This window comes from Terribacillus aidingensis, from assembly GCF_900215625.1.
In the GTDB taxonomy this organism is placed as follows: Bacteria; Bacillota; Bacilli; order Bacillales; family Amphibacillaceae; genus Terribacillus; species Terribacillus aidingensis.
The window spans coordinates 467690-525360 of record NZ_OBEK01000002.1 but is presented as its reverse complement, the minus strand read 5'-3'; the positions used below and the strand labels follow the sequence as shown (position 1 = coordinate 525360).

General features: G+C 42.1%; 51 protein-coding genes and 2 pseudogenes (1 of these 53 cut by a window edge). 17 read left to right on the top strand and 36 right to left on the bottom strand.

The window, feature by feature from the left end:
• Positions 1–108 precede the first annotated feature (108 nt).
• The 3 genes from CRO17_RS07870 to CRO17_RS07860 are packed head-to-tail and all read right to left on the bottom strand — an operon-like array spanning position 109 to position 2977.
• Positions 109–1527 carry an amidohydrolase gene (locus CRO17_RS07870; protein WP_097041004.1) on the bottom strand — a complete coding sequence of 473 codons (1419 nt, stop codon included), beginning with the start codon at positions 1525–1527 and terminating at the stop codon, positions 109–111.
• The gene (locus CRO17_RS07865; protein ID WP_245864709.1) at positions 1520–2254 is read right to left on the bottom strand and encodes a small-conductance mechanosensitive channel; all 735 of its coding nucleotides are present in this window, start codon (positions 2252–2254) and stop codon (positions 1520–1522) included. The genes CRO17_RS07870 and CRO17_RS07865 overlap by 8 nt, the downstream gene beginning before the upstream one ends.
• Before the next feature lie 18 nt (positions 2255–2272).
• Positions 2273–2977, bottom strand: coding sequence for a DUF5058 family protein (locus tag CRO17_RS07860; RefSeq protein WP_245864708.1), 705 nt, complete (start codon positions 2975–2977; stop codon positions 2273–2275).
• Positions 2978–3370: 393 nt separating this feature from the next.
• Here CRO17_RS07860 and spoVB point away from each other — a divergent pair, with 393 nt between their 5' ends.
• Together spoVB and CRO17_RS07850 are read left to right on the top strand one after the other, a co-directional pair.
• The gene (gene spoVB, locus CRO17_RS07855; RefSeq protein WP_179636917.1) at positions 3371–4897 is read left to right on the top strand and encodes a stage V sporulation protein B; all 1527 of its coding nucleotides are present in this window, start codon (positions 3371–3373) and stop codon (positions 4895–4897) included.
• A gap of 65 nt (positions 4898–4962) precedes the next feature.
• A complete protein-coding gene (locus tag CRO17_RS07850) occupies positions 4963–6174 on the top strand; it encodes a DHH family phosphoesterase (RefSeq protein ID WP_097041000.1) in 1212 nt (403 codons plus the stop codon).
• 43 nt (positions 6175–6217) lie between these two features.
• Here CRO17_RS07850 and CRO17_RS17485 read toward each other — a convergent pair whose 3' ends face one another.
• Entirely contained in the window at positions 6218–6367 is a 150-nt protein-coding gene (locus CRO17_RS17485; RefSeq protein WP_179636915.1) for a hypothetical protein, read from the bottom strand.
• A 191-nt stretch (positions 6368–6558) separates the two neighbouring features.
• Here CRO17_RS17485 and brnQ point away from each other — a divergent pair, with 191 nt between their 5' ends.
• Both brnQ and CRO17_RS07840 read left to right on the top strand, forming a co-directional pair.
• Complete coding sequence (gene brnQ, locus CRO17_RS07845) at positions 6559–7908, top strand: branched-chain amino acid transport system II carrier protein (protein ID WP_097040998.1); 1350 nt, start codon at positions 6559–6561, stop codon at positions 7906–7908.
• Positions 7909–8300: 392 nt separating this feature from the next.
• Positions 8301–9146, top strand: coding sequence for an aldo/keto reductase (locus tag CRO17_RS07840; RefSeq protein ID WP_097040997.1), 846 nt, complete (start codon positions 8301–8303; stop codon positions 9144–9146).
• 45 nt (positions 9147–9191) lie between these two features.
• On the opposite strand, the gene CRO17_RS07835 is transcribed toward CRO17_RS07840, so the two are convergent.
• On the bottom strand, positions 9192–11339 hold the full coding sequence (locus tag CRO17_RS07835) for a type IA DNA topoisomerase (RefSeq protein WP_097041946.1): 2148 nt from the start codon (positions 11337–11339) through the stop codon (positions 9192–9194).
• 100 nt (positions 11340–11439) lie between these two features.
• A complete protein-coding gene (locus tag CRO17_RS07830; RefSeq protein WP_179636913.1) occupies positions 11440–11901 on the bottom strand; it encodes a CBS domain-containing protein in 462 nt (153 codons plus the stop codon).
• 242 nt (positions 11902–12143) lie between these two features.
• On the opposite strand from CRO17_RS07830, the gene CRO17_RS17480 reads away from it, so the two are divergent.
• Entirely contained in the window at positions 12144–12317 is a 174-nt protein-coding gene (locus CRO17_RS17480; protein ID WP_097040995.1) for a hypothetical protein, read from the top strand.
• A 112-nt stretch (positions 12318–12429) separates the two neighbouring features.
• On the opposite strand, the gene CRO17_RS07820 is transcribed toward CRO17_RS17480, so the two are convergent.
• A complete protein-coding gene (locus CRO17_RS07820; RefSeq protein WP_097040994.1) occupies positions 12430–13407 on the bottom strand; it encodes a ring-cleaving dioxygenase in 978 nt (325 codons plus the stop codon).
• A gap of 511 nt (positions 13408–13918) precedes the next feature.
• Here CRO17_RS07820 and CRO17_RS07815 point away from each other — a divergent pair.
• A complete protein-coding gene (locus tag CRO17_RS07815; RefSeq protein WP_097040993.1) occupies positions 13919–14110 on the top strand; it encodes a hypothetical protein in 192 nt (63 codons plus the stop codon).
• Between the two features lie 17 nt (positions 14111–14127).
• On the opposite strand, the gene CRO17_RS07810 is transcribed toward CRO17_RS07815, so the two are convergent.
• From CRO17_RS07810 to CRO17_RS07785, 6 genes are all read right to left on the bottom strand, one after another.
• Positions 14128–14469: a bh protein gene (locus CRO17_RS07810; RefSeq protein ID WP_077309161.1), complete on the bottom strand. Its 342-nt coding sequence runs from the start codon at positions 14467–14469 to the stop codon at positions 14128–14130.
• Positions 14470–14547: 78 nt separating this feature from the next.
• Positions 14548–16029: a D-alanyl-D-alanine carboxypeptidase/D-alanyl-D-alanine endopeptidase gene (gene dacB, locus CRO17_RS07805; protein WP_179636911.1), complete on the bottom strand. Its 1482-nt coding sequence runs from the start codon at positions 16027–16029 to the stop codon at positions 14548–14550.
• Positions 16030–16336: 307 nt separating this feature from the next.
• Positions 16337–17800 carry a DUF4367 domain-containing protein gene (locus tag CRO17_RS07800; protein WP_097040989.1) on the bottom strand — a complete coding sequence of 488 codons (1464 nt, stop codon included), beginning with the start codon at positions 17798–17800 and terminating at the stop codon, positions 16337–16339.
• The gene (locus CRO17_RS07795) at positions 17766–18323 is read right to left on the bottom strand and encodes an RNA polymerase sigma factor (protein WP_097040987.1); all 558 of its coding nucleotides are present in this window, start codon (positions 18321–18323) and stop codon (positions 17766–17768) included. Before CRO17_RS07795 ends, CRO17_RS07800 begins: the two co-directional genes overlap by 35 nt.
• 496 nt (positions 18324–18819) lie before the next feature.
• Entirely contained in the window at positions 18820–19578 is a 759-nt protein-coding gene (locus CRO17_RS07790; protein WP_097040986.1) for an exodeoxyribonuclease III, read from the bottom strand.
• Positions 19579–19602: 24 nt separating this feature from the next.
• The gene (locus CRO17_RS07785) at positions 19603–20574 is read right to left on the bottom strand and encodes a quinone oxidoreductase family protein (RefSeq protein ID WP_097040984.1); all 972 of its coding nucleotides are present in this window, start codon (positions 20572–20574) and stop codon (positions 19603–19605) included.
• Positions 20575–20695: 121 nt separating this feature from the next.
• Between CRO17_RS07785 and CRO17_RS07780 the strand changes: the two genes are divergently transcribed.
• A complete protein-coding gene (locus CRO17_RS07780; protein ID WP_097040982.1) occupies positions 20696–22561 on the top strand; it encodes a terpene cyclase/mutase family protein in 1866 nt (621 codons plus the stop codon).
• On the opposite strand, the gene CRO17_RS07775 is transcribed toward CRO17_RS07780, so the two are convergent.
• The 4 genes from CRO17_RS07775 to CRO17_RS07765 all read right to left on the bottom strand — a co-directional run bounded on the left by CRO17_RS07775 (position 22555) and on the right by CRO17_RS07765 (position 26189).
• Positions 22555–23349, bottom strand: a complete 795-nt coding sequence (locus tag CRO17_RS07775; protein ID WP_097040980.1) for an SDR family oxidoreductase — start codon at positions 23347–23349, stop codon at positions 22555–22557. The genes CRO17_RS07780 and CRO17_RS07775 overlap by 7 nt on opposite strands.
• A gap of 12 nt (positions 23350–23361) precedes the next feature.
• Entirely contained in the window at positions 23362–23490 is a 129-nt protein-coding gene (locus CRO17_RS17860; protein ID WP_281253808.1) for a hypothetical protein, read from the bottom strand.
• A gap of 68 nt (positions 23491–23558) precedes the next feature.
• Positions 23559–24650 carry a glutamate 5-kinase gene (gene proB, locus CRO17_RS07770; RefSeq protein ID WP_097040979.1) on the bottom strand — a complete coding sequence of 364 codons (1092 nt, stop codon included), beginning with the start codon at positions 24648–24650 and terminating at the stop codon, positions 23559–23561.
• A 465-nt stretch (positions 24651–25115) separates the two neighbouring features.
• Positions 25116–26189 (bottom strand): branched-chain amino acid aminotransferase, encoded by a 1074-nt coding sequence (locus tag CRO17_RS07765; RefSeq protein WP_097040977.1) that lies wholly within the window; start codon positions 26187–26189, stop codon positions 25116–25118.
• Between the two features lie 213 nt (positions 26190–26402).
• Here CRO17_RS07765 and CRO17_RS07760 point away from each other — a divergent pair, with 213 nt between their 5' ends.
• Positions 26403–26720 (top strand): hypothetical protein, encoded by a 318-nt coding sequence (locus CRO17_RS07760; protein WP_097040975.1) that lies wholly within the window; start codon positions 26403–26405, stop codon positions 26718–26720.
• Between the two features lie 26 nt (positions 26721–26746).
• Here CRO17_RS07760 and CRO17_RS07755 read toward each other — a convergent pair whose 3' ends face one another.
• From CRO17_RS07755 to gltB, 3 genes are all read right to left on the bottom strand, one after another.
• The gene (locus tag CRO17_RS07755) at positions 26747–28042 is read right to left on the bottom strand and encodes a globin-coupled sensor protein (RefSeq protein WP_179636909.1); all 1296 of its coding nucleotides are present in this window, start codon (positions 28040–28042) and stop codon (positions 26747–26749) included.
• Positions 28043–28210: 168 nt separating this feature from the next.
• Positions 28211–29695 (bottom strand): glutamate synthase subunit beta, encoded by a 1485-nt coding sequence (locus CRO17_RS07750; protein ID WP_097040971.1) that lies wholly within the window; start codon positions 29693–29695, stop codon positions 28211–28213.
• Positions 29696–29710: 15 nt separating this feature from the next.
• A complete protein-coding gene (gltB, locus tag CRO17_RS07745; RefSeq protein ID WP_097040970.1) occupies positions 29711–34258 on the bottom strand; it encodes a glutamate synthase large subunit in 4548 nt (1515 codons plus the stop codon).
• Between the two features lie 135 nt (positions 34259–34393).
• On the opposite strand from gltB, the gene gltC reads away from it, so the two are divergent.
• Complete coding sequence (gene gltC / locus CRO17_RS07740; RefSeq protein WP_097040968.1) at positions 34394–35296, top strand: glutamate biosynthesis transcriptional regulator GltC; 903 nt, start codon at positions 34394–34396, stop codon at positions 35294–35296.
• A gap of 37 nt (positions 35297–35333) precedes the next feature.
• On the opposite strand, the gene CRO17_RS07735 is transcribed toward gltC, so the two are convergent.
• The gene (locus CRO17_RS07735; protein ID WP_179636906.1) at positions 35334–36221 is read right to left on the bottom strand and encodes a 5'-3' exonuclease; all 888 of its coding nucleotides are present in this window, start codon (positions 36219–36221) and stop codon (positions 35334–35336) included.
• A gap of 113 nt (positions 36222–36334) precedes the next feature.
• Between CRO17_RS07735 and msrA the strand changes: the two genes are divergently transcribed.
• Positions 36335–36865, top strand: coding sequence for a peptide-methionine (S)-S-oxide reductase MsrA (gene msrA, locus CRO17_RS07730; RefSeq protein WP_097040964.1), 531 nt, complete (start codon positions 36335–36337; stop codon positions 36863–36865).
• A 106-nt stretch (positions 36866–36971) separates the two neighbouring features.
• On the opposite strand, the gene CRO17_RS07725 is transcribed toward msrA, so the two are convergent.
• Both CRO17_RS07725 and CRO17_RS07720 read right to left on the bottom strand, forming a co-directional pair.
• Positions 36972–37379: a GNAT family N-acetyltransferase gene (locus CRO17_RS07725; protein ID WP_425444431.1), complete on the bottom strand. Its 408-nt coding sequence runs from the start codon at positions 37377–37379 to the stop codon at positions 36972–36974.
• A gap of 351 nt (positions 37380–37730) precedes the next feature.
• Positions 37731–38735: an LLM class flavin-dependent oxidoreductase gene (locus CRO17_RS07720; RefSeq protein ID WP_097040959.1), complete on the bottom strand. Its 1005-nt coding sequence runs from the start codon at positions 38733–38735 to the stop codon at positions 37731–37733.
• Between the two features lie 365 nt (positions 38736–39100).
• Here CRO17_RS07720 and CRO17_RS07715 point away from each other — a divergent pair, with 365 nt between their 5' ends.
• Positions 39101–39532 (top strand): metallophosphoesterase family protein, encoded by a 432-nt coding sequence (locus tag CRO17_RS07715; RefSeq protein ID WP_245864705.1) that lies wholly within the window; start codon positions 39101–39103, stop codon positions 39530–39532.
• A 303-nt stretch (positions 39533–39835) separates the two neighbouring features.
• Here the strand turns inward: CRO17_RS07715 and CRO17_RS07710 are convergent, their stop codons facing one another.
• From CRO17_RS07710 to ssuE, 10 genes are all read right to left on the bottom strand, one after another.
• Positions 39836–40513 carry an SDR family oxidoreductase gene (locus CRO17_RS07710; RefSeq protein ID WP_097040955.1) on the bottom strand — a complete coding sequence of 226 codons (678 nt, stop codon included), beginning with the start codon at positions 40511–40513 and terminating at the stop codon, positions 39836–39838.
• Between the two features lie 100 nt (positions 40514–40613).
• Positions 40614–42107 (bottom strand): alanine/glycine:cation symporter family protein, encoded by a 1494-nt coding sequence (locus CRO17_RS07705; RefSeq protein ID WP_097040952.1) that lies wholly within the window; start codon positions 42105–42107, stop codon positions 40614–40616.
• 345 nt (positions 42108–42452) lie between these two features.
• Positions 42453–43187 (bottom strand): amino acid ABC transporter ATP-binding protein, encoded by a 735-nt coding sequence (locus CRO17_RS07700; RefSeq protein WP_097040950.1) that lies wholly within the window; start codon positions 43185–43187, stop codon positions 42453–42455.
• Complete coding sequence (locus CRO17_RS07695) at positions 43184–43894, bottom strand: amino acid ABC transporter permease (protein WP_097040948.1); 711 nt, start codon at positions 43892–43894, stop codon at positions 43184–43186. Before CRO17_RS07695 ends, CRO17_RS07700 begins: the two co-directional genes overlap by 4 nt.
• A 17-nt stretch (positions 43895–43911) precedes the next feature.
• Positions 43912–44745, bottom strand: coding sequence for a transporter substrate-binding domain-containing protein (locus CRO17_RS07690; protein ID WP_097040947.1), 834 nt, complete (start codon positions 44743–44745; stop codon positions 43912–43914).
• Positions 44746–44767: 22 nt separating this feature from the next.
• On the bottom strand, positions 44768–45529 hold the full coding sequence (locus CRO17_RS07685; protein WP_097040945.1) for an amino acid ABC transporter permease: 762 nt from the start codon (positions 45527–45529) through the stop codon (positions 44768–44770).
• Positions 45530–45544: 15 nt separating this feature from the next.
• Positions 45545–46111, bottom strand: a complete 567-nt coding sequence (locus tag CRO17_RS07680) for a GNAT family N-acetyltransferase (protein WP_097040943.1) — start codon at positions 46109–46111, stop codon at positions 45545–45547.
• Between the two features lie 14 nt (positions 46112–46125).
• On the bottom strand, positions 46126–46389 hold the full coding sequence (locus tag CRO17_RS07675) for a glutaredoxin family protein (RefSeq protein WP_077309213.1): 264 nt from the start codon (positions 46387–46389) through the stop codon (positions 46126–46128).
• On the bottom strand, positions 46389–47420 hold the full coding sequence (locus CRO17_RS07670; RefSeq protein ID WP_097040941.1) for an LLM class flavin-dependent oxidoreductase: 1032 nt from the start codon (positions 47418–47420) through the stop codon (positions 46389–46391). Before CRO17_RS07670 ends, CRO17_RS07675 begins: the two co-directional genes overlap by 1 nt.
• On the bottom strand, positions 47395–47955 hold the full coding sequence (ssuE, locus tag CRO17_RS07665) for an NADPH-dependent FMN reductase (protein WP_097040939.1): 561 nt from the start codon (positions 47953–47955) through the stop codon (positions 47395–47397). Before ssuE ends, CRO17_RS07670 begins: the two co-directional genes overlap by 26 nt.
• Before the next feature lie 145 nt (positions 47956–48100).
• Between ssuE and CRO17_RS07660 the strand changes: the two genes are divergently transcribed.
• Positions 48101–49015: a LysR family transcriptional regulator gene (locus CRO17_RS07660; protein WP_097040938.1), complete on the top strand. Its 915-nt coding sequence runs from the start codon at positions 48101–48103 to the stop codon at positions 49013–49015.
• Between the two features lie 41 nt (positions 49016–49056).
• On the opposite strand, the gene CRO17_RS07655 is transcribed toward CRO17_RS07660, so the two are convergent.
• Positions 49057–50385 carry an LLM class flavin-dependent oxidoreductase gene (locus tag CRO17_RS07655; RefSeq protein ID WP_097040936.1) on the bottom strand — a complete coding sequence of 443 codons (1329 nt, stop codon included), beginning with the start codon at positions 50383–50385 and terminating at the stop codon, positions 49057–49059.
• A 315-nt stretch (positions 50386–50700) separates the two neighbouring features.
• Between CRO17_RS07655 and CRO17_RS07650 the strand changes: the two genes are divergently transcribed.
• The 3 genes from CRO17_RS07650 (at position 50701) to CRO17_RS07640 (ending at position 54722) form a co-directional block, all read left to right on the top strand.
• Entirely contained in the window at positions 50701–51066 is a 366-nt protein-coding gene (locus tag CRO17_RS07650; RefSeq protein ID WP_097040934.1) for an ArsR/SmtB family transcription factor, read from the top strand.
• Positions 51067–51079: 13 nt separating this feature from the next.
• Positions 51080–53731 carry a heavy metal translocating P-type ATPase gene (locus tag CRO17_RS07645; RefSeq protein WP_097040932.1) on the top strand — a complete coding sequence of 884 codons (2652 nt, stop codon included), beginning with the start codon at positions 51080–51082 and terminating at the stop codon, positions 53729–53731.
• A 430-nt stretch (positions 53732–54161) separates the two neighbouring features.
• Entirely contained in the window at positions 54162–54722 is a 561-nt protein-coding gene (locus tag CRO17_RS07640) for a GNAT family N-acetyltransferase (protein WP_097040930.1), read from the top strand.
• 63 nt (positions 54723–54785) lie between these two features.
• Here the strand turns inward: CRO17_RS07640 and CRO17_RS07635 are convergent.
• Positions 54786–55383: pseudogene (locus CRO17_RS07635) on the bottom strand (hypothetical protein).
• A 96-nt stretch (positions 55384–55479) separates the two neighbouring features.
• Positions 55480–55773, bottom strand: a pseudogene (locus CRO17_RS07630) (transposase); the annotation flags it as partial.
• Positions 55774–55982: 209 nt separating this feature from the next.
• Between CRO17_RS07630 and CRO17_RS07625 the strand changes: the two are divergent.
• Positions 55983–57188 (top strand): MFS transporter, encoded by a 1206-nt coding sequence (locus CRO17_RS07625; protein WP_097040929.1) that lies wholly within the window; start codon positions 55983–55985, stop codon positions 57186–57188.
• A gap of 21 nt (positions 57189–57209) precedes the next feature.
• Positions 57210–57671 carry the 5' portion of a TetR/AcrR family transcriptional regulator gene (locus tag CRO17_RS07620; RefSeq protein ID WP_097040926.1) on the top strand. It continues 48 nt past the right edge of the window, so only the first 462 of its 510 coding nucleotides appear in the window; it begins with the start codon at positions 57210–57212; the stop codon falls past the right edge of the window.

Sequence of the window (57671 nt, the reverse complement as noted above, 5' to 3'; positions counted from 1 at the left end):
TTTTTCAATTCGTTAGAAAATAAGATTAGTTTTTCATTGGCCATCCATCATCCTCTCGTGTTTGTTGCACTCAGTATAGCAGATAGAGACAGTGAATCAAATAGGCAGTTAGATCAGTTGTTCTTTTCGTACCGCCCCTGGAGCTAGTACGCTCTCATCCAGTCCCGAACGATACGGTTTGTCAGCAGTCGCTTGCTGGAACTCTGTCTTTGCTTGTTCAACAAGCGCGGGTTCACTGAACAAATCATAAGCTGTGAGTGCCATGATTTTAGCTGCGTAATGCATGCCCTTTAAACCAATACTTGTTCCAAATACGGCGGTTGCTTGCCAGGCATGTACTTGCGTGCCAATTGGACCGCATGTGGTGCTGATACTTGCTAATGGCGTAATCCAGCTTACATCCGCAACATCAGTTGAACCGGGCATTGTCTTTTCTTTTGCAGAGAGATCATAGAAGTTTTTGGTTGGCAGAATGTCGTTTGAGTCGAGTTTTAATTCAGTTCGAGAGGCTTCTATCAATTTAGGATCCATTGATTTACGGAGTATCGAGGAATAAGCTACTTCATCTGATGTAAAACGCTGCATCGGGAAGTTCTCCATATTACGGTAGTTGAGTGTATTCAACGTATCGTTCGTGAGCATATGATAACAATTTGCCAGCAGCTCATGAGACGTTGTCGTACCAGTGATTAGAGCTGCTCCTTTCGCTATATCATGCATGCGTGCGAGCATATCTTCTACTTGTTCACGATTAGCGCCGCGCAAGTAATACCAAACCTCTGCTTCATCTGGCACGATATTCGGTGCCTGTCCGCCATTTGTAATGGCATAATGAATTCGAGTACCGTCTACAAGATGTTCACGTAAGTAATTGGCGCCGATATTCATAATCTCTACGGCATCGAGTGCACTGCGTCCGGCATGAGGAGCTCCGGCAGCATGTGCTGGAATACCATGAAAACGATACTTGATTGATATCATCGCTTGCGAACTAAAGTTTTGTACCACATTGCTTGTACCTGGGTGCCATGTTAAACAGCAATCCAAATCATGAAACACGCCTTCTCTTGCCATAAATGTTTTCCCGGATAATACTTCCTCAGCCGGGCAGCCGTAATAGCGAATAGTGCCCGTTAACTGCCCATCATCGATTAGCTGCTTTAGTGCAAGAACAGCTTCAACTCCTGCGGTACCAAGAAGATGGTGTCCGCAAGCGTGACCTGGCTTATTCGCATGAACAGGATCTTTATATGGTTTTGTTGACTGAGCGAGACCAGGCAAGGCATCAAATTCACCCAGTATGCCTATAATCGGATACCCTTCCCCATACTCCGCATAAAAAGCGGTCTCCATGTCTCCGACAGAATCTGTCAGTCGGAATCCTGCATCTGCAAGGAGCTCTTTCTGGACAGTACTTGCATACGTTTCCTCATAAGCAATCTGCGGGTTTTTCCAAATATCCAGCGCTAAACGACCTGTCAATTTTTCCAATTCCTCTAAACGACGAATCAGTTGCTTTTTACTCACTGGTCATCTCTCCTTCATGAACTAATTTGCTTGGTTTGATATGTTCCAAAAACATACTGATTGCAACTGTCAGCATCATACAGATTAATCCTTTGAAAAAGACAGGAACGGGCAGTTGTGTCAATAAAATACCGAATCCAAGACCAATAACACCGAAAAGCGGCTTTCGCATCGCTAACTGCGCAATCATTCCGCCGAATATTGCTGGAATGATGTAAGTGAAGGCTGCTTGTAAAGATTCTGGAATGATAGAGAGAATATACGAGCCTGCTAGTATGACTGGGACCAATACAGCAATGTTCATAAAACTAGCTGTGGCAATAGCTAATGTCGCGGCTACTTCTCCTTTCTTCGTTCCAGGCTCAGCACCAATTACTTGCTGTGCTGCGGCCGCAGAGGGTAAACACATATTCGCTATATTACCAGTCAAGAAACTCAGGTATGTGCCGGAAACTCCTAAAGTGGCATAATAGCTGACTGGCTCCACCACCCAAGCAAATCCAACCAATGCTATATATGCAAGAAAAGCAGCAAATATTGCCCGCCAGCCAGGATGGTAGCCTGCTGCGAACGAAAGATAAAGCGGTAAGGCGGCAGATAAGACGATAACAATCCCGATCGTCAGTCTGCCCCAGAAATGTGCATTAACGTGAAATGCCTCAAACGTTTGCTGCTGCGTTTCTGCAACTTGTTTTTGCCCCACAACCTGCTCTGCTGTTTTTACCACTCTTTGTCCCTCCGTTTCTTATCCGATAAAATAACCAACCGTAAGACCGCCAATAATAGCAAACCCTAATGCCCATTCTTTCAGCCAGTTTTGCTGCAGCTTATTTGCTGCCAGTAACGTTAGTATAGTAATAAGCATGCTGGTGACAATGACTACCGTATGACCGCCGCTTTTAACAGCTTCATTGGCCGCGAAATATCCAAATGCTCCGAGCATGGCTGCCGTCGAGATGATAACCATTTTTTTCGTTCCGTTTTTCTTTGCTGTGATTTTCTTTTGGAATGTACCGAGTGACTTTGTGAAGAACAGCGTGACAATCAGCCAGCCGGTTCCGCCGATACATAATGTCCAAGCAATCGTCGTGAAGGCTTCCGGACCAAAGTTCGCCGCTCCTAGCTCCGTTCCATAAGCACTGGAAGCCATCTGCGCACCAAGCGACTCTGTTGCAGAGGAACCAATAATGGCGCTGCGCATCATTGTGAGCGGGTTACCAATTAGAGTCATTAGGGACACAGCTATAATGATATTCCCAAGTGAAGGCCCGATAGCTGCAATGGCACCGGTTTTCATTGCGCTTTTGGCTTCCTGAGCTGTCATACCGACACTCTCTCTTACCTGGAGTGCAGACCGGATAAAAACAATCCCTTGAAATAAAACAATTGAAACGACAACAAGACAAAACCCCCACAGTACGCCACTGTTCATAATTTCAGCTATCTGCAAATTTTGGTCCTCCTTAAAAATTAAAACTATTCTGATTATTATGTTAGTAGCTCATTTGTGTGTGTGTCAAAACCTTTATAATAAACAGTGCTATTTAAGTAATAAAGTTGTTAAAGCAATACGGAATCCTACCTATCATTTGTTAGATTCTTTATCAAATGGCATTCAATAAGTAACAGCTTTCCGACTTAAAGAGAAAGAAATTAGGTAACTAAAAGTATTCCGTGATTTTGGACAAATTGGTTTGCATACTTATTAATAACCGTAATGAAAATCCTCTATCGCATCATAATGAAATTTATATATTTCTTGGCAACTCCCGCTCCCTTCCCCTGACATAAACACCTCCTCTTCCACATACATCTAGAATATGGACAAGTTGAGGTGACTAATGTGGGAAAACAATCATTGTTAAAAGGTACGATTATTTTGGCTATTGCTGCTTGCTACAGTAAGCTTATCGGCTTTATGAACGGTATCGTGTTATCGCGGCTGTTGGGGCCTGAAGGAATCGGACTAGCTATGATGGCGATGCCGGTAACTGGCTTGTTGATTGCGATTACAGGTTTCGGTTTAGAAGTGGCGGTCGCCAATTTGGTAGCAGAGAACAATGCTTCCAACAATCGGACAAGACTGCGGCATGTGCTATCTTTATCTTTTCTAATCACAGGGGCATTGAGTATTGTCACTTCTTTGCTGCTTTTTGGTCTTATTTCGTACGCGCCAGGATTGTTGTTTGCTGATCAGCGAGCTATTTACACATTTACCGCTATTATTCCAATCATTCCAATCGTTGCAATTTCTTCCATCTTGAAAGGCTATTTTCACGGAAAACAATACATGTCCCCTGGTGCCTTCGCTTCCATATTGGAACAAAGTGTGCAGCTAGTTGTGACGTATATGCTTGTTCAATATCTGCTGCCATACGGACTAGGTGTTGCTGCCGCTGGTGCAGTAATGAGTATGGTGATTGGCGAAGCAATATCTTTAGGAGTCTTAATCGTCGCTTTCCAGAGACAAAAAGAATTCAAATGGCGTTTTCTTCACATTATCGGAGATCTAGTGCGTGACGGTAAACAGCATACACGTGACTTGATTCGTGTGGCGCTTCCGAATACAGGGACGCATTTGGTCAATAGTTTTGCTGCCGTATTAATGCCGATTATTATTACACACAGCTTTATCACAGCAGGCCACACAGCGGAAACAGCAACCGAAACGTACGGATTATTGATGGGGTATGTGATGCCGCTCGTTTTCGTACCAACTTTTATTACGCATTCGCTTTCTACCAATTTGCTGCCCTCAATCAGTGACTTATACGCAAGACGTCAATTTCAGCAAATGTACAGCAATATTAACCAAGTCATAACAGTCACGATGATGATTTGTATACCTTGGGCGCTGTTTCTCTATTTCTTCGCAACCGATTTGACAAGTTTGTTTTATCACTCCGAAGATGCCGGACTGCTTATACAGAAAATGATTTTCTGTTTTATGCTCAGCTATTTGCAAATCCCGCTGCAGGCTGTTTTGATTGGCATCGGCAAAAGCAGTGTTGTTTTATACAATAATTTAATTGCTGCGCTGGTCAGTCTGCTGGTTATCTATTTTGTTGCCTCTCAGCCAAGTATGGGCGTAAATGGCGTGATCCTCGGTCTGAATCTTGGTGAAGTTCTCGGGACGCTGCTGCATTTTGCAAGTTTGTACCAAGCTGTCCGCTTTCCTTTTGGATTTGCTCGGTTTTATAAATTGCTTGTTGCAATCGTTTGTATGGCATCCGCTGCGATTTTTCTTTACCTGACACTGGATTCCTACATTGCCAATGGGTATGTACTGCTAAGCAGTGTATTACTAATATCCGCTGCCATTTACTTGCTGCTCCTTCACCGATTCCGGCTGCTAAAACAAGAGCAATAATGAATCATGCTTGAAGCCGATAATTACGCTAGGTTATACTTATACTAGTAATTGAGGTGAAGACATTGTATAAATTATTGACGCATAACGACTTGGATGGTGTCGGCTGCGGAATTTTAGCGACACTTGCTTTTGGAGAGGATGTCGAAATCCGTTACAACTCCATCAGCAGTTTAAACGAAGAAGTTAAGAAATTCCTAGCGGATGAAACCCAGCATCATAAAGAATTATGGGTAACGGATCTGGCGGTGAATGAAGAAAACGAAGCCGCAATTTCTGCGTTCATTAAGGCTGGAGGCAAAGCCAGACTAGTGGATCATCATAAAACAAGTGAACATTTAAACGCACACGAATGGGCTTGGATTGCGACGAAGCAGGATGATGGTGCACAAACATCCGCTACGAGCATGCTTTATGATGTTCTGGTACAAGAAGGACACATGGAAAAATCACAATCGGTGAGCGAGTTTGTGGAACTTGTCCGCCAATACGATACATGGGAATGGGAAAAACGGCAAAATGAAGCGGCCAAGCAGTTGAATGCCTTGCTCTTCTTGCAAAGCATTGACGAATTTGCGGCTGAGATGATTGAACGTCTGCAGCACAGCGATTCTTTTGTTTTTAATGACTTGGAAGCAAAATTGCTGCAAGTACAGGACGCACAAACGGAACGTTATATTCGGAAGAAACGAAAGCAAGTCGTCCCAATTAAAGTAGATACATATCTTGCCGGCGTTGTGCACGCAGAATCTTATCTATCTGAATTAGGCAATGATCTTGGTAAGACTTTCCCGCATTTGGATTTTATCGTGATGGTTATGATGGGTACAAAGCGTTTAAGTCTTCGGACCATTCATGATGATGTCGACGTATCTGCTATCGCCGGTAATTATGGCGGAGGCGGCCACCAGAAGGCATCTGGTGCGACGTTAACAGAAGAGGCGTTTGAGCTCTTTGTTAAACATGCATTTGAACTGCAAACATTGCGTCCAGATGCACCGGAAAACAAATTTAATACGCCAGAGAACGATTTGGGAACGTTGTACTGCAATGAGCAAAATGATAAATTCTTTATCGTTCAGCAAAACCGGAAATACTACGTTATGAAAAATCAGAAGCCGGCAGAGATTGGCTATGATACATTCGCAGAGGCAGAAAAACAATTGAAGCGGGAAGAACTTGCATTTCTTGTTAACGATCACCGCTATGTAAAATATTTAAGTGAGCGTGTGAAAAAACAGGATCTAACTGTTAATCAGCCAGTTGTCAAAAAATAGGAAAACTAAAAAGAAGGCGGGATGCACCATCCCGCCTTCTTTTTTATAAACTCTCTGCTGTTGCTATCGCTTGTTCCATTAACTGAATGTCTTCTTGAATCAAGCTGCGAATCCCGGAATCCGGGCATCTTCTGTATTCGTCTTCAAGCCGTCTTAATTCCTCATGAAAGATATCTGTATCCGAATAATGCATATATACTGCCTCCAAATGGCCTTTAGTAATATATATGCCGAAACAGCCAAGAAATATACACCTTAAATAATAAAAAATATTGTTGTCCCTTTTTATGTTGTGTGATAGAATCTCTAACATAGTTTAAATTTTATTTATTTTAAATTGTCAAACTATTTAGAAAAAGTATCTTTGCCTTTGGAGGTAATATTATGAAAAAATCAATTCCGTTTTCTTATGTCATCATTACTGGGTTCATGCTTTTTGCCCTCTTCTTTGGGGCAGGCAACCTAATCTTCCCAGCTTTACTTGGTCAGCAATCAGGAACAAATGTATTGACTGCTAACCTAGGCTTTATTATTACGGGAGTTGGCTTGCCGTTGCTCGGTATTTTAGCATTTGCTATATCTGGTAAAAATGATTTGCAAGACTTAGCAAGCCGTGCGCATCCGATTTTCGGTTACGCATTCACGATTATTCTGTATTTGTCTATCGGCCCGCTGTTTGCCATGCCGCGTACAGGAACTGTTTCTTTTGAAATCGGCGTACAGCCTTTCCTATCAGGCGATTTTGGAGCATGGCCGTTAATCATTTACTCAATCGTATTCTTCGGATTAACGTGCTTCTTCTCTTTAAAGCCAACTAAAATTGTCGAGGTTGTTGGAAAATACTTAACGCCAGCACTATTAGTTGTCATTGCAATCCTTATTGTTACCGTGTTGGTAAACCCAATCGGCAGCCCGCAGGAAGCAACAGAAACTTACAGCAGTAACGCTTTCTTTAAAGGTTTCCAAGAAGGTTACCTGACGATGGATACACTGGCAGCATTCGTATTTGGAATCATTGTAATTAATTCTGTAAGAAATATCGGCATTACAGATCGTAAAAGCATTCTTGCCTTCACATGGAAAGCAGCTGTCATCGCAGCAGTTCTTCTTGCTTTAATCTACACTTCCCTATCTTACCTTGGTGCAACGAGTGTAGCAGGAATCGGCCAATTGGATAATGGAGGTTCCGTGTTAGCAGGAGTTTCTGACTTTTATTATGGAAATGCAGGTAATGTATTGCTTGGTTTGATTGTATTTGGCGCTTGTCTCACTACAAGCATTGGTCTTGTAACGGCATGCAGCAGCTATTTCAGCCGCCTGCTTCCAAATGTTTCTTACAATGTTCTTGCTATTGTACTATCAGCGTTTAGCGCTGTTATCGCAAATGCTGGTTTATCCAATATCATTACCTTCAGCGTACCTGTACTAACAATCATCTATCCGCTGGCAATTGTATTGATTTTCCTTACATTCTTGCATGATGTGATTGGCGGAAGCAGAGCTGTCTACTTGACGAGTTTATTGTTCACTTTTGCAGTTAGTTTGATGGAAGGTTTAAATGCTGCTGGAATTCCTATCCAGGGTGTTCAGCAATTCTTAACGGATAACCTGCCAATGTACACGTTAGGTCTAGGGTGGCTGCTGCCAGCAATTGCAGGGGCGATTATCGGCTATGTGATTCATCTTGCAACAAAACCTAGTAAAACTGAATTTAATAAAGCGAATGCTCGCTAAATAAACAAAACGCCCGGTCCCTTGCCGGGCGTTTTGCATGTTTAAGAGTTGAGCGATGCAATAAATACTTCCAATTGTTTATCGGTATACTGTCCTTGCGAAAAGATTACCAATCCTCGAAGCGGTAAATCATTTAGCATCGGAAACAGTATTTCTTTTACATTTTGTGCATCTTCGGATATCAAGCTTAGCTTACCGCGGAGCAATTACAGAAGAAGTTTATTGTTTCGTTGAAGAAGAACTGCCAGAAATTGATTTAACAGAAGTTAGAAATCAATCATTATTTTTAAGACCAAAAAACAGCTGATTTGAAACAGCAAGCAAGTGTTTCCTTAAGACAATGCAGTCTGTCTTATGCTAGGCTAGTAGTAGAATTGGAAGGAGAGATACAAATGGAACAACAATCTATCCCCGTAAAGAAATTTCACGATGGCTCCGTATATCCAGCGGTCGGTTTCGGTACCTATCAGCTAAAAGGAAGCCATGGCGTGCAGGCTATCCGCAGTGCTATTGATGCCGGTTACCGACTGCTGGACACGGCGTACAATTATGAAAATGAAGCGACAGTTGGGCAAGCAATCAAACAGCACGGCATCAAACGAGAAGAACTGTTGATAACATCCAAGCTGCCTGGGCGCTATCAAAAATACGACGATGCGATCACAACCATCCAAGAATCTCTCTATCGTGCTGGTCTTGATTATTATGATCTCTATTTAATTCACTGGCCGAATCCAAATCAAGACAACTATGTAGAAGCATGGCAAGCATTACAGGATGCCCGTAAATGGGGCTTGATCCGCTCCATCGGTGTTTGCAACTTCCTGCCCGAGCATTTGGACAGACTAAAAGCAGAAACAGGCGAATTTCCTGTACTCAATCAAATTGAACTGCACCCATATTTCAATCAAGAAAAGCAGCGCCAATACCATGAGGAAAATGGTATTGTAACGCAGTCCTGGAGTCCGCTAGGCAGAAAAACAGATTTGCTGCAAAATCCTGTACTCTCTGATATTGCAGCAAAATACGGAAAATCCGTATCTCAGATTGTATTGCGCTGGCATTATCAGCTCGGCAGTATTGCTATACCAAAATCAGCTACTCCTAGCCGCCAGCAAGAAAACATTGCTATCTTTAATTTTGAACTGAATCAAGCGGAAATGGAGACCATCGACGGTCTGACTAAAGCAGATGGCAGAGTTGCCAATCAAGATCCAGCTGTTTACGAAGAGTTCTAAAAAAAGAGCCATGTGTGCATTGCACGCATGGCTCTTTTGATTTTCTTATTTCTTTTCAAATTCCATATTCCAGCTGTAATACTCATTGTCTGTATTTTTCTTATAGGAAAGATAAGCTGAGAATTTTTTTCCTCTCTTGCTCGTCAAGCCTTTCACATGTGCTGTTCCGCTTTTCAGCAACGCTTTCACCATTGTTTTTGTCGGTTTCTTCCGCATCGAACCGAGGAATTTATCTGCTTTCCAAATGATAAAGCTGCATGATTTCTTGTAGTTTTTACAGCCAAAGCCTTTATACCCTTCTACTACATCGCCGCCGCATGCCGGGCATTTACCAAGCACTTCATATGTTAACGTTTGTTTTTCAATGGTTCGTATCGGGGCAGCTTCGTCTTGTTTCATTGTTTGGACGGCATCCTTCGTAAAGGAGAAGATCATTTCCAGGAATTCTTCACGGCCTACTTTCGCATCCTCAATATCTGCCAGCGTCTTCTCCAGCCGCCCGGTAAAGGTCAAGTCGAACAATGGCTTAACAGGGAATGTATCTACGAGCTTTCTGCCTGTATCAGTTACATGCAGTTCTTTGCCTTTGTTGCTGATATAATGGATGTCTTTTAGCTTTTTAATTGTTTCTGCCCGTGTTGCAGGTGTACCGATGCTAAAGCCGCGCAGCACTTCCTCGACTTCTTCCTCATCTTGTTTACCTTTTCCGCATGTTTCCATCACACGCAGTAATGTTTTTTCCGTATGCGGCTTTGGCGGCTGTGTCATATGAGATGTAACCGACGTTTCCCAGGTATCCACAATCATGTCCTTTTGAACATCCGGCAGCAGTGTTTCTTTTGTTTGCTGCTTCTCGACCTTTTTCCAGCCATCCACGAGCTGAATTCGACCTTTGGAAATAAAGCTGCCTGACAGTGACACTTCCGGTATGACAGTTTCCAGCGTTGTTTCCTGATAGACAGCAACCGGCATAAATTGCATAATAAAACGATTCTTAATCGCTGCATACACAAGCTCCTGATCTGGCGTTAACCGTTTTGGCAGAACATACGTTGGAATGATGGCACTATGGCTTGATACTTTGCTGTTATTGAAAACACGCTTCGACCGGGTGAATTTTATTTCTGATTCATAAGGTAAACCAGCCGCTACTTTCTTCAGTACCCCAGCGGCTTTACCGACAAGGCTTTCTTCCAGTGCCGTACTGGACGTACGCGGGTACGTGATATACTTTTTCTCATAAAGCGTCTGTGCCACTTTCAGCACTTTATCAGAAGTCCATCCGCTGTATCTGCCGGTCATATACCCTTGCAAACCAGATAAGTTGAACAGCGGCGGACACCATTCCTTTTTATCTTCCGTTTGCTTATCTTTAATTTGCCCTTGTTTGCCTTGTATTTGCTGCAGTATATTCTGTAACGGTTCTCGGTCTTTGAATTTGTCCGTTTTGTCCTCTTTATACACCCCTTCATAAAATTCCTTATCAGGTGTACGGAACGTTGCCAGCAGTTTAAAATACGGCTCCGGCTTGAACAAACGAATCTCTTCATCGCGGTCATAGATAATTTTTAACGTGGGCAGCAGGACTCGTCCGATATTGAGCACTTTACCGCGTCCGCTCTGATAACGGAGTGTCGCAACAGACGTCAAGTTAATCCCGATAACCCAATCCGCCCACTGCCGTCCGATACCTGCATCATAAAGCGGTGTTAATTCTGTATTTGGGCGCATTGTTTGCAATCCGCGTAATACTTCTTGTTCTGTCCACTCATTCAGCAGCAGCCGGTAAACTGGCTTATTCGGCTTGATATAGCGAATAATGCTGTCGCCGATCAGCTGGCCTTCCCGATCGTAGTCACAGGCAGATACAATTTTTTCAACATCTCTGCGCTGCATAAGCCGTTTAACGATACTGATTTGCTTTTTCGCTCCTGGATCTGCAGTATCCCGGTTGCGTGGATTTGATTTTACTTTATAATGAAATGTTTCTGGAACGAATGGAAAGTTGTCGAGTTTCCATTTAGCCATTTTGGTGTCGTAATCCTTAGCATCATACAGCTGCAGCAGATGACCAAAAGCCCATGTAATAATGTAATTAGGTCCCTCATAGAAACCATCTTGTTTTGTCTTAATTTTTAATGCATCGGCGATATTCTTCGCGACCGAAGGCTTCTCCGCCAATATGACAGTCATACTCATATATAGCTAAAACTCCTTTTAAACTAACAAACTAGTAAGCTTTATTGTACCATAAAAAAGCACTGACCCATTTAACTGGGTCAGTGCTTGCCTTTTAAAGCGCATCCAGAAGTGTAGAATGAACAGTGCGCAGCACATCACCGCGGCTGATTACGCCGACAACCTGCTTCTCATCATTCAATACTGGTATCTTTTTAAAGCGATGCTTGGCTAAAATGTTCACCACTTCTTCTATTTCATCCTCTTCATGCACGGTAACAATTCCTCGTTTTTTAGCCAGATTTAATACCGGATGATCTTTTAGTTCTTCTACAATCTTTTCTAGTTTTTCTGCTCTGTAGCTTACTGTCAACAAGTAGTTAAAGACGCTCGCATCTTTCGGCTGAATGCCTCGCAGAATATCACCGTCACTGACAACACCGATGATGTGCCGATCTTTATCTAATATCGGCATTCCGCTAATCCGCCGATTCACGAATATCTCTAGTACCCGTTTCACCGTATCTGTTTCGTTCGCTGCAATCACGTCTGTAATCATGAAGTCTTTTGCTTTCATATAAAAGCCTTCCTTCTGTATGGGATGATTTGCTACATCTTTATTATACGCTTTCATGGAAAGATTCGCTAATAACAGGAATCCAACTTGAAACAAAACTTGTTAAGTCTGCAGTCAGCATGCAGTGGTAGCGGGGATATGTTAAAATATGTATAGGACTACTTAGATTTACTTTACCCAAGACGCTGTACACCGAAAGAACTGACATCCCTGCTATCAAAGATAAAAAGGAGACATGCAGTATGTTCATGAGTGTGATTACGCTGGCATCCTTCGTAATATGGATTACGGCATCCCAGGAACTGATAAAACCGTCAGAACAACAGAATAGGCAGAAGATAATTACGTTAACTTCTGCCGGTACATTAACTACGGCAGCTGTGACCATTTCCCTTTTCCAGAGCCTTCCGTTCTAAATGAAGTGTAAACGATTTTGGAACTCCGGAACTTTATTCTTCAAAATTAAATAGTGATCTTTCCATCAAAAAAGCTCAGATTTTAATCTGAGCTTTTCATCACTTTTCTCGCTTATTCTTTTTCAAAATGCTTTGTACTGCGCACCGTATCAATTGGACGAACGAGTTTTTCTATGCGTTCCCGTTCTGGTTCCAGGAATGGAGGAAGTGACAGCTTTTCTCCTAATGTTTCATATGGTTCATCGCCCATGAATCCTGGTCCGTCAGTTGCGAATTCAAAGAGAATCTGCGGAGCCACGCGTGAGTATAACGATTCAAAGAAGTGACGATCCACATAACCGGAAGTTTGGAATCCAAAGCTTTGCATCCGTTCAATCCACTCTTCCAACACAGAACGATCCTCTACACGGAAAGCGGCATGGTGCACCGTGCCGTATCCTTGTCTTCCATCTGGTAAAACCGTATTGTGCTCAACAATCACGCGCGCACCATTTCCGCCCTCGCCAACTTCATACAGAAATAGCGATTCTTCTTGCGCGACAGGCCGGAATTGCAGCACCTTCTCCAGCATTTCTTTGAAGTAATCAATATGAGCCGTCCGGACGTGAATTGGACCAAGCCCTGTAATAGCATATTCCAGCGGCACCGGTCCGTCTTGCCACGGCGTTCCGGATGCCACCCCTTCATCATGTTCATCGCTGATCAGCTGGTATTGCTGCTCATCAAAATCTTCAAACGTTACTGTTTTAATACCAAACTGCTCCTTCACGCCACGATGCTTTACATCCAAGCGATCAAATCGTTTTACCCAATAATCTAACGCTGCATCAGATGGAACGCGAAAGCCCGTTTTGAAAATTTCATTTGTACCGTGTGTACCTTTCGGAATACCAGGAAAATCGAAGAATGTCATATCTGTCCCCGCACTTCCTTTGTCATCCGCAAAGAATAAATGGTACGTCTGAATATCATCTTGGTTCACTGTCTTCTTGACTAGACGCATGCCTAGCACATATGTGAAGAACTCATAGTTTTTTTCTGCACTGCTCGTAATTGCTGTTACATGATGGATACCTTTTAAATGATTCATGTTTATCACTCCAGCCTATTGAATGGAATTACCTCGAATTCGAGATAATTGTATTATGACTGATATACTAGCTGGTGTCAAATAGATAGAAATCAAAGAAATACTGCTTATAATTTCAATTACATCAATTCTTTTCAATTTGAAGGTTAATTGATGTGTTTAGTTCATTTTTTGCAATTTTGCCCTTGTTTTGTTTGTGCTTCGTTTTTAGCCGCGGCCGCCGACTTCTGCAGATTTGGTGAATTTCAATTTCAATGCAAAACAATAGAGGTTGCTCTTGTGTTTAAGAGCAACCTCTATTTCTAGATTTGATATTCTTTTAGTTTTCTCGCTTTGTTTCTACCATTAAGATGTAGTACGTTGTATGAGTCAAAGGAAGCAAATCTGTAATTTTTTTCATTTGAGTAACCTCCTTGTATATCGATATGCGATATATATCGCACTTTGATAAAGCTACCACTTTTCCCGTATAAAATGGTAATATAGCATTGTATAAAAAAGGAGGGTGTACATGAGCGCAATAATTGATCGTGGCTTCTTGCTTTGGATTTCGCTTTCATTGCTGTCGCATGGCGCAGCTGTACTGTTAGCCAGTGCTGAAAGTGATTCCTTCGTTTATTTCATCATCATTGGTTTTGTTTTCCTCGGCTTCTCTGTACACCGAGCAGATCGCTTCTATAAAGCACAAAAAACAAGCGCCTGAACATATGTCCAGGCGCTTTACCAATGCTTAACATCTTTGAAATCCCGCATAATGATGCGCGACTTCTTGATATCGTCATATAATCGATATGGTTTGCTCGCCAGCCGAATTGGCAGCGTAAAAAGAAATTGACTTAGATCATCCCTGTACTCTGTTGTCATTCTGGAAGGCTTTGAAAGAAGCCGCTGCTGCCACTCTTGGATAAATTCCTTTTGCAGGTCAAGTCGGACATCGATGGCGTGATGGCATTGTGTACAGCAGATAGTTTTTAGTTTGTCATTGATGTAGGTGATAGTAAATGGAGACTCTTCGCGACAATGGATACAATATAGATCTGCTTCCATGCGACTTTGTTTCACCGTTAACTCCTCTTTTCCTAAATATCCTTCCTACTCTGTACTTTCGCTGTTCGTGTGCCATTATCCTGTCTATTTCCATCAATTATTATGCATACTTTCCAAATTATCATAAACCAATTTCAATAAATGGTCTTCAATCACCGGACCATCCTCTTCATCTAACAAGCCGTTTAATACAATCGAAAAAACAAGCTGTTCTCCGGTTTTGGTTTTCATATACCCTGATAGTGAGCTTACCCCTGTCAGCGTCCCTGTTTTTGCGATGACGTTACCAGCAAGCTCTGATTCTGTAAAACGGCTGCGAAGTGTTCCGCCGAGTAATCGTTCAGGTTCTCCAGCGATTGGCAGGGAGCGTTTAAATGAAGGGAACCAGGATGCCTTCTGAACGTTTATTAGTAAAGAAGTCAGCTGTCTTGCCGTTATACCATTTGCATGAGACAAGCCTGATCCGTCACGGATTACCATTTGTTCCACTGGTAATTGGAGCTGTTTAAGGTAGCGCTCCATTTGTTCAATACCGTCCGGCCAATTACCAGGTTTCTCTTTTCTGCCGATTTGTTTTATAAACATCTCCGCATGTCCATTGTTACTCAGCTTCATAAACGGAAGAAGCAATTCTTCCAGTGGTGCAGATTCCCTTTTTAATAAGGTTTGAGATTGTGATGGAGCAGTACCCGTTTTGGCTGTTCCTTCCCAATTAATACCCGCTTCATTTAAATAGTCAGCAAATAGATGCAGCACATATTCCGTTGGTTCCCAAACCGCTACCCATTCCTGCTCCTTCTCTCCTTTTGCAAGGCTGCCAGAAATAACAATCTCATTTTTCCCATGTGTACGAACGATTTCCAAATCTGTCTCATCCTGCTCTCCTGCTATCACAGCATTATTGCGTACCGTTATATAATCTGTTGCAGGAGATGTCCGAATTGCCGGTATCTGTGAAGAAGTGTCTGCACGCACTTCAACCTTGACCGTTCCTGTATCATGATCTTCATCTGGTGAAACAGTCAATGCGCTAATTGCTGCACCATAATATGCAGATTCATCCTTCCATGTTGTATCCTCGCTGTAACGTGCCTGATCAAACCAAGTATCATCTGCGATTATATCGCCGCTGATATGATGTATTCCCAAGTTCTGCAGCTGTATCGTCAGCTGCTGTAAATCCTTATATGTCAGAGACGGATCACCTTGGCCGATAAGATAAAGATTTCCTTCCAGTTTCCCTTCTTCTATCCGCCCATCTGTAGCAACTTTTGTTTGAAAGTGGTGTGACGGACCTAATTCATGTAATACAGCAGCTGCCGTAAGCAATTTCATGTTAGAAGCGGGCCGCATCCGCACATCAGCATGCTGTTCGTAAAGTGTTTTTCCTGTCTCAGCATCTGCAATATGAATAGCCGCAACCGCTCCTTGCAGACGCCCTTCTCCCGCCAGGTATTTCTCTATCCTCTCTTTCATCCTATCCTCTTTTCCGGCTACGTGAACATGCGTTTGAGGTACCATGCATAGGAAAAGCAGCAGTCCGCCCGCTAAAATCCGTAAAAATATACGCAACATTAGCATCCCTCCTTTTTTGCATATCCTACTTAGCCTGTATTGTTTCTACCATATATATGTATTTGTATTTAGTTTATCAAACTTTCTGACATCTTAGAAAGGAGGCGTGAAGAGAACTACTTTACTGATTCAGACTGGAGAAGACTGAACCAAACAAGTTTTAGGTAGGTTTTATCTATTTATGAAGTTTTGAAGCTGTTCTTAGTTAGTTCACTTCACAACAAAGAATCCAGCATTATTTGCTGGATTCTTTGTAAGTTCTTTATGGATTATTTATGTTTTCTAAATGTAAGTAGTTGTCTCTATACTATTGTCGAAGATCAATCCACCACCGAGTGTCAGCATTCAGATCTTCTGTTTCTCCAGAACTACTGTAATGAAAAGCATCAAGGAAAATGGAACCCAGTTTATCTTGATCTACAAAGTACCCTAAGTTTACTTTCTTCGTTTCTCCTGGTTGAAGCCTACCAATATTGTAGAAAGATTTACCGCTTCCGTGTGGTTCTAGGTAATCGACTTCGCCGGTCATAATACTATATTCTGCAAGTTCATCATCTCTAGCATAACTCCATCCACTTTTCTCCGATCTGAGCACTTGTACGGATGGATGCATGTATAATTCTTCGGTGGCCTGTTTACCAGTATTTATAACTGTTGTCGTTAAATAGACAAACTTTACATCTACGGATTCTGTATCTACTAGCTTGTCAATAGTAGCCTTACCATTCCCCAATTTATAAGTGCTTCGTTTGTATGGTACTAAATTCTTTTCTTGATCTATAGCATTGGAATCGTTTAGCACACCTAAGCCAAAGTCATTAAAGTTCGCTTGTTTAAAGCCTTTAATTGAATCAAAGACTTCTACCTTATTAATATTATATTCTAAGGTATCCCATTTAGTTATAGTTCTATCCCCGTCATTAACCAACTGTTCTATCGTTACTGGGATATCTTCACCTACATGGAATAGTCTATCACTGTCTTTTTTCAATGGTATAACCTCAAATTCTGGCTGGTCATCGATATCGTCATCATTCATTTGGACTTCCTCATAATCTATCGTAGGCGTTGCCTTTTCCTCTGATGTCTGCTCAAGTGAAATACCTTCCAACACTTCCATCATTAAATCTTCGGTTACGTCGGTTCCAATATAACTTTCTAACATGATTCCCTCATCTTCAAATAGGAGGTATACTCGTTTGTTAAACATTATGTTTTCATTTCCAGTATCCTTGTTTATGATTACTGCTTTCCTTCCATTTATCTCTTTTTCTTCGTAATTGGCTGCGAAAAGGGTCTGGAAATCTGATTTCTCTCCTAATCTCATAAGACTAAATGAAAATCCGCCCATTGCATAATTATCTGTAAATGAATATTTCATACCATCTGTATGACGGACTTCTTCCATATTATCTGGCAGATTAGCAACTTTCAACTTATACCAATTATCCTGTTTATCTTTGTCCTTATTTGTCACAGAAATATCAACTTCATAATTTTGTTTTTGAACAATCATATCATAAGCTTTAACAGCGCCAAAAGCAGTTGTCGGTATGCCAATCAATAGACAAGCAGCAATAATTAACATACGATTTTTTTTGCGCTTGACTTCTTTCTGTTCTCCTTTTGTTTTAATTTCCTCCATAAATAACTTCTTTTTGTGCTTGTAGGTGTCTGAGAATTCATGTCGTTCAGCTGATCTATCAAAATCGTCTAATGCAATTTTTTCAGCTAATTCATACATTCTTTTTGAATTCTGTGAATTCGTCAATTTGTAGACCTCCTATCACATTATGTATACGTTTTCGAGCGCGTTCGAATTGCTTGCGAACATTGGCCTCTGTTAACTCCATTTGCTTGGAAATGTCCTGATAAGATAGATTATAAAAAACTTTATATTTAAATACCTGTCTGCTAGACTCATTCAACACTGCTAACAATATATCAATTTGATTTTCAGTCATGAAGCGCTGTTCCCAGTCTTCAATATTTTCATCTATAGCTACTATTGATTCTCTTTGATATTCTTCTAAAAGAATGCCATGTTGTTTATTTTTTCTGTAACTGTCAATTGATTTGTTCTTCACAATTCTTAATATGTATCGTTTAATCTCTTGATTATCTAAGTTGTGCAGCTTTTCCAGATTGTTATAAAGCGTAATAAACGTCTCTTGAACAGCATCTTCAGCCTGCTGTATATTATTTAGAATTGAATAGGCTACAGAATAAATCTTTTGCTCGTATAACTCATATAACTCTTCTATCTTTTCATAATCTTGATTAATAACTTTCATATTATCCCCCTCTCACCATATATAACGAATGAGCCTAACAAATTGTGACATTTAATAAAAAGTTTTACGCTGTTACCCTAAATATTGTGTTATTTTCACCATTACATTGTGTATGACCGACTGATTTCCCTGCTAGTGATCAAGCTTGTTTCAAGTGAAAGGAAAAAATGTGCTTCCATAAAAAAAGACCAGAAAGGCTTTCCACTGGTCTGATTCTTCTTAAGTTAGCTTATAGATTTTTGACAGTGTTTGGTTCGGCTTGCTTGGTCAGATTGATATGGAGAGGATCTTTTGTAATGTACGTATCTATTATCACTAATAAAGATTCGGATAAGTAGATTTATCAATTCCTCATGTTGGTCAAGTTTCAGCAGTTTTTACTTCTTTCAAATTTCCACAACTACCTGCTCTAGTAGCCAACCACTATACATGGAAAATAAAAGAACGTAGAGAAAACACTGTTTCTCTACGTTTCGAACACATGTCCTAAACCGGTTCACTCTGTATCCAGTGACAAGTAAACCGGGCAATGGTCGCTTCCCAGCGTCTCTGCATGTATTTCTGCTTTGTTAATTCGGTTTTTCCATCTCTCCGACACGATAAAATAGTCAATCCGCCAGCCGATGTTTCTTTCTCTCACTTTGTTCATGTAGGACCACCAGCTGTAAGCCTCGGTACGTTCTGGGTACAGATAGCGAAAACTATCGACAAATCCAGTGTTAAGGAAGGTTGTCATTTTTTCACGCTCTTCTGTCGTAAACCCGGAGTTGCCGCGGTTTGTTTTGTAGTTCTTCAAATCAATCTCTTGATGCGCCACATTTAAATCGCCGCATAAGACGACTGGTTTGCGTGAATCCAGCTCCTGTACATAAGCGAGCATCCGATCTTCCCATTCCAGCCGTTCCGCGAGACGAGCTAAATCACGTTTGGAGTTTGGCGTATACACGGTTACTACAAAGTACTTTTCAAACTCCAGTGTGATGATTCTTCCTTCTGGTTCTATGACATCTTCTTCCAAACCGTACGTAACGTGAAGCGGCTTTTGTTTGGTAAAGACAGCCGTACCAGAGTAACCTTTCCGCTCGGCATAGTTCCAGTATTGATAGTAACCCGGCAAGTCCAGTTCAATTTGTCCTGCTTGCAGCTTTGTTTCCTGCAAGCAGAAGATGTCTGCGTCTTGTTCTTTAAAATAATACAGAAAACCTTTCTTCACGCATGCTCGAATGCCGTTCACGTTCCATGATACAAATTTCATTTCTGTATTCCCCCGTTGTTGTCTCTAATCTGTGATGTGCAGGATGATTTTGCCTGTATGTGTTCTGCTTTCCAACAGCTGATGTGCTTCTGCGGCATCTTCCAGCTTAAATTCTTTTATTCTCGGAAAGATAATAGCTTCTCTCTCAATTAAATTGATAACTTGATTTGAAATGGCTTGCAGTATTTCAGGTCGCTTTTGTCGTGTTGTTCCCAGACTGAAACCAAGCAGCGAACGGCAGCTGCTGTGAACATCTGATGTGGTCAGGCTCCCAGGGCCTCCGCTGGCATTCCCGTAATTTACTAATCTGCCATAAGGCGCCAGACAAGCTAAACTATCTTCTGTGATTTTTCCAGCAAGAGAATCGAAAATCAAATCTGCGCCAGCGTCTGCAGTTAATTCGTTCACGTAGTGAGGAAACTTGTCGTACGTAATCACGCAATCTGCGCCCATTTGTAAAGGAACGGCGGCTTTGTCCATGCTGCTAACAGTTCCGATCACCTTTCCAGCGCCAAATAACTTGGCAAGCTGAATTAAAGTCAGCCCGATACCTCCCGCCGCCGCATGAACGACAACCGTCTCCTCTTTCTCCAATCTGCCAATTCGCTGCAGCAGCATAAAAGATAAAAAGGAAGGAATCGGACTTGCTGCCGCAACAGCTGTGTCCACATGGTCGGCAATAGGAAAAGTGAGTTTCACGCTTGCAATTGCATATTCGGCATAAGCCCCGCCTTTGACAAACGCGATCACGCGCTGTCCTGGTCGAAACCCCTCAACTGCCGGTCCGGCTTTGTCTACTATCCCGACTGCATCTAACCCTAGAATACCAGGTTTTCCTTTCCCCTTTGTTCCTTTTCGTTTCTTTATATCTGCAAAATGCACGCTTGCTTTTAATACTTTTATTCGAACTTCCCCAGCTGCAGGTTCTGGCTGCATTGCTTGTCTGTATACCAGTACTTCCGGACCGCCTGTCGTTTCAGCTGCAATTGCACGCATCGCTCATTCTCCTTTGATATGAGATACGGAACCCTAAAGTCATAAATTACTTTTCTCCGCATATTTTATCATATTGCAGCATGTTTTCCGTCCCAAAACTCTTAGGAAAAGGAGCTGTACTATGAATACCGTTCAAATAAGTGATGTAAAAGCTACGATTGATAAGTATATAGAGAATCTGGAAGCCAAGCAGGAAAAAGATGGCGCTTGGCGGATGTGTTTTGAAGGAGCTATTTTGACAGATTGCTTTTATATGATGACTTTCACATCGTTTAATAAAGAATTGGAGACCGTGGAAAAACTGAAGGTGCGTTTGCTTCAAAAACAGCGCGAAGATGGCAGCTGGGCAAACTATCCGGGAGAGAGGTACGGTAACCTGTCTGCTACGGTTCTCGCCTTTGCGGCACTTCGTTTTTACGGTGTAGAAGCAAGCAGGCTGCGACAAGCAGAGCAATATATTAACCATAACGGCGGAATTAATAAAGCGCATTTTATGATTCGCTTCATGCTGGCTGTACATGGCATGATTCCCTGGCCTCCATTTTTAAAATTTCCGATGACTGCCTTGCTCGTACCAACAACATTTCCAATTAACTTCTTCCAGTTCAGTTCTTATGCCAGAATCCATTTTGTTCCGATGCTGCTTCTTTTAAATAAAAAGTTCAAACGCATCAGTAAGCACACTGTTTCACTCGAACACCTTTTGTATGAGGATGAATGGGATGAGCGAACAGATGATGGGTCGCCATGGCGGACGATAACAAATGAATGGAGCCGGCTTGCTCGGCTGCCAGCGCGTCTGCACCGAGCTGGTTACAAGTATGCTGAACAGTACATGCAGGAACGAACAGAATCAGATGGGACGCTTTACAGCTACGCAAGTGCCACCTTTTTCATGGTTTATGCGTATTTGGCGCTAGGATACGAAGAAAAGAATCCGCGAATACAGCAAGCGCTGGACGGCATACACGCACTCGTTAATGAAAATTGCAACGGTATCCATGTGGAGAACTCTACCTCTACTGTTTGGGATACCGCATTACTTAGCTACGCGCTGCAGCAAGCAGGTGTTTCCAGCCAAAGTACGGTGATTCGGTCTGCTGCACATTATTTACTGCAGCGGCAGCATAGTCAGAAAGCTGACTGGCAAATCCATGAGCCCAACGCGGAACCTGGAGGATGGGGATTTTCTGATATTAATACGAATCATCCAGATCACGATGATACTGCCGCTGCTCTCCGGGCGCTCACCAGATCTGCTCGAGATGATATGGATGTGAAGCGAGCATGGAAAAAAGGCTGCGATTATTTACTAGCCATGCAAAACAAAGATGGCGGCTGGGCAGCATTTGAAAAAGATACAGATTGGCGGCTGCTAACAAAGCTTCCGATTGAAAATGCGAGAGATGCAGCGATTGATCCGTCCACCGCAGACCTGACCGGTCGTGTACTGGAATTTCTCGGAACGTATGCCAGCCTGAAGCAAGATCACTATAGCATAAAAAAAGCAATAAAATGGCTGCAAAAGCATCAGGAATTGAATGGATCGTGGTATGGCAGGTGGGGTGTCTGCTATTTATATGGTACATGGGCTGCTCTTACCGGACTTTCAGCTGCCGGAGTGGAACCTGGCGCTCGATGCGTGAAACGTGCAGTCAATTGGCTGAAAGCTGTACAGCATGAGGATGGCGGCTGGGGAGAATCATGCCGCAGTGCAGAAGTAGGAACATTTGTAGATTTGCCAATTAGCACGATTGTCCAGACTGCCTGGGCAGTAGATGCCTTGGTTGCATGCGGAGAACACCAAAGCGAAGAGGTTCAGCAAGGAATTCACTTTCTGCTTACAGCAGAATCCCAGCAAGCCGCCGTCAACTATCCGACCGGGATCGGTTTGCCAGGTCAGTTTTATATCCGCTATGAAAGCTATTCGTACATTTACCCGCTGCTTGCTTTAAGTCATTATCATATTAAAATGAAGCATCAGTGAATGGCCTTTACCATACCGCCATCGACGACAAAAGCTTGGCCCGTTACATACGTATTCGCCGAGGAGACAAGAAAGGCAGCCATTTTTGCAAACTCCTCCGGCTTGCCGTATCGGCCGATCGGAATCGCTGCTTGGCTTTCTTTTTGGACTTCTGCCAAACGCTTACCTAGCTGATCTGCGGATTTTTGATCCAGCTGATCAACACGTTCGGTATGAATTTTCCCAGGTCCTAAGGTATTGATTAGAATATGATCGGGTGCCAATTCCTGCGACAGCGATTTTGCTAAACCGACGATGCCTGCTCGAAAGGTATTAGATAAAAGCAAGTTATCGATAGATTGCTTGATAGAGGAGGAGGCGATATTTAAAATATGGCCTCCTCCTCTTTCTTTCATAACCGGCACAACAGCACGAATGAAACGAACAAAACTAAGTAAATTCAGTTCAAAAGCTTGCTGCCAGTCTTGATCTTCAAAATCAGCCAATCTGCCAGCAGGCGGGCCGCCGGCATTATTAACCAGGATGTCGATGGAACCGGTATGCTGTTTCGCTGCTTCCACTGCACGTGTTATCGCCTGCGCATCTGTTACATCACAAACAGAATAAAAAACAAGACTGTTGCCAGAAGCTTTAATGATTTCCTCTTTGGCCTGCTTGAGCGTTTGTTCGTCCCTGCTCAAAATATGGACGATTGCACCTTCTTCTGCTAACTGCAGCGCTGTAGCCTTTCCTAAACCTTTACTTGCTGCAACAACTAATGCTGTTTTTCCTTTCATACCTAGATCCATCTTTACCCCTCCTTATTCTGCTAGTTTAGCAATCTTACTTCGTATCCAGCGTTTTGCTGTTTCTTCCGGTATTTCATATGTACCGCCTTCACGAAGCAGGCTGTTTTTATACATCGTCTGGACGAGCATCGTTACTTTCATTTGCTCTTCCCCCTTCCTATGGTCATTATACACCGAAGCCGCCCTAGCTGACAGGCTGGGCGGCTTGTTTAAAATAATACGATATAATTTCGGTGCACAACTGCTTTATGCCAAGTGGAAGCAGGGGCTTGATCTCTTCGCTCGAGCATCTCTCGTAAATCAGCTGAAGATATGTCGCTGATTCCACGGGCAATCAGTTGTTTATTTTCTGTCACAATATCCACAACTGCTGAAGGTGAAAAGGTTCCTTCTACTTCAGTAACGCCAATCGGCAGCAAACTCTTACCTTGCTCAAGCAGCGCTTGCACGGCCCCTGCATCAACAGTCAGAGCGCCTGTTGCTCTTGCATGATGCGAAAGCCACTGTTTGGTTTTCCGCTGTACTTCTGCCGCTTCATCGCCAATATACGTACCGGCTCCTTCACCTTGAGAAATTACCAGTAAGGTAGAAGTTTCGTTCGTTGTGCCAATAAAAACGGGAACACCTAATTCCAATGCTGTCTGCGCCGCCAGCACCTTCGAATACATACCGCCAGTACCTACTTTAGATCCTGATACTTGCTCGATGGAAGCTTGCATTTCTAAGGGAATTGATTTCAGTCGATTATATCTTTTTGCATCAGGATATGTGTTCGGATTCTTGTCGTAAATTCCGTCCACATCTGTAATTAGAATCAGCAAATCTGCTTTGACTAAACCGCTCACATAAGCAGAAAGCATATCATTATCTCCAAACGTCAATTCCCGAATAGAAATCGAATCATTTTCGTTGATAATTGGAATGATGTTTCGCTTCAGCAGTTCCTGCAAAGTATTGTAACTATTGTTATATTGATCCGCATTGGTAAACACATCTCGTGTTAAAAGCAGCTGGGCACACTTCATACCGTGCTTGGAGAACGCATCTGTATATGCCTGTACAAGCAGCCCTTGCCCAATAGCCGCAGCCGCCTGTTTCCCCTCAATTGTTACCGGCCTGGACGGATAGCCAAGCTGACGAAACCCTGCAGCCACCGCACCGGAAGAAACCAGAATCACTTCATAGCCTTCTTTTGCAAGCATCGCAATCTGTTCCGTATGCCGGCGAATCTTTTGTTCACTCATTCCGCCGCCCGCTTCTGACAGCATGCTGCTGCCTATTTTCACAATTATCCTTTTCATCTCATTCACCTTTTCATCTCGCAAATCAAATCATTTTATTAACGATTATATAGCAAAATCCGCTAGTCTCCTAGCCTGCTATCAAAAAACTTCTTGAAGCTTTTGTTTGGTAGCATAGTTTTGGATAGTGGCAGCTCATCCATTTGGTTATGCGGCTCAAACTCATATGTTTTACCGTGTGATTTTCGTTTCCTTTTGGTCATCCACATATAAAGTGATGCCTCTGAGCATGAGTAGTACTGAAAGGTAAACAAACAGGCAGCAGCAACACGATGAAGGCAGATGATTTTTCAGCTGGGGTGAACCCATTGCACGTTAATATATTCATATTCTAGGTATTATAGAGATTTAAATGCACTGTCTTTCCTCAAACGAAGTAGAAAACCCCACAGCTTCGAGAGCTCTGAGGTTTCTGATTCGAACTTTTAGTTACTTCGCCTTCTGCAGTTGGAGATCACTATGCCGCTATTTTACTTCAACTGTCCAGCCAAATGTATCTTCCAGTTCGCCTTTTTGAATGCCTGTGATTGTATCATAAATACGCTTGGCAACTTCTCCAGTTACGCCGTTGTTAATTTCGTATGTTTCTCCCCCGTAGGACAGTTTGCCGACAGGTGAGATAATGGCTGCTGTTCCTGTGCCGAATACTTCTTCTAGCCTGCCTTCCTTCTGGGCTTGCACAACTTCAGCAATCGCTATGCGGCGCTCCGTAACTGGATAGCCCCAATGGTTCAACAGGTGCAGCACACTATCACGCGTGACACCTTGCAAAATGCTTCCGTTAAGCTGCGGTGTAACAATTTCGCCATCGATTTTGAAGAAGACATTCATGCTACCGACTTCCTCTACATATTTCTTCTCCAAACCATCCAGCCATAAAACTTGCGAAAATCCAGATGCTGCAGCGACTTCTTGCGCTTTTAGGCTTGCAGCATAGTTTCCGCCAGTTTTGGCGTCGCCTGTGCCGCCTTTGACTGCACGTACATAGTCATTTTCTACTGCGATGCTTACTGGGTTAATTCCTTCCTTATAGTAAGCGCCCACAGGAGACAAAATGATGATGAACTTGTAGCTGACTGATGCAGCTACTCCAAGGAACGGCTCCGTCGAAATAATGAAAGGACGAATGTAAAGCGAAGTTCCTTCTGCAGTCGGAATCCATTCCTTCTCGACCGAAATAAGCTGTCGCAATGCTTCTAAAGCCAAATCTTCGTCTAGTCTCGGAATACACAATCTGTCATTTGAACGATTAAGACGTTCAAAGTTTTTGTCAGGACGGAAAAGCAATACTTTTCCTTTCTCTGTAACATAGGCTTTCAAGCCTTCAAATACCGTCTGGCCGTAATGGAAGCACATCGCGGCTGGGTCCAGCTCAAGCGGTGCATACGGTACAATCTGCGGGTCATGCCAGCCAGTCTCAGCTGAATAATCCATTGTAAACATGTGATCCGTGAACACCTTCCCGAATTCTAGTGTACTCGCTTCCGGTTTCTGTTTGAGGTTTTCGCTGCGTGTAAAAGCAAAAGTTTGTTGTTTCAAAGCTAGGACTCCCTGTCATTTTAAATTTTTCTTTCTTTTATTCTCCTAAATTGTGCCTAATAATAGAATATTGCGACAACAATATCTTATCAAAGAATTATATAGGAGATAGCGCATAGTTTCAACCTAAAATTTTAACAAAGTTTCCGACTGTATGTTACGATAGACGCATATTAGGGTAAAGCTACATAGAGAAATAAAGGAGGCACGTTTATGGAAATGAGTACAATCATGTGGATTGTGTGCGGTGTTATCGTAATCGGGTCAGTGGCACTCGCGGCTGTTATGATCGCAAAAGCTGTAAAATCCATGTTATCGACGAAAAAAGAAATCAACCAAATTATGGCACCAATGCAAGCGGATATGCAGACAATAAAGCAGGAACAGACTGTTTTACAGCAGCATCAAAAAGAAATCCAAAGCAATGTGCAATCCATGACGGAAGGTTCGAAGACAATCATCACATCCGTCAAACAAGCGCCATCCATACTAAAAAAACAATTTAAAGAAACACAGCTGCAAAACAAATAGCCAGCAGTCATTGACTGCTGGTTTTTTTATGCTTCTGTCAATTCATTCAACTGACGCAATATATGCTCGGCCTGCTGCATAGCTTTTTTCACGTCCATTAATTCATGTGAAAATTGCTGGATGCTTTGTTCTGTTCGTGAGCTAACAATCTCATTATCCTGGGAATGGCTCATAATTGTTTCAAATTGAGCTGTAACATCCCCTAGCTGTTCCGTGCCGCTATTGATCAAATCCTCCGCTGTGCCCATGAACTGGTTCACATTGCGTATTTGTTCATGTGTTTCTTGAATGAGTCCCGTAACATCCGAAACAGATGCTTTCGTTTCTTCTGCTAATTTACGAACTTCACTCGCCACGACAGCAAATCCTTTTCCTTGTTCTCCCGCCCGAGCAGATTCGATGGATGCATTAAGCGAAAGCAAGTTTGTTTGTTCCGCAATTCCTTCCACCAAACCTACAATGCTTCCAATTTTCGCAGCTGCTTCTTCCAGCGTCGCAAGTTCTGCTTGGACTGCACTCATCTGCGCAGCGATATGCTGCATACGTTCTTGCTGGGAGATAAGCCCTGCCTGTCCCTCTTCTGAGTGGGTGACAACTTCCTTCGCGGTCTGCTTCGTCTCCACGCTTTGCTCTGTCAGCGATTCAGAAGAAGAAACCAATCCCTCTACAGCTCGATTCACCTGTGTAAAAATACTGGTGAGCGTTTCGGACGTATGCTGAATACTCCCATGCAGCTGATCCTGATTTGCAATATGTTCAATATGTACCCGCTCATGTTCCGTGTTGTATGCATCCAGCACAATTTGCTGCTCAATGTTGAATATCTTCGTTGTCGCTAACACTGCTCTTCGATACGCTGGAAAATCCATTTGCTCATTTTCAAAGATGTGCAGCATTTGCTGCAGCAAATCTTGAAATGCCCCCATATACCACTTAGGCTCTAGTCCGATTTTGGCATGAATCAAAGCAATTCGCTTACGTTTTTCAATATATTCCTGATCTACCCGGCCATTGAACATTTCCTGGATGTGCTGTTTTAATGTACCTTTCAGCCGCTCGACTGTACTATTGTTTTCAATAATATGCAGCAAGTTATCTTGATTCATAATGTTTTGATAAAAACTGTTTACAATCCTGTCTATCTCTTGGCAAATGACAGGCTCTAATTGAGTTAGAATACGAAGGTCTTCCTCTGTCAGATGTATCATATCCAGTTGTTTTTTTAGTTCGCCATCCATTTTTAGCACTATTTCTGCTCTTTGTGTATCTGCGGTGTTCAGCCCTGTTCCTGCTTTTCTCTCTTTTTTGCGTTTCGTAAACATATGTATCCTCCTCATTGATCCCCCATTACTTGTATATCGGCATATTACCAGCTATCTGAAGGGCTTCTGTCAAAATACTGGTAAATAATCTAACAAGTTACTGGCTAGCGCACGCTTCTGACGGCATAATAAAAGCAGAACCTCCTAGATTGGAAGTTCTGCTGGCTATTAAGGTAAGACAGTCTCACCCATGAGCTGAAGATCTACTTGCTTGGCAACGTCTCTGCCTTCGTTGATTGCCCAAACGATCAAACTTTGACCGCGTCGGCTGTCGCCAGCAGCGTAGACGTTAGCTACGTTTGTACGATAATCTCCGTAAGCTGCTTCCACTCGTTTGTTTGGGGTTACATTAACACCAAATTCGGTAAGCAACGGTGTTTCTGTTCCTTCAAAACCAATTGCAATCAAAACGAGTTCAGCTGGCCATACTTTTTCGGAACCTTCAATTTCTTGGTAGACAAACATACCTTTATCATTACGTACTTTTTGCATATCGACTGTATGCAATTCTTTTAAATTGCCCTGTTCATCCTTCACAAATTTGGTTGTCTGGATACTATATTGACGAGGATCTTCGCCATACGCCGCTTTCGCTTCTTTGTGTGCGTATTCCAAACCAAATACATGCGGATATTCCGGCCATTGGTTATCTGCACTGCGGGCAAGCGGGAGCGATGGATGCTTACCGAATTGCGTCACGCTTTTTGCGCCTTGACGGACAGCTGTAGCAATACAGTCTGCTCCCGTATCGCCGCCTCCGATAACAATAACGTCTTTACCAGCGGCGTTGAATTCAGGCTGCGCATCTTGTTTGCCATCCAGCAATGCCTTCGTTGATACAGTCAGATAGTCCATTGCAATATGGATACCTTTCGCTTCTCTTCCTTGAATGACGAGGTCGCGCTGCTGCTGAGCGCCAGTACAAAGAATAACAGCATCGTACTGTGCACGAAGGTCATCTGCCAGAATATCTTTCCCGATTTCGGTATTCAAAATAAAGTCGATTCCTTCTTGTCTAAGTAGATTCACACGGCGCTCTACGACATCTTTTTCTAACTTCATGTTAGGAATACCATACATCAGCAGTCCGCCAGCACGATCGGCACGTTCATATACCGTTACAGAGTGGCCCGCTTGGTTCAGCTGATCAGCACTTGCAAGACCAGCTGGACCCGAACCGATGATGGCAACTTTCTTACCCGTACGCTTCGCTGGAATGCGCGGTGTAATCCAGCCCTTTTCAAACCCTTTGTCGATAATAGCACGCTCGATATTCTTGATGGCAACTGCTGGATCACTAATTGCAACGGTACAAGAACCTTCACACGGAGCTGGACAGACACGACCGGTGAATTCCGGGAAGTTATTCGTCAGCATCAATCTTTCCAATGCTTCCTTCCACTTCCCTTTATACACGAGGTCATTCCACTCTGGAATTAAGTTATATATCGGACACCCGGATGTACTGCCGCCGATTTCCATGCCGATATGACAGAATGGCGTGCCGCAATCCATACAGCGGGCACCTTGTGTCTTCAGCGTAGCATCAGAGAAAGGAGCGGCATATTCGTTCCAGTCCCGGATGCGTGTTTTCGGATCTCGTTCATTTGCTTCTTCTCTTTTGTAGTCAATAAATCCGGTTGCTTTCCCCATACTTACACCTCTCTCTTAATGTACTGCTGCAGTCTTTTCGGATTCCTTCATTGGACGCGGCTGCTGGTTTTTCAGCACAAACGCCTCCATGACTGCTTCCTCCTGCGTAAGTCCGCGCTCTTGCTGCTCTTCGATTTGGTGCAGCATGCTGCGGTAATCAATCGGAATTACCTTTACAAAGCTTGCAAGTTCTGCTTCCCAGTTTTCCAGAATAACGTTCGCTTTTTCGCTGTCGGTATATGCCGCATGCTTCTCAATCATACTGCGCAGGACAGCAATTTCCTTTTTATCTGTTAACGGTTCAAAATCAATCATTTCCGTGTTGCATAACTGCTTAAATGCTGCACGATCCGTTGTATGGATATAAGCAATACCGCCAGACATACCTGCAGCGAAGTTCTTGCCTACTTCTCCAAGAATAACAACTTTACCGCCAGTCATATACTCACAGCCATGCTCTCCGATTCCTTCGACAACTGCTGTGGCACCACTGTTCCGAACGGCGAAACGCTCACCAGCCATACCATTAATATAAGCTTCACCGGAAGTCGCACCATATAGGGCCACGTTCCCAGCAATAACATGCTTCGCAGCCGAAACTCGGAAATCTACTGGTTTTTTGACAATCAACTTCGCACCGGACAAGCCTTTTCCTACATAGTCATTGGCGTCTCCAGTCACAGACAAGGTCATACCTTTCGGTGTGAAAGCACCAAAGCTTTGTCCAGCAGAGCCGTTGAAGTGCAAGTTAACAGTGTCTTCCGGAAGTCCAGCTTCAGCAAATTTCTTGCTGATCTCACTGCCGGCAATTGTTCCTGCAACACGATTAATGTTTCGGATTGGCAGCTCAAGATGTACCTGTTCTTTGCCAGCGAGTGCTTTTTCCATATGCGGCAGAATATCCGTAGTATCCAATGCAATGTCAATTTTATGGTTTTGCGGCGTTGTATACGTACGTGCACCGTCAATTTGATGCAGCAATCTGCTCAAATCCAGCTGACCAGCTTTCCAGTGTGATGTAGCACGCTCAGATACTTCTAATACATCGGTACGTCCAACCATTTCTTCCATGTTGCGGAAACCAAGTTCAGCCATAATTTCACGAACTTCTTGCGCGATGAAAGTCATAAAATTAACAACATGATCTGGGTCACCGATAAACTTCTTCCGCAGCTCTGGATTTTGTGTTGCGATACCAACCGGACATGTATCAATGTGACAAACACGCATCATCACACAACCAAGTACAACGAGAGGTGCTGTTGCAAAGCCATATTCCTCTGCTCCAAGCAAGGCTGCCATAACGACATCCCGGCCAGTCATCAGCTTGCCGTCGGTTTCCAAACGAACGCGGTCACGCAATCCATTCAGCATGAGTGTCTGATGCGCTTCCGCTAGTCCGATCTCCCATGGAAGGCCGGCATGCTTAATACTTGTCTTCGGTGATGCGCCAGTTCCGCCGTCGTATCCGCTAATAACAATAACGTCCGCACTGCCTTTTGCCACACCGGCAGCAATCGTGCCGACGCCGCCTTTTGCTACCAATTTAACACTGATTCGCGCATCGCGATTTGCATTTTTCAAGTCGTGGATCAGCTGCGCCAAGTCCTCAATGCTGTAAATATCATGGTGTGGCGGTGGTGAAATCAAGTTCACGCCAGGCGTTGATTTACGCACATCAGCTACCCATGGATATACTTTCTTCCCTGGAAGCTGACCGCCTTCCCCTGGTTTTGCTCCTTGCGCCACTTTAATCTGCAGCTCATTTGCTTGCACAAGGTAAGAACTCATCACGCCAAAACGGCCGGAAGCGATTTGTTTAATCGCACTTCGTCTGGAATCGCCGTTTTCGTCCAACTGATAACGCTTGGCATTCTCTCCGCCTTCTCCGCTGTTACTTTTCCCGCCAAGACGGTTCATCGCAATAGCGAGTGCTTCATGTGCTTCTTCACTAATAGAACCGAATGACATGGCACCTGTTTTGAATCGCGTTACAATGCTTTCCACTGATTCCACTTCGTCAATAGGAATAGAATTGGCGTTTTTGAACTCAAACAAGTTTCGTAAGAATCCTAGGCGCTCCTGATCAGCTGCCTCGGTATATTCTTTAAACAGATTATAGTTATTTTGGCGGCATGCCCATTGCAGCGTATGAATTGTTTTCGGGTTAAAGGCATGATGCTCACCATTGGCACGCCATTGGAATTCGCTGCCTGTATCCAGCGCAGCAGCTGCTGATTTGTAAGCAGCTTGATGACGTTTTTTCGCTTCCGCCGCAATTGTATTCAAGTCAATCCCATCAAGCTGGGAAGTTGTTCCGGTAAAATACTTGGAAATAACAGCATGACTAATGCCGACTGCTTCGAAAATTTGTGCGCCGCGATAGCTTTGTACCGTACTGATACCCATTTTCGACATCACTTTTACGACGCCCTCTGTCATTGCCGCTGCATATTGTTTCACAGCTTCCGGATAAGTTAGCTTAATATCTTCGTTATCAATGCTTTCTTTCAGCGTGGCATAAGCCAAATAAGGATGAATGGCATCTGCGCCATAGCCTAGCAGTGTCGCAACATGATGTACTTCCCGAACTTCTCCAGCCGAAGCAATTAAGCTGACTTTTGTGCGCAAGCCTTTACGAACAAGGTGCTGGTGCAAGCCGCTTACGGCAAGAAGTGTTGGTACTGGTACATATATATCCGACATCAAGCGATCTGTCAGCACAAGAACGCTGACTCCCTTGCTGATTGCTTCTTCTGCTTCTTGGAAAATTCGCTGCATGCTTTTCTTCAGATCTTCACCAAATAAGGTATGAATCTCTTGCAATTTGAAATCACCGCTTGGCTCAGCAACAAGCTGCTCCAGCTGATTATTCGTCATAATAGGAGATGCTAACTTGATTCGTCGGCAATTCGCTTCATTCGGATGCAGCAGATTGCCTTCCTTTCCAAGATAAGAAAGCGTGCTTGTAACGATTTGTTCGCGATACGCGTCAATCGGCGGGTTTGTTACTTGTGCGAACAGCTGTTTAAAGTAATTGAACAAAGATTGCGGGCGATCAGACAGTACGCTTAGCGGTGTATCATTTCCCATGGCTCCGATTGGGTCCTTGCCTTCAGATACGAGCGGTACGATATATTTTTGTACATCTTCATACGTGTAACCGAATGCTCGCTGTTTGGTGACTAGATCTTCTACTGCACTGTCGTCCGTGGTTGTCTGATCTTCCAGCGTCACCATATTGTTATCCAGCCATTCTTGATACGGTGCTTCAGCAGCCATTTCCTGCTTGATTTCTTCGTCTGGAATCAACCGGCCCTGCTCCATGTCTAATAGCAGCATTTTTCCTGGGCTGATACGATTTTTTTCAAGTATGTTTTCTTCTTCCACGTCTAGGACGCCTACTTCAGAAGAAAGGATAAGATGATCATCTTTCGTCACATAATAACGACCTGGACGTAACCCGTTTCGGTCAAGAACAGCACCGATTTGTTTTCCATTCGTAAAGGAAATAGCTGTTGGGCCATCCCACGGCTCCATCAACGTGCTATGATAAGCATAAAAAGCTCGTTTTTCTGCATCCATGTATGGATTCTTATCCCATGGTTCCGGAATCATCATCATGGCAGCGTGTGCCGGTTTGCGACCAGCTAGCACAAAGAATTCAAATGCGTTATCCATAATGGAGGAGTCACTGCCGTCTGTGTCTAATATAGGAAGAATCTTTGCTGTATCTGCTCCAAACGCTTCAGATACAAGCTGCTTCTGACGGGCACGCATCCAGTTAACGTTCCCCTGCAGCGTATTAATTTCTCCATTATGAATAAGATAACGGTTTGGATGCGCACGTTCCCAGCTTGGGAATGTGTTCGTGCTAAAGCGAGAATGCACTAGTGCAAATGCACTTTCAAAGAGCGGATCTTGCAGATCAAGGTAAAACTGGTCCACTTGAACAGATGTGAGCATTCCTTTGTAGACAATTGTCTCACTGGAGAAGCTGGCGAAATACAGATGCTGGTGCATCTCTTTCGCTTCTTGTTCCGCCTGTTTACGGATTACATAAAGTTTCCGTTCGAACGGAAGTCCTTTTTCAGTTCTTTCCCCGATTCCTACAAAAAGCTGACGGACGAAAGGCTTCACATCACTTGCCATTGTACCGATATGTGTGTCATCGACAGGTACCGTGCGCCAGCCGATTACCTGCTGTCCTTCTGCCTCTACAAGCGCGTTTATTTTGCTTTCCAGTTCTTCCTGCTGCGCGTCTTGTGTGTTGAAGAATACCATTGCCACACCATAGGCACCTGGTTCGGGTAATGAATATTCTGTCTTTTCGGAAAAATAACGATGCGGAAGCTGCACCATGATTCCAGCACCATCACCTGATGCAGGATCGCTCCCCTGTCCGCCGCGGTGATCCAGCTGACATAACAGCTGCAATCCTTTTTGAACGATATAATGGGCGGCTTCCCCTTTCATGTGCGCGTATAAGCCGATACCGCATGCATCGTGCTCAAATTCCGGGCGATATAAGCCTTGTGCTTTTGGTAGAAAATGAAATGCCATTATTAATCCCTCACTCTCTCTGTCTCGAACCGACATGTTGTCTTATTAACCATTGTAAGGTTTTCTAATTAATCGAAACAATATATAATTTAGATAGAATTAATCTCATATTGATATAGGTAGGAGGAAAACGCCATGGAATTGCGTCAACTGCGCTATTTTATCGAGGTAGCCAAGCGGGAGCATATGTCGGAAGCGGCTGAATATTTACTTGTGGCACAGTCAGCCATCAGTCGACAAATCAGCAATTTAGAGGATGAACTTGGTGTCGATCTGTTTGAACGGGAAGGCAGAAATGTGAAGCTGACTAAAATCGGCCGGACTTTTTTGAATCATATCGAAAAAGCCATGCACGCAATTGATTACGCGAAAAAACAAATTGATGAACATTTGGACCCGGAACGAGGTTCCATTAAAATCGGCTTTCCAACCAGCTTAGCAGGTCAGCTGCTGCCCACTGTTATTTATTCTTTTAAAGAGGCCTACCCAAATATACAATTCCAGCTCCGGCAAGGAACATACCAATTCTTAATTGAGCAAGTATCACGAGGTGATATTGATGTCGCCTTTATCGGTCCCGTACCAAGGGAACATGATCGTATCGAAGGCGAAATTTTGTTTACTGAAAGTTTTTCTGCCCTCGTCCCTGTTGCACATCAATTCGCAGAACGCGAACAGCTGCAGCTAAAAGATTTGCAAAACGAGCAATTTGTTCTCTTTCCACATGGATTTAAATTACGGCAGCTCGTGATGGACGGATGTAAAAAAGCTGGCTTCGTGCCGACAGTGTCGTCAGAGGGCGAAGATTTAGATGCAATTAAAGGGCTTGTCGCAGCTGGTATCGGCATCAGCATTTTGCCGGAAAGTACATTCTATGATGCGACACCTCGGCTTACGACGAAAATTCCAATTACGTTCCCGGAAGTCAGAAGATCAGTCGGCATTATCATGCCAAAAGAAAGACAAGTGGCGCCTTCTGAGCGCTTATTTTATGATTTTGTCCGTGATTTCTTCTCTCGTTTGCAGCAGTTCAGATAAAAAAAGAGTAATTGTGCAAGATGCACAGTTACTCTTTTTAGTTTGTCACACTGTCAGCCGGACGCAGCAAACGGCTCAGCTTCATTAATTCAAATTCCTCAAGCATTGCCTGTTTCTGCTTCTCGTCTACTTCCCATTTCGCATCTTCAAGTGAACAGCTGATTGGCACTTCACAATGGATGGCTGCAAGCTTTCTGCTTAAGTGCAAATTATCTAAGTCTGATTCAATTTTCTTTCTAACGCCATTGGGCAGTTCTTCTAGATTTTCCAGCAGCTGATCAATTGTTGCATATTGTGTAAGCAGCTTAATCGCTGTTTTTTCGCCAATACCTTTTACACCTGGGTAGTTATCCGAGCTATCGCCCATCAAGCCCTTCATGTCAATAATTTGGGCAGGTGTCAGGCCTTTTTGTTCAAAGAAACTGTTTTCCTGAAATACTTCATAATTGCCCTCGCCTTTTCGCATGATGGCAATATCTACATTCGGACGAACAAGCTGCAGCATGTCTTGGTCACCAGTAAGAACTGTCACATGATGCCCTTCTTCTGCATACAAACAAGCCAATGTGCCAATGCAGTCATCTGCTTCATAACCTTTCAGACCAATATTCGGAATACCGTATCCTGCAGCAACTTGCTTAACTGCATCAAATTGCGGGATTAACTCAACAGGCGGTGCTTCGCGGTTTCCTTTATACGTATCCAGCATCTCACTGCGGAACGTTTTCGAACCCATATCCCAGCAGGCAGCAACATGTGTCGGCTCAAAATGATCGACTGCCGCAGCTAAGTGGCGAATAAAGCCATGCAAGCCGTTGGTCGGCATGCCTTTCGAATTTACCATAAAATAATTGCGGTAAGCAGTAGCGTGAAATGCACGGAACAAAATTGCCATGCCATCTACTAATAATATATGATTTTTCATAATGATACCTTTGTCTCCTTCATATCTTTCATCCTTCTAGTTTACCATACTAGTACAAGCAGATTAAATGGGGTAAAATAAGTCATAGGAACACCAGAAAGGAGCTAGAAACGATGACAACAAACTTTGCTAAAGCAACATTCGCAGGAGGATGCTTCTGGTGTATGGTAAAGCCGTTTGACCAATGGGACGGCGTAGAATCGGTTATCTCCGGCTACACAGGAGGCCATGTCGAAAATCCGACATACGAACAAGTAAAAACAGGGACAACAGGTCATTATGAAGCTGTCGAAATCACATACGACCCAACAAAAATAGCGTACCAGCAAATATTAGACCTATACTGGCCGCAAATCGACCCTACAGATGCAGGCGGTCAATTCCATGATCGCGGCGATCAGTATCGGACTGCCATCTTCTATCATGATGCTGCACAACAAGAATTAGCGCACTTTTCTAAGAAAGCACTTGAAGAAAGCGGTAAATTCAAACAGCCGATTGTAACAGAAATTTTGCCGGCAGCCGCTTTCTATCCTGCCGAGGACTATCACCAGGACTTCTATAAAAAAGAAACAGAGGCTTATGAAGAAGACCGTGCAAAATCCGGCCGTGATGACTTTATTGAAGAGCATTGGAACAACTGATAGTATATCCAGTAATTGAAAAAGTGCAGGTACCTCCTGAATGTCAGAGATACCTGCCAGTACTTTGTTCTTAATTGACATGCAGAGCCTATTATCTCCCCGGTAATTATTTATCAAGTTTTAGCTTTAAACCTTCATGCGTTGCTTTAAAGCCTAATCGTTCATAGAACCTTAACGCATTCGGTCTTTTTTTATCCGTTGTCAATTGTATTACATGACAATCACGTTCTTTAGCACGTTGGATCGCCCAGTTTATTAGTTGCGTTCCTACACCGCTTCCTCTTACCGAAGCCAAAGTTCTTACTCCTTCAATCGTAGCTCTCCATCCTCCTTGATGCGTTAAATAAGGAGTAAAAGTAATCTGTTCTACCCCAATCACTTTATTGCCGTAACAAGCCACCACTAGTTCGTTATTCGAGTCAGAAACAATAGCTTGAAATGCCTTTATGTAACTAAGTGGCAGCGGATCCTCATAACACTCACGTTCCTTCCCCAAAACATCGTCTGCAAGCATCGCAACAATACTGCTCAAATCTTCTTCAGTAGCCGTTCTGAAATGTATTTCTGTCTCCAATCCAACTCCCCCCTTTGGTTATTAAATGCTTATAAAATATTGTTTTTACATAGTGAAAAAAAGTTAGAAATATGACAAGTATACCTACTCAACTATACGGATACGTAGATGTTTTTATCTCACTTTACTGAAGAATGGAAAGAAACCATCTTCCTTATAAAATCACCTCTAAATCGATACTTGTGAGTGTATCTTTTTAAAGGTGATCAGTCTGATGCCATTAAATCCATATGCATTATTTTGAATTGTTTAAGTCTCTGTTATAAACATATCTAACTTATAAATCTGTGTTTACATAATAATATTATTGTCAACTTCTTGTTTAATTAGTTCATATGATCGCCATTTTGCTTCTTTATCATGAATATTGGTAATCAGCATAAACTCATCCGCTTGATAAACTTCTTGCAGCCTTTGCAGCTCTATTCTCACCTTTTCCGGCGTTCCAATTACACAGCGTTTGCGGTTTTTACGTATCGCCTCTTTATCCGTTTCGGTTAGTTCGCGCTTGCTTATCAGTTCGGGAGATGGGATTTGCGTATCGCGTCCTTTCCCGACACTAAGCAGCCAATGGTCCTGACTTTCCGCTAATGCTTCTGCTGCTTCCTCGGTTTCTGCACACACGACAAAAATACAAACAATACCATATGGCGTTTTTCTCGTTTTCGACGGACGGAATGTTTCCTTATATAAGGGCATTGCTTTCGGTTTGGCGGGACTAATGAAATGACCGAATACAAAACCGATACCCAAGTCAGCTGCCCGCTTTGCACTTCCTTCTGATAAGCCGAGTACCCATAACGGCGCTGCTTCCTTTATGCGAGGAGATGCTTTTACTGAGCGATAAGGATGCTCGCGAGGTAATGTGTTGTACAGAAAGCCTTGCAGCTCCGCCAATTTTCTTGGAAACTCTCCCATTCCGCTTTCTGCGCCATCAGTTAAAGCGCTTCTCGTCTGTTCTGTCCCTCCTGGCGACCTGCCAACGCCTAGATCAACTCGTCCGGGAAACAGACCAGCCAACGTATGAAACGTTTCCGCTACCTTTAGCGGACTATATTGCGGCAGCAACACACCGCCAGTTCCAACTTTAATTGTATTCGTCGCACTGGCAATCCGCGTTGCCATAATTTCCGGGGCCACACTCACCAATCCATTTGTATTATGATGCTCCGCAAACCAATAACGCTCATAGCCAAGTTTCTCTGCATGCTGCGCTAATTCAACGCTCTCCCGCAACGCTTCTTCCGGCGTAGCTCCTCTCCTAATCGGTGCCTGATCTAATATACTAAGCTTCATTACGCCACCTGCTCTCTTCTCATACTCCTTCTTTATTGTATTGAAAGAGGCTGGGACCATACAAGGTATTCGCTCTCTGTTTTTTCTAATGTATAAAAATGTGTATTATAAAGTCCCTGAAAAGTACAGTTCAGAGATATTAAACAGGTTTAGGCTTTCTACCTCACTTGTACTATTTAAATACTTCGTTTAACTCACCTTTACTAACTTCTTGAATACTTTGCACTTTTAATCTTTCATTAGCTAACCCTGGGGTAGTCTTCACACCCAGCACCTTATCACCATAATCAAATACGCCATATTGTCTCACTTGATTCGGACCCGCACCAGTCTTTCAAACGTGGATTTCTAATCTGCCTAATATTTTGCAAACAGATGATTTCTTTTTTTGTCATGGCACACCGACAGATGATAAAGCTTATTTGTTAGAAGATATGAGCTCAAATGGATTAATGCTTAAAGAAACAGAAGCTATACTGAATGAAGTAAATGATGTTTCTCAAAGGCTTATTTTTTGTGCGCATACACATATACCAAGAGTTGTTTATCTTCCGAATGACCAAATAATTATTAATCCAGGAAGTGTTGGACTGCCGGCTTATGAAGATGAACTACCAATCTATCACAAAATGCAGTCAGGTACTCCTTTTGCTAATTATACGATTGTTACGAAGCAAGAAGAAGATTGGATAATTGAGCAATTGGATATCCCTTATAATCGAGACGAAGCAATTATCGAAAGTGAAAGAAAGGGTCGCTTAGATTGGGCTAGAGCATTGAAAACGGGAAGAGTTTAATTCACTGCATCTTTGTTTTGTTGAAGACGTCGTAGTTTTCAGGCAGCATTACCTGTTTTGTCCCGCATTTTTTATTCGTGTGAAAAAATTGGGAAGTGCCGCACATAACCGACTAAATAATAAATTCTTCAAATACTTGTAACTGCCCATCTACTCCATACAATTGTCAAAGAAACTATATAAAAAGAACATCGTATAAATTAGCTTTATATTTGTACATACAATCTTATAGACTTAATCGTTACAAAGACGAATGAAAGGGTTCAGATCTATAGCTTATAGAACTGAACCCTTTCATTTATCTTAATCATTTCTAATCATCACTTCATCAACTGCAATATGCTTCCTCGGTTTCATCATATCTATGATGATGTTTGCTACGTCATCCGGATGCATATACTTCTCTTCTATATCTTCTTCTCCCCATAATGCAGTTTTCATGTTACCCATATAAGCTGCAAATACTTTAATGCCTGTATCTTTTAATTCGTCTTTTATACTTTCTGTAAATCCTCTGACACCAAACTTACTTGCACTGTAAACCGATTCTGTAGCCTTTCCTCTTTTACCTGATAGCGACACAATGTTCACGATTGCGCCCTGGTTCCTCTCTATCATGTCATGGAGTACTTCTTGCGTACAAAATATCGTTCCTTTTAGATTAATATCTATCATTTGATGAACGCTTTCTTCGGATATGTTTTTCGCTAAGTCGAAGACCCCGATGCCCGCATTATTAAACAACAGATCAATTGGTCCGGCTTCTTCCTTTATGAGCTGGAAAACCCTCGCTACGTCTTTCTTTGAAGAAACATCCACTACGTAGATTGAATAATCATTGCTTAATGTTTCAGCTGTTCGCAGCAGCTTTGTTTTCGTTCGTCCGAGTAAACAAACATGATATCCAGAATCAGAATATTTTTTAGCTAAAGAAGCGCCTAAACCACTTCCTGCACCCGTTATAACAACATTTCCTGCCATATAATACGCTTCCTTTCTGCTTACATTGCTTCTGCCTAAAATGCATAGTTTGTGTTTTTTTCTAGTATTCAAATAACTATAACGATACTGTGATAATCAATCAAATGGATGACTTTGTTGATTTATCCTCTGCTTCATTCTTTAGTTGATTATAGTGTTCGGAATATTTATACTCCTTTTCCCAATAATCTGCTCCGGTAATCCCTAATTTAACAGGAGTAAACACGGGATCTAATCCGTTTTTCTTTTGCACCTCATAATCTTTTAGAACCCCAATTGCTTGTTTTGATAGGAACAAGATAATGATGATGTTGATCCAGCCCATGCTACCAAGTCCTAAATCCCCCAGGCCCCAGACAAGTTCTGCTGCGTTGGCACTTCCATAAAAAACAGCACCCAATACGAGTACCTTTAAAAGCAATTTGGCCACTACCTTCTTCTTCTCACCAAGAATATAAGAAAGACAAGTTTCCGCACTATAATAGTAGGCAACAATTGTTGTAAACGCAAAGAATAAAACGGCAATTGCGATAAACGGCGCACCAAATCCTGGTAACACAGACTCAATCGCTCTTTGTGTATAAACGGTTCCTGGTTCCACCTCTGCTATATTGGTTACAAGTGGTTTCATTCCGTCCGGAACAACATTATACATGCCCGTGATAAGAATCATAAACCCGGTAGCTGTACAAACAAGGAGTGTATCCACGTAAACCGCAAAAGATTGAATTAACCCTTGTTTTGCAGGGTGAGACACCTCAACTGCCGCTGCTCCGTATATTTCACTGCCTACCCCTGCTGCATTTGAGTAAAGACCTCTTTGAATTCCCCAAGAAATAGCAGCACCGATAATGCCGCCAAAGGTTGCGTCCATTCCTAAAGCGCTTCCAATTACCATGGTGAACATGTGCGGAACTTCAGAGATATTCGCACCCAATACAATAAAACAAACGCCAATATATCCGATTGCCATGAATGGAACAACAATTTGTGCAAATTTAGCAATTCGCTTCACACCACCGAAAATAATAGCAGCTAATACGAGAACCAATACGCTGCCAGTTATCATCGGCTGAATACCAAATGCGTTTTCAACTCCTCCAGCAACCATGTTTGCTTGTAAAGGAGGCAGCAGAGTTCCTTGTGCAAGTACTGTCACGCCTGCATAAACAACTGCTACCCATTTCAGCTTTAATCCCTTTTCAATATAAAAAGGCGGTCCCCCACGTAATTGCCCTTGATCTTTTCCTTTATATACTTGTGCAAGTGTTGTTTCCACAAAGGAAGTGGCCGCACCTAGAAAGGCCATCACCCACATCCAAAAAAGAGCACCCGGGCCGCCAAAAGCGATGGCAGTTGCCACACCAGCAATATTCCCGATCCCAACCCTGCTGGCAAGTGTCATCGTTAATCCTTGAAAAGCTGAAAATCCAGAGTTAGACCCTTTATCAAAGATTAACTTTCTCATATCTTTAAGGTGCCTCACTTGAAGAAACCGAGTAGTAAAGGAAAAAATCAATCCTGCGCCAAGAATGAGAACCACGAGCGCGTTACTCCAAACAATTCCATTCAGCCAACTCACTATATCTCCCATAAACATCCTCCATCCCCTTTTTAAAAGATAAAATCGATTTGTCGTTATCGCCTGTGCGAATAATCGAGATATTCAGTAAATTAATTTTACCTTTCATGAGAACGAGGGACTATGGACATAGTGACGCATAGTAGCTGTTTATCATTTTACACTTGGATTTGAACAAGTTCATAGCCGCTTCCATTACAATTATTGAAACGAATGCCTTTGCAATAACACTTGATCCACGAATAATTGTTAAAACGCTCATCTAATTTCACGGACCCATATGTCAACAGCAGCACGAACCGTTTCGCTAAAGACAAGAAAAAAGCTGCGATTCATAGTACTTTCGCAGCTTGTTCACTATCTGCTAAACCTAGCCAGAAATTGCTTTGTTCTTTCTTCCTTCGTCTGTTCAAATAATTCTTCTGGTGAACCTTGTTCAACTATTACACCATCTTCCATGAAGATGACACGATCCGCAATTTCATAAGCAAAACTCATTTCATGTGTAACGATAATCATCGTCACGCCGGTTTGTGCGACATGTTTTATCACGTCCAGTGTCTCTCCGACTAATTCGGGATCTAATGCGGATGTTGGCTCATCGAATAGGATTACTTCCGGATTTAGCGCAAGTGCTCGAGCTATTCCGACTCGCTGCTGCTGTCCGCCTGATAATTGATGCGGGTAAGCATCTCTTTTATCCTTTAAACCTACTTTACTTAATAATTCCAGTCCTTTTTTGTAAGCTTCTTCTTTTGGCTCTTTTCGTGCAATAATAAGGCCTTCCACGACATTTTCAATAGCTGATTTATGAAGAAAAAGATCATATTGCTGAAAGACCATCGCTGTTTTCCTTCGCACTGCCAGTATTTCTTTCGATTTTGCTTTTTTGAATTCTACTTTTGTCTGTCCGATGCTAATTTCCCCTGCATCAGCTCTTTCCAGAAAGTTAATACACCTTAAGAACGTTGATTTTCCAGAGCCGCTCGGTCCTAAAATAACGACCACTTCTCCTTTTTCGATCGTTACGTTCATGCCCTTTAAAATAGCGTTTTTACCGAAGGATTTGGATATATCTTTGATTTCTATCATGCAAATTGTCTCCTTCTGTTTCTATTTGCGTATTTCTCATATCCTGCTGTTACTGCTTCAATAGACGCACATACTCCCCAGTAAATAATCGACACGGCTACATATGCTTCCAGATAACGATAATTCACATTTGCTTCAATTACCGCACCATTAAGAATATCTACGACAGATACCATGGAGACAAGAGAAGAAGCTTTGATTAAACTGATCAGCATATTATTCACTAAAGGCAATGCCAGCGGAATAACTTGCGGAATCATCACTCTCCGTAAAACCTGCAAGGTAGTCAAGCCGACGGAATAAGCTGCGTCAATCTGCCCTTTTGGAATCGAAGCGAAAGCGCCTCTGAATATTTCTGATAAACCGCTAGTCGCGTATAAAGTGAGTGCAAAAATAGCAATGCTCCTTCTATCGATATCACGAAATGAAATAGACAGGGCAAGGGAATTGGCTATTTTATCCAATACGTCTGAGAAAACAAGATAGGAAACGAGCAGAATTAACACAACTGGTACAGCCTTAAATATCGTTACAAACCATTTAAAGAATACGGCGAGTATTGGTATTTCATAGTGACGTATCAGCGCGATGGCTAATCCAAGAGCCGAGCCAAATACGAGCGGCAGAAATCCTAATAGCAGTGTAGTAGGTAAATAATGCAGCGCAGCCAGGAAAGCTTCCAACATAAATGCAAAATCAAAATCCATATGCACGGAGCTCCTTCCTATTTCGTAAAGTCTCCTCCAAGATATTCTTTTGAAAGCTCGGCCAATTTCCCGTTGTCAATTAATTCTTGTAAGGCTCCATCTATTTCCTTTTGAAGTTTGGTATTATCTTTTTGGAAGAGGTAATATGTTTTGGAAACATTCACAGGCTCCCCTGATGTAACGAGATTTGCACTGAATTGTTTGTTTAATTTATCGACATCATATTTGGTTAATAGCGCCGCATCCACTGTCCCATTTTGAAGATTATTTATGAGTACTTCATTTCCGCCATCTCCATAGACAATTTCAATTTTATTGTTGTGCTCTTTGTTGAACTGCTCCAAAAGGTAAGCAAAGTTGCTTCCCGCTGATGTGTGCACTTTCTTTCCTGCCAGATCGTCCAGCGTTTGAAAATCATTTCTGGAATCTCCATCGACGACTACATAACTTGTATAATCCGTATAGCCGACTGTCCCAAATAAATACTTTTCTTGCCTTTCTTCGTTATTTTCATATTGATGTGCTGCTAAATCTACTTTGTTTGCATCCAATGCAGGCAGCACGTTTTTAAATTCAAATGACTCGTATTTGAATTTATACTGTGGCAGCAGATTATCTACTTCATCTAAAACAGCTTTTTCATAACCTGTCAGATTTCCATTTTCGTCCAAATACACAAATGGCTGGTAGGCATTCCCTGTTCCAATCACCAATTCTTTCGCATTTGGATTGTTATTAGCAGCACTTGCTTCTTCTGCTTTATTTGCACTTCCGCAAGCGGAAAGCAGAAGCGTCATAAGTACAGCAACCCCTATTAAACTGTATATTTTGAATATTGAATATATTTTCATGCTCTTACCTCCTGTTTGGCTTTTACTTTATGCTTTTTTGCACTGTCATGGCGGCCTCGGCTCTCTCTAACGCTAATGGCTGCATGGTAACCTGTCTGCTTCTTTTAGGTGCATGCATCCTTTTTTCCAGCATATTGAACAGTTTCTCCAAGGAGATACTCAGGACAATAAAGATGATGGCAGCAATAAAGTACCCTTCTAACACGCGATAATATAAAGCTCCCAAGGTTTGCACTTTGCCCATAATATCCAGCACACCTAAAGAAAAGGCTAGCGACGTATTTTGCAGAAGGTTTACAATAGAAACACCAAGGTTCGGAAACGCAATTTTTCCCGCTTGTGGAATTAACGTTCGCCGATACGTCTGCCACTTAGTCAATCCTATGGATGCAGCTGCTTCATACTGCGATGCAGGAACACTTGATATTGCTGAACGGAAGATTTCCGAAAAATATGCGGATGTATTGATTCCATAAGTTATATAAATAAAATACAGCTTATTCCAATTTGAAATATCAATACCTATTACGCCAAGTAAGCTTGGAACTCCATAAAATACAATGAACATCTGGACTAGAATAGGCGTTCCTCGGATAAAAGAAACATAAACGGCACTAATTTGATTTACAATCGGTATCCTTTCAATCCTGCAATAAGCAATGATCAGGCCTAAGAAACTGCCAATCAGCGTAGCAAATAAGACAATGAATAATGTTGTCGGCAATGCCGACAACACTTTCGGAAATAAAGTGATAACATATTCCCATTTGAAGAACTCATTCACTGTTGTCCCTCCTCTTTACTTAGAAGATTGTTCAACTTGCTTATCAGCAAATGGCGGAGTACCCAATACATTAGCATCAAATCGTTCAGGTATGAGAACTTTGTACATAAGTATGCCTAAGTCTCCATTATCATTTTCATGCTCAAAATATCGCTTATACCCCTTGCCCTCATACATCTGCAGCAGCCAAGGGTGTTTCCGACCAGAAGTTCCTAATGTATAAGCGGGTGCTTTGAATGTGTCGATTAACAACGTGTTCTCCACATAGTTCAGTAATTTGTTACCAATCCCTTGACCGGCTAAATCTGGATCTGTGGCAAACCACCATACGAATGGGTAGCCTGAAACCGGCGTCGTGCTTTCCCATGGGAAACGAATCGTAATAGTCGATAGCAATCTGCCGTCTCGTTCCAGGACGACCGCTGTCGAATTTTTAATGTTGTCTGTCACCATCTCCAATGTAGCTCTCGTGGACGGCCAATCAATTCCCATCTCTCCAAGTGGTTTAAAAGCACTAGAAAGCAGTTCTAAAAATGCCGGTGCATCGGCTTCGGTTGCAATACGAAAAATGTCTTTACTCATTATGATCCTCCAATTTAAATATACAATGTTAAAGCTTCTTTCAAAGCTTCTATATCGGGTTTCAACACCGCTTGATAGGATGATGTTCCCGTACCTATTTCCACAACAGGAACATAGCGAATGTCATATTTCACCTCCAAGATATCGCGAAATGCGTCATTTCCTGTTACATCAATTGTTGAAAAAGGAATTTCTTTCTCTGTTAAAAATGCTTTCACTGTCTCACAATAACTGCAGCCTTGCTTGCTCCATACTACTATTCTTTTCTCCGCGGCCATCAATTACCCACCTCACCAGTTATTTTTCCACTAAAGCTGTCTTCGGTGTCTAATGCTTCTTTAAGCGATGTAAACATAGCTATTCTTTGGTCGATTCCTGCAATTGGCGATAGTATAATCACTTCGTCAATGTCAAATGTTCGGGATAATGCAAGCAAGTTTTTGCTTACTGTTTCCTTCGTTCCTGCCAGATAGCCTGCTTTCTGGATTTTTATAAAGTAGTCTGCCTTATCGGCGTCTTGCACAAGCTCTTTTGCATCTTTTATTGATCCGACATTAAGCTTTCTTCCATCAGAGAATGTTATTTTAACAGATTCTTTTTGTTTTATGTACGAAAGCGCCTTTTCTTCGTCTTCTGCCACAGCAACTGTGAGCGCCAGAAGAAATTTATGCTTTGCTCCTTGCGGGCTGTGTTTTTCAAAGGCCTTTCTAGCTTCTTGTAATGCCGCTTTGTCACCGTTTATGAAATAAGCGAAGACAAAAGATATTCCTTGTTTTGCCGCCAGTTCCGCACTCTCGGCGCTTCCTCCTAACAAAAACATTTCTGGTGCTGAGCTCGGGACTGGTGTTGCTTCTAATTTTTCTGTCCGTTCCGCTTTATTCAAATAAGCTTTCAAATCCAGTAGTTTCTGTGTAAAGTTTTTATGTGCTGGCTTTACATCCTCTTGTAAGGCTTGCGTAGATAAATTCAAACCGCCAGGCGCTTTTCCGATGCCAAGATTTACTCTGCCTGGAGCAAGCGAAGCTAACACATGAAATAGCTCTGCCACCTTGTAGGGACTATAATGCTGCAGCATGACACCGCCAGAGCCAATTTTCAATCTGCTTGTTTTTGCCAATAGGTAGCCAATAAGCGCCTCTGGAGCCGAACCTGCTACGTGTCTGCTGTTATGATGCTCGGATACCCAAAATCTGTGGTAGCCCAGTTCTTCTGCGGCCTGTGCAAGTCTGACCGTATTCTGGATTGCCTGCTCTGCTTGTTCCCCTTCTCCTACAAGGCTTTGATCAAGAATATTGAGTGTGATAGACATCCATCTTCCCCCCTAGAGAACTTTTATATATAGTAAGCGCGTTGTTTAGCCGGGTTGCTGCTTCTGGATCCAATTCGTATAGATTTGTTTCATGCTTGGTAACTTGTTTGTCTAATACAAAAACACCTGTATGAATCGCAGTGGCTCCCAAATTATGAATAACTGGTTTAAGTGCATAATCAAGGACAAGCAGATGCGCATTCGTTCCGCCTAAAATGAGCGGCAGCACCGCCTTTCCTGCTAAACTCTTCTGCGGGAGCATATCTAAAAATGTTTTCAAAATGCCTGAGTATGCTGCTTTGTATACAGGCGACAAGAAGACGACACCATCACTGGCTTGCACGCGCTCAATTGCTCCTTTAAGCTCTTCGTTCGAAAAATCGGCAGTCAGCAAGGCTTTACTTGGCAGCTGGTGCACGTGGATGACTTCCAGCTCCGCTCCGCCTGCTTCCAAAGAACTTTGTACATGCTGCAGAACGCCCGTAAGTCGGGAATGAACAGAATTTCCACCTGCCACTATAGTAATTTTCGTCATCATTATCCTCCTTTTAATTCCACCTAAACCACTTGGAATAGTTGCTCATGTAAATTATAATAAGGCAAACAATCAAAAAAGTATAATTAGTTTTAGTAAACACATAATTCAGAACTTTGAAATTAAAGAGAAGCGAGGGGTTATCATGGAGATTCGCGCTATACGAACTTTTGCTACAATCGTCAAACAAGGCAACTTTTTAAAGGCTGCCGAAGTTTTGAATTATTCGCAGCCAACAATCACCTTGCACATCAAACATCTAGAAGAGGAAATTGGTGAGAAACTGCTTGAAAGAGGAAAAACGTTAAAATTGACGGAATCTGGTCGAGTCTTCTACGAGCGAGCTAAATCACTTCTGCAAGAGTACGAAAAACTGACGAATACGCTGCAAGATTTAGAAGTTGGTATGGCTGGATTGATTCGTATAGGCATATCGGAGCCTACTGCCAGCTTAGAGTTTCCTAGCATCATTGCTGACTTTAAAGAGAAGTATCCACATGTGGAATTATCCATACAAGTAGCAGATGCCAACACACTTAGCTCGCTGCTGTATAATGATGAGATTGACTTTGCCATTTGCGGAGCCCCTGAAGTTTCCATGAAGAATGTGTTCAAACCGCTGTATCAAGATGATATTGTGTTGTTAGTGCCTTCTTCCCACCCACTTGCAGAAAAGAGCACTGCAGACGTAACGGAATTGCAGAATGAAACAATTTTATTCACACCGCACAACTGTCCGATACGTATTCAAATTGAACAAAATATCGTGGAAGCAATCGGTACAGCTTATAAAAAAATTGAAATAACGAGCAGTATGTCTCATAAACACTACGTGCAGGCCGGTTTGGGCGTCTCTCTATTTACGCGCACTGCTCATTCCTTTTCTATTCCTGGCACAAAAGTGGTAGAAATAAACGGCATAAATGTTTCTCCGCCAATTGGACTGCTCAGAAGAACACATGATACACCAGGAAAAGCTGCCACGCAATTAATTGATTTAATAGAAGATGCCTTTCATGACAAGTCGGCTGCTGGCGTTGCTCGTGCAGTTACGAACTAAACAGAAAAGAGGTTAGTCCAATTAGGCTAACCTCTTTACTATTACTTTACGGCTTCTTTACGATGGACGTTTTCTTTATAAGCCAATCCGAGATTTCCCCGCAGCGTTTCAGCTTTAAAACTTTTATCGTAATAACCCTTTTCCTCTAATATGGGGATCACATGCTCTACCCATTCGTCCAGACCGCTGGCTAGAATAGGAGCCCCAAAAATAAAGCCATCGGCAGCTTCTTCTTCCACCCATTGTATCAGCTGCTCAGCTACCTGTTCATATGTGCCAAAAAACGCACTTTTAGGAGTAGTCACTTGCAAAGCAACTTCCCGCAGCGTCAGTTGATTGACTTTTGCTAGTTTTTTAATTCCATCAGTTGTCGATTTGAAGCTGTTTGACCCAATATCACCAATATCCGGGAATGGCTCATCCAATGGGTACTGGCCAAAATCATGATGATCAAAAAACCTTCCTAAATAATTTAGCGCTTCCTCAACGGACACTAGATTTTTGATTGCATCATATTTTTCCTCTGCCTCTTCTACTGTACTTCCAACTATCGGATGTATTCCAGGGAATATTTTAATTGCAGACTTTTCCCTTCCCATGGCCGAAGCACGATTCTTCACATCTTTATAAAAGGTTTGCGCTTTTACCAACGTGTCAGCATTTGTAAAAACAGCATCCGCCCCCTTTGCTGCGAGATTTTTTCCCGCTTCGGAAGCTCCCGCCTGGAAAATAACCGGCTGTCCTTGATTCGACCGTTCAATATTTAACGGACCTTTTACGGAGAAATGATTACCTACATGATTCAACGTATGAAGCTTTTCTTTATTAAAAAACGTACCTGTTGTACGGTCTCTAACAAAAGCATCATCTTCCCAAGAACTCCAAAGTCCATTCACTACGTCCAAATACTCCTCTGCAATCTCATACCTTAACGCATGACTGGGATGACTTCTGATCGTATGATTTTCAGCCGACCCCTCAAGCGGTGAAGTGACCAAATTCCATCCTGCCCTTCCATTACTGAGTTTGTCGAGCGATGCAAACTGACGCGCGATAGTAAAAGGCTCGCTATACGAAGTCGAAACAGTTCCAACAAGACCAATATGTTTCGTTACAGACGCAAGTGCAGATAAGATCGTTAACGGCTCAAACCTATTCAAAAAATGCGGTATCGACTTTTCATTTATATAGAGGCCATCCGCGACAAAGACAAAACGAAACCCTGACTCCTCCGCCTGCTTCGTAATTGATTGATAATAATCCATGTTCACACTGGCATCCGCCGGCACCGATTCGTCTTTCCATGCATTCATATGACCTCCCGGACCATGCAGCATCAATCCAAACTGAATTTGCTTCTTCCCTGCCATGCGCATCTACCCCTTCTGAATGTAGTTGTAATATTTTTATCATAAGGCAGATTTACTGGTAAGTATAATTGGTATTTATAAAGTCTCTCTTTATTAAATGTAATAGTTAAAAAGTATAGCGGTACGTAACTTGAGAAAAATTGTTTAAATACGGATGCTTCTATAAAGGAACAAACACAATCATCTCTAAAGCTTGGTTTTCCGATGGAACTAATTGTGTACTTTTATATATAATATTCAAACGATTATTTGAATAACATATCAGCTTCTTATATACTATTATTCAAATCAGCTTTTGAATAAGGAGATAACAAAATGACGAAAGATACTGCAGTATGTAATGTCACTTGCCTCCATGAGGATAAAGTTAACCGGGTGAAGGAAAATTTGTCCGATGAACATATGCACGAAGTTACTGCTCTGCTAAAAGCAGCTGCCGATCAGACACGTGTGAAAATCATCTCAGCATTAACAATTGAAACGGAATTATGTGTATGTGATGTAGCCAACATCTTAAATTGCAGTGTTGCTAGTACATCCCACCACTTGCGGACATTGAAAAAAGCAGGACTCACAACGACGAGAAAAGACGGCAAAACTGTGTACTACAAACTAAGCGATCATTATATGGCTGCCTTTATCATTCATGCATTATCCCAGCAAAAAGAAATTGCATTGTAAAGGAGAAGACAAAATGACCAATAACCATCAAAAAAGCTCCTGCTGTCAAGGAGCAGAGCAGCAGCAAAACAGCTGCTGCATTACAAATAAGCAAACTGCCTCTGCTGTAATAACCCCTCATGCTGCTGTGACGGAATCAAACAGCACGGTTAGCGCAGCAGAAAGAGTCGAGAAAAAAGACGCTTGCTGCTCGGGCGACGATCCGGATGATTCAGACAGGATTAACTCCTGCTGTTCTTCTGCTAACGGCATAGCGGAAGAGACATCTTGCTGCAGCAGTAATGCTAGGAAAGAAAAAGACAACTGCTGTAACGACACTTCCAGTTCCTCTTCTGTACAGCAGCTCACGCAAACAGATAACCCAACCGTTCAGTACCATGTCTCTGGCATGGATTGCGGGTCATGTGCAAAAACAATTGAGAAATCGGTCCAAAAACTGCCGGGAATTCAAACAGTCGACGTGCAGTTTTCTGCCGGAAAAATGAAAGTTGCCGCCGAAAATGAGACAGCTTTACAACGAATCCCGAAAACCGTCTCCAAGCTTGGCTATACTGCTGTTGAGATGCCATCTAAGAATAAAAGTGCAGAAGTATATACAGTTGAAGGCATGGATTGCGGCGCTTGTGCTAAAACACTTGAGAATCATTTGCGAAAACTGCCAGAAGTCAAGCATGTGAAAGTTAACTTCTCGACCGGAAAAATGAATATTGATCATCATGCTGAGAAGGATACAATTGTGCAGGAAGTAAGAAAAGCTGGTTACAAAGCAACTTTAGCTTCTAAGCGCAGCGGAGTTCAAGCTGAGGAACAGAAAGGGTTTGACTCTGTTACCATTGCTGTTGCATTATCTGGTTTCCTGCTCGCCCTTGGATTCGGATTAAGTTTCTCTGCTGTTCCTAATCTAGTATCTATCCTTTTGTATGCAGCTGTCATGGGAATCAGTGGATATAAACCTGTGAAAAGCGCTTATTATGCGATAAAAAGCGGATCACTAGATATGAATGTGCTCATGTCTGCAGCTGCAATTGGCGCTGCCATTATTGGTGAGTGGCTGGAAGGTGCGGTCGTCGTCTGGCTGTTCGCTTTAGGCGCGATGCTCCAGATAAAATCGGTCAACCGTACGCGAAACAGCATGAAAGAACTAATGAGATTCGCTCCGGCTGAAGCATGGGTAAGAAAAGATGGCGATGTCGTAAAAATCGCCGTAGAAGATGTGGTCCTGGGCGATACAATTGTTGTTAAACCAGGTGACCGGATTCCACTAGACGGTGATATTATCAAAGGTGAATCCAGTGTTAACCAGGCATCCATTACTGGCGAATCTATTCCGGTAGATAAAACAATCCATAACAGTGTCTATGCAGGCACCGTCAATGAAAACGGCACACTGGAAATCAACGTTACTAAACTAGCAGAAGATACAACTATTGCTAAAATCATTGAAATGGTTGAAGAAGCACAAAGCAAGCAAGCGCCTACTCAAGCGTTCATTGATCGATTTGCTAACATCTATACCCCTGTCGTCTTTGTGCTTGCACTTCTCGTAATCGCTGTCCCCCCTCTTTTTGGTTGGGGAGCTTGGAATGAATGGATTTACCGCGGGCTTGAGCTGCTTGTTATCGCCTGTCCTTGCGCCTTGGTTATCTCTACGCCTGTCGCAATCGTTTCAGCTATCGGAAATGCTGCGAAAAACGGTGTTTTAATAAAAGGCGGAACAGCTTTAGAAACTGCCGGTAAAATTAGCGCGATTGCATTCGATAAAACTGGCACAATTACTGAGGGAAAACCGAATGTTACTGATATAGAAGTATTCTCAGGCACCAAGGAGTCCTTGCTGGAGATAACGAAGACACTGGAAGCCTACTCCAATCATCCGATCGCGAAAGCAATAGTAGATTACACAGACGAACAGCAAATCGCTGAATTACAAGGTGAAAAGTCCCAAAGTATTACTGGTAAAGGCGTGTCTGCTAGTATTGGCGGTATCACCTATTACGCTGGGAACGTAAAGTTATTCGAAGATATGAAAATAGCTGTTCCTGCTGCTGTTTATCACCTGCAGCAGCAAGCCAAGACAATTGTGATTGTCGGCAGTAATGAAGGTATACTTGGCGTGATTTGTGTGGAGGATACAATACGTCATACCACTGTTACTGCAATTCAGCAGCTCGAAACAGATGGACTAAAAGAAATGGTCATGCTTACCGGAGATAATGAAAAAACAGCCGCACTTATGGCTGAAAAATCAAAGGTAACTCGTCATTTCGCTAACTTAATGCCAGAAGATAAAGTAGCCAGCATTAAGAGGCTGCAGCAGGAAAATCTCAAAACCGCCATGGTCGGAGACGGCATCAACGACGCCCCCGCTCTTGCAACCGCCGACCTAGGAATTGCCATGGGCGGCGCTGGAACAGACACCGCAATCGAAACAGCAGACATCGTCCTGATGGCCGATAACTTAGAAAAACTGCCCTTCACTATTAAACTCAGCAAAAGAGCCATGAACATCATTAAACAGAACATTTGGTTCTCGATTTTGATTAAGATAACAGCTTTAGTATTAATTGTTCCAGGCTGGCTGACACTGTGGTTAGCTGTTTTGAGTGACACAGGCGCTGCGATTCTTGTTATATTGAATAGTTTAAGGTTGTTTAAGATTAAGTAAGAGAAACAGTACGGCTCTAATCGTTTAATGTAATTTTAAAACATTAACAAAATTAATAAGGCAATTGAACACATGTAAATATGATCTGCACCAAATCATCTAATAACGCTAACAAACTAGGATAGAATTTTTTGTCTAACCCTTGTTTGTTAGCTTTTTTCCTTTCTTATACTAACGCTCTCAATAGTTGAAAAAGGACGATGACCAAATTCCCTCTTTTTATTGATGAATATTACTGTTGTACCATTCATCAATTTATTTGTTTGTCACAAAAAATAAGTAAGGCACAAAGTTTGATTATTTACAATTTGAGATGTTATAATGTAGCAAAAAAATGGGAGAAAAACATGAAAATATGGGTGACCAGTGGCAAAGAATGGATATTAAAACTCAAATAGTATCAAAATCTTAAAAAAGTGAGGTATATTATATGAGTTTACATGCAAAACCCGTGCTTCGTAATATTCAGGATATTCAAATTCTTAATCAGATAAATAATGAAGCATTCCCTTTGGAAGAAAGAATTCCATTTGATAAATTGATAGAACTAGCTGACCATAAACATATTGATTTATTAGCATTTTATGACAAGGAGAGAATTATAGGTTTTGTAGTCATGGTCATAGAAAAACCCTGTGCCTATATTTTCTTTCTCGCTATCGACAGTAACCATCGTTCAAAAGGTTACGGAAGTGAAGCTTTGCAGATGCTCACTACTCTTTACCCTGAATATCAAATTGTAATGGATTTAGAGCCCATAGAGGTTACTGCAGAAAATAATGAGCAACGTCTCTCACGTAAAAAATTTTATTTACGTAATGGTTATTATGAAACAGGTTATAGGCTAAAATATGTGGGTATTTCTTTTGAGATTTTGTGTAATAAGAAAATGTTCAACAAGGAGAGCTTTATAACATTACTTGATAAAATCAAACCAGAACTTAATAAAATAAAAACAGAAAAATTTGAGCCAGTTCTTTTTAAAATATGAGCTTCTTAAAAGGAAACATGTTATAAACAATGGGACTGCCCCTCTATCGAGATTAAAAATCCTTCAAACAGCCAATCGCCGATATTGTATCGGTGATTGGCTGTTTAGTTTCGTTTGAATACGAATGTTGTTATAACAATGAATGCATTCTTCAACAATTTCTATAATGACGAATGAAAAGATTCGATGGAGGCATTATCAGAATAGCGGACATGCTCATGGTAATGCCTTTTGCTTTTACATCTTTGGTGGTATCCATAAGATGTGTATACAGACCCTTGATCGCTATATACGCATTTCTATAGCAACATCGACAGCTGAGCGAGAGGTCGAATACGAAATATCGGTTACGAGCTTCTCAAACGGACAGAAAGTTCTTACCATGTAATGTTTCTAGAAGTTCAATTGCTATTTCCTAATCAACTTCCTCTCTAATTCCTTGTACTTTCTTAAAACTTCATTTTGTTAAGAAAGCGATTCTCTGCTTGTAATCTCTCTAACTCTGAAAGTAAACGCGCCTCCCCCAAACCTATGTTGCTTACCAACAGGCTGTTCACGGTTCCTCCAACTTATACCTTCTAACCTACATTTGAATCTGTGTTCTATTCTTGATATCTAATTCGTTCATTATCTCTATTACAGACGCATTTGCCAGTTTCATTTATACCGCCTTCTGTTTTATTTCCACCGGATAGCTCACACTTATTCCCAAAGAAAAAACACTTCAGATACTTATTCCGGATAATAATCATCCTTTAGTCAGCTTAAAACCTAAGAACCAGCAGTAGGCAATGTTTGTTTGGATCTCTTTTTCTAATTGTTTTTCAGAACGGATACCGAACAGGTAGCCAATAAAGATCATTTTTAAAGAGAACAAGAGGATCTAAGGAAGGACGTCCATTATCTAATAAGTAGGTAGGACGAACATTTTCACGGATAAAGGAGAAATCTATGTGGGTATCTATTTTGCGTAATATCTGTTTCAGGGACAAGTTCTTCAAATTGTTACAAATTCAAAAGCTGTCTGGTCACTTTCTCTGGATTGAAGCATCACAGCACCGCCCTGTAGTCATTTCTCTAATATAAAAAAGAAACATAAGAAATGAACCAAAATAAAAAGGCTGTCGTGAATTTCTCGACAGACTAAGTTTGTAGCTGAAAAAAATATAAATAATAACTTCTGAGTTTACAACATATAATAAACCGGATATAATTAATACCGTCCATACGGTATAATTTTTTTTGATAGGAGAAATTAAAATGAAAATGACATCAATATTTAAGAATCGTACATTTATGTTGTTATTAGCAGCAGGAGCCTTTGCTATTCTTGGTTATAGTACTTTTTTGACTACAACTACTTGGTATGTAGTTACTGAGCTTGGATCTGCCAGTTCTCTAGGTATTGTACTTGTTTCTGCAACTGTTCCAAGGATACTTATGATGACTTTTGGAGGTATACTTGCAGATAAATACAAGAAGACCACGATTATGTTTGGTACAAATTTAATACAAAGTATTCTTTTGTTAATCATGTTTGTTCTCATCTCAACAGATACAATGACTTTAGGGTATCTGATTGCTATCGCGATAGGTTTTGGAATGTTAGATGCATTTTTTGGTCCAGCCAGTTCATCAATGATCCCTAAGGTTGTTGAGAAAGAACAGTTACAACAGGCAAATGCTTACTTCCAAGGAATAGATCAATTTGCATTTATTGCCGGGCCAATTGTAGCTGGTTTGGTTATGGAGGGCTCTGGAATCTCAACAAGCATTTTAGTTGCCACAATTCTAGTTTTCCTATCTGCTGTGATTATTTTCCCACCATTTATAAGAGAAGCATCCGTAGACCGTTCAGATAAGAACACGCCTTGGCAAGATTTACGAGAAGGCTTCTCATATATCAGCAAAAAGAGCTATTTAATGACCGGAATTTTAGTCTTAATTACATTAAATTTCTTTGCGTTTGGTTCGTTGCAAATTGCTATTCCTCTACTCGTTGAAATTCATGATGGAACACCAATTAACCTAAGCATCATGGAAGTATCTTTAGCTTTTGGTATGATAGTAAGTACAGTTATCCTTGGTAAGGTTAAAATTAAACGAAGAGGTCTAACATCTATCCTAGGTTTAGTTGCAACATTGATTTCTCTTGTAATTTTTAGTCAAGGGCCTAACTTAATTGTCTTGTCCATTACTGTATTCTTCATGGGATTTGCTATGAGCTATGTCTACATTCCATTTTTCACAGCGGCACAAGAAGGAACGGATAATAGAATTATGGGGCGTGTTATGAGTATAATCTTTTTAGCTATGAATGGGTTTGACCCTATTGCTTATGGACTTGTTAGTGGTTTGGTTTCAAGTAATATGAGTATTCAAACAGTTATGCTTAGTTCTGCAATTCTGGGAATCATTGTTACAGGGATTATTACTCTGAAAGCAAGGAACTATGTCAGGAGCTAATGAACATTTTAGGAGGTATTTATGAAAGGTAAAGACAAGAAAGAACTCATCTTTGATGCTGCAGTTGAATTAATATCTGAACGTGGCGCGAACAACTTTTCCCTTAACAATGTAAGCCATCAAGCTGGGATAAGTAAGGGTGGATTGCTATATCACTTTCCTACAAAAGAAGAACTTTTAAGAGGATTGCACAATTATATTATTCAGTTCATTAAAGAAAAGATAGAAGAAGAATCGAAAAAAGGCGGCTCTTATACACAATCTTATATTGGAGCTTGTTATGGTATTACACGAAGTAAAGAAATAAGAGCTTATTCATCATTAATGAACTATGAATGGGATCAAAGTATTGAAGGTGTTTGGAATGATTTGTACATCGAAGTAACTAAAAAACTTTCCAAAGAGTTGCCAGAAGAGTGGATTACGTTAATTGCTCTCATTACAGATGGTTTATGGACTAAGGCTTCTTATTATAGCGAAAAA

Excerpts from the sequence above, each read along its gene's own strand:
- CRO17_RS17485 (WP_179636915.1), bottom strand. The coding sequence starts at position 6,367 with ATGCATTATTCGGATACAGATATCTTTCATGAGGAATTAAGACGGCTT.
- brnQ (WP_097040998.1), top strand. The coding sequence starts at position 6,559 with ATGAAAAAATCAATTCCGTTTTCTTATGTCATCATTACTGGGTTCATG.
- CRO17_RS07840 (WP_097040997.1), top strand. The coding sequence starts at position 8,301 with ATGGAACAACAATCTATCCCCGTAAAGAAATTTCACGATGGCTCCGTA.
- CRO17_RS07835 (WP_097041946.1), bottom strand. The coding sequence starts at position 11,339 with ATGACTGTCATATTGGCGGAGAAGCCTTCGGTCGCGAAGAATATCGCC.
- CRO17_RS07830 (WP_179636913.1), bottom strand. The coding sequence starts at position 11,901 with ATGAAAGCAAAAGACTTCATGATTACAGACGTGATTGCAGCGAACGAA.
- CRO17_RS17480 (WP_097040995.1), top strand. The coding sequence starts at position 12,144 with ATGTTCATGAGTGTGATTACGCTGGCATCCTTCGTAATATGGATTACG.
- CRO17_RS07820 (WP_097040994.1), bottom strand. The coding sequence starts at position 13,407 with ATGAATCATTTAAAAGGTATCCATCATGTAACAGCAATTACGAGCAGT.
- CRO17_RS07815 (WP_097040993.1), top strand. The coding sequence starts at position 13,919 with ATGAGCGCAATAATTGATCGTGGCTTCTTGCTTTGGATTTCGCTTTCA.
- dacB (WP_179636911.1), bottom strand. The coding sequence starts at position 16,029 with ATGTTGCGTATATTTTTACGGATTTTAGCGGGCGGACTGCTGCTTTTC.
- CRO17_RS07795 (WP_097040987.1), bottom strand. The coding sequence starts at position 18,323 with ATGAAAGTTATTAATCAAGATTATGAAAAGATAGAAGAGTTATATGAG.
- CRO17_RS07790 (WP_097040986.1), bottom strand. The coding sequence starts at position 19,578 with ATGAAATTTGTATCATGGAACGTGAACGGCATTCGAGCATGCGTGAAG.
- CRO17_RS07785 (WP_097040984.1), bottom strand. The coding sequence starts at position 20,574 with ATGCGTGCAATTGCAGCTGAAACGACAGGCGGTCCGGAAGTACTGGTA.
- CRO17_RS07780 (WP_097040982.1), top strand. The coding sequence starts at position 20,696 with ATGAATACCGTTCAAATAAGTGATGTAAAAGCTACGATTGATAAGTAT.
- CRO17_RS07775 (WP_097040980.1), bottom strand. The coding sequence starts at position 23,349 with ATGGATCTAGGTATGAAAGGAAAAACAGCATTAGTTGTTGCAGCAAGT.
- CRO17_RS17860 (WP_281253808.1), bottom strand. The coding sequence starts at position 23,490 with ATGAAAGTAACGATGCTCGTCCAGACGATGTATAAAAACAGCCTGCTT.
- proB (WP_097040979.1), bottom strand. The coding sequence starts at position 24,650 with ATGAAAAGGATAATTGTGAAAATAGGCAGCAGCATGCTGTCAGAAGCG.
- CRO17_RS07760 (WP_097040975.1), top strand. The coding sequence starts at position 26,403 with ATGGAAATGAGTACAATCATGTGGATTGTGTGCGGTGTTATCGTAATC.
- CRO17_RS07755 (WP_179636909.1), bottom strand. The coding sequence starts at position 28,042 with ATGTTTACGAAACGCAAAAAAGAGAGAAAAGCAGGAACAGGGCTGAAC.
- CRO17_RS07750 (WP_097040971.1), bottom strand. The coding sequence starts at position 29,695 with ATGGGGAAAGCAACCGGATTTATTGACTACAAAAGAGAAGAAGCAAAT.
- gltB (WP_097040970.1), bottom strand. The coding sequence starts at position 34,258 with ATGGCATTTCATTTTCTACCAAAAGCACAAGGCTTATATCGCCCGGAA.
- gltC (WP_097040968.1), top strand. The coding sequence starts at position 34,394 with ATGGAATTGCGTCAACTGCGCTATTTTATCGAGGTAGCCAAGCGGGAG.
- CRO17_RS07735 (WP_179636906.1), bottom strand. The coding sequence starts at position 36,221 with ATGAAAAATCATATATTATTAGTAGATGGCATGGCAATTTTGTTCCGT.
- msrA (WP_097040964.1), top strand. The coding sequence starts at position 36,335 with ATGACAACAAACTTTGCTAAAGCAACATTCGCAGGAGGATGCTTCTGG.
- CRO17_RS07725 (WP_425444431.1), bottom strand. The coding sequence starts at position 37,379 with ATGCTTGCAGACGATGTTTTGGGGAAGGAACGTGAGTGTTATGAGGAT.
- CRO17_RS07720 (WP_097040959.1), bottom strand. The coding sequence starts at position 38,735 with ATGAAGCTTAGTATATTAGATCAGGCACCGATTAGGAGAGGAGCTACG.
- CRO17_RS07710 (WP_097040955.1), bottom strand. The coding sequence starts at position 40,513 with ATGGCAGGAAATGTTGTTATAACGGGTGCAGGAAGTGGTTTAGGCGCT.
- CRO17_RS07705 (WP_097040952.1), bottom strand. The coding sequence starts at position 42,107 with ATGGGAGATATAGTGAGTTGGCTGAATGGAATTGTTTGGAGTAACGCG.
- CRO17_RS07700 (WP_097040950.1), bottom strand. The coding sequence starts at position 43,187 with ATGATAGAAATCAAAGATATATCCAAATCCTTCGGTAAAAACGCTATT.
- CRO17_RS07695 (WP_097040948.1), bottom strand. The coding sequence starts at position 43,894 with ATGGATTTTGATTTTGCATTTATGTTGGAAGCTTTCCTGGCTGCGCTG.
- CRO17_RS07690 (WP_097040947.1), bottom strand. The coding sequence starts at position 44,745 with ATGAAAATATATTCAATATTCAAAATATACAGTTTAATAGGGGTTGCT.
- CRO17_RS07680 (WP_097040943.1), bottom strand. The coding sequence starts at position 46,111 with ATGAGTAAAGACATTTTTCGTATTGCAACCGAAGCCGATGCACCGGCA.
- CRO17_RS07675 (WP_077309213.1), bottom strand. The coding sequence starts at position 46,389 with ATGGCCGCGGAGAAAAGAATAGTAGTATGGAGCAAGCAAGGCTGCAGT.
- CRO17_RS07670 (WP_097040941.1), bottom strand. The coding sequence starts at position 47,420 with ATGTCTATCACACTCAATATTCTTGATCAAAGCCTTGTAGGAGAAGGG.
- ssuE (WP_097040939.1), bottom strand. The coding sequence starts at position 47,955 with ATGACGAAAATTACTATAGTGGCAGGTGGAAATTCTGTTCATTCCCGA.
- CRO17_RS07660 (WP_097040938.1), top strand. The coding sequence starts at position 48,101 with ATGGAGATTCGCGCTATACGAACTTTTGCTACAATCGTCAAACAAGGC.
- CRO17_RS07655 (WP_097040936.1), bottom strand. The coding sequence starts at position 50,385 with ATGGCAGGGAAGAAGCAAATTCAGTTTGGATTGATGCTGCATGGTCCG.
- CRO17_RS07650 (WP_097040934.1), top strand. The coding sequence starts at position 50,701 with ATGACGAAAGATACTGCAGTATGTAATGTCACTTGCCTCCATGAGGAT.
- CRO17_RS07645 (WP_097040932.1), top strand. The coding sequence starts at position 51,080 with ATGACCAATAACCATCAAAAAAGCTCCTGCTGTCAAGGAGCAGAGCAG.
- CRO17_RS07640 (WP_097040930.1), top strand. The coding sequence starts at position 54,162 with ATGAGTTTACATGCAAAACCCGTGCTTCGTAATATTCAGGATATTCAA.
- CRO17_RS07625 (WP_097040929.1), top strand. The coding sequence starts at position 55,983 with ATGAAAATGACATCAATATTTAAGAATCGTACATTTATGTTGTTATTA.